Annotated in this window: 38 protein-coding genes; 16 read left to right on the plus strand and 22 right to left on the minus strand. The window is 77.3% G+C overall.

The annotated features are described in order from the left end of the window. Positions 1-78: 78 nt before the first annotated feature. Both ACI79Z_RS20575 and ACI79Z_RS20580 read right to left on the minus strand, forming a co-directional pair. Positions 79-1,236, minus strand: a complete 1,158-nt coding sequence (locus tag ACI79Z_RS20575; RefSeq protein ID WP_456903680.1) for an acyl-CoA dehydrogenase family protein — start codon at positions 1,234-1,236, stop codon at positions 79-81. Continuing rightward, positions 1,233-2,780, minus strand: a complete 1,548-nt coding sequence (locus tag ACI79Z_RS20580; RefSeq protein ID WP_387988980.1) for an acyl-CoA synthetase — start codon at positions 2,778-2,780, stop codon at positions 1,233-1,235. Before ACI79Z_RS20580 ends, ACI79Z_RS20575 begins: the two co-directional genes overlap by 4 nt. A gap of 121 nt (positions 2,781-2,901) precedes the next feature. On the opposite strand from ACI79Z_RS20580, the gene ACI79Z_RS20585 reads away from it, so the two are divergent. Next, positions 2,902-3,570, plus strand: coding sequence for a TetR/AcrR family transcriptional regulator (locus ACI79Z_RS20585; protein WP_456903682.1), 669 nt, complete (start codon positions 2,902-2,904; stop codon positions 3,568-3,570). 2 nt (positions 3,571-3,572) lie between these two features. On the opposite strand, the gene ACI79Z_RS20590 is transcribed toward ACI79Z_RS20585, so the two are convergent. The 7 genes from ACI79Z_RS20590 to ACI79Z_RS20620 are packed head-to-tail and all read right to left on the minus strand — an operon-like array spanning position 3,573 to position 13,236. Continuing rightward, positions 3,573-4,337, minus strand: a complete 765-nt coding sequence (locus ACI79Z_RS20590) for an enoyl-CoA hydratase-related protein (RefSeq protein WP_456903684.1) — start codon at positions 4,335-4,337, stop codon at positions 3,573-3,575. Further along, a complete protein-coding gene (locus ACI79Z_RS20595; protein WP_456903686.1) occupies positions 4,330-5,931 on the minus strand; it encodes an AMP-binding protein in 1,602 nt (533 codons plus the stop codon). Before ACI79Z_RS20595 ends, ACI79Z_RS20590 begins: the two co-directional genes overlap by 8 nt. Further along, on the minus strand, positions 5,921-7,960 hold the full coding sequence (locus ACI79Z_RS20600) for an ATP-binding protein (protein ID WP_456903688.1): 2,040 nt from the start codon (positions 7,958-7,960) through the stop codon (positions 5,921-5,923). The genes ACI79Z_RS20595 and ACI79Z_RS20600 overlap by 11 nt, the downstream gene beginning before the upstream one ends. Then, positions 7,957-9,537, minus strand: coding sequence for an acyl-CoA carboxylase subunit beta (locus ACI79Z_RS20605; protein ID WP_456903690.1), 1,581 nt, complete (start codon positions 9,535-9,537; stop codon positions 7,957-7,959). The genes ACI79Z_RS20600 and ACI79Z_RS20605 overlap by 4 nt, the downstream gene beginning before the upstream one ends. After that, entirely contained in the window at positions 9,534-11,303 is a 1,770-nt protein-coding gene (locus ACI79Z_RS20610) for an acyclic terpene utilization AtuA family protein (protein ID WP_456903692.1), read from the minus strand. Before ACI79Z_RS20610 ends, ACI79Z_RS20605 begins: the two co-directional genes overlap by 4 nt. Further along, positions 11,300-12,094, minus strand: coding sequence for a TIGR03084 family metal-binding protein (locus tag ACI79Z_RS20615; RefSeq protein ID WP_387988994.1), 795 nt, complete (start codon positions 12,092-12,094; stop codon positions 11,300-11,302). The genes ACI79Z_RS20610 and ACI79Z_RS20615 overlap by 4 nt, the downstream gene beginning before the upstream one ends. Beyond that, the gene (locus tag ACI79Z_RS20620) at positions 12,091-13,236 is read right to left on the minus strand and encodes an acyl-CoA dehydrogenase family protein (RefSeq protein WP_387988996.1); all 1,146 of its coding nucleotides are present in this window, start codon (positions 13,234-13,236) and stop codon (positions 12,091-12,093) included. Before ACI79Z_RS20620 ends, ACI79Z_RS20615 begins: the two co-directional genes overlap by 4 nt. A gap of 118 nt (positions 13,237-13,354) precedes the next feature. Here ACI79Z_RS20620 and ACI79Z_RS20625 point away from each other — a divergent pair, with 118 nt between their 5' ends. The 4 genes from ACI79Z_RS20625 to ACI79Z_RS20640 all read left to right on the plus strand — a co-directional run bounded on the left by ACI79Z_RS20625 (position 13,355) and on the right by ACI79Z_RS20640 (position 17,132). Continuing rightward, on the plus strand, positions 13,355-14,377 hold the full coding sequence (locus ACI79Z_RS20625) for an LLM class F420-dependent oxidoreductase (protein WP_456903695.1): 1,023 nt from the start codon (positions 13,355-13,357) through the stop codon (positions 14,375-14,377). 51 nt (positions 14,378-14,428) lie between these two features. After that, on the plus strand, positions 14,429-15,280 hold the full coding sequence (locus ACI79Z_RS20630; RefSeq protein ID WP_387989000.1) for a patatin-like phospholipase family protein: 852 nt from the start codon (positions 14,429-14,431) through the stop codon (positions 15,278-15,280). Position 15,281: 1 nt separating this feature from the next. After that, the gene (locus tag ACI79Z_RS20635; RefSeq protein ID WP_387989002.1) at positions 15,282-16,310 is read left to right on the plus strand and encodes a lysophospholipid acyltransferase family protein; all 1,029 of its coding nucleotides are present in this window, start codon (positions 15,282-15,284) and stop codon (positions 16,308-16,310) included. Positions 16,311-16,376: 66 nt separating this feature from the next. Next, positions 16,377-17,132 carry an alpha/beta fold hydrolase gene (locus ACI79Z_RS20640; protein WP_387989004.1) on the plus strand — a complete coding sequence of 252 codons (756 nt, stop codon included), beginning with the start codon at positions 16,377-16,379 and terminating at the stop codon, positions 17,130-17,132. 23 nt (positions 17,133-17,155) lie between these two features. Here ACI79Z_RS20640 and ACI79Z_RS20645 read toward each other — a convergent pair whose 3' ends face one another. The 3 genes from ACI79Z_RS20645 to ACI79Z_RS20655 form a co-directional block, all read right to left on the minus strand. Then, a complete protein-coding gene (locus ACI79Z_RS20645) occupies positions 17,156-17,893 on the minus strand; it encodes a ferredoxin reductase (protein ID WP_387989006.1) in 738 nt (245 codons plus the stop codon). Next, a complete protein-coding gene (locus ACI79Z_RS20650) occupies positions 17,863-18,471 on the minus strand; it encodes a molybdopterin-dependent oxidoreductase (RefSeq protein ID WP_456903699.1) in 609 nt (202 codons plus the stop codon). Before ACI79Z_RS20650 ends, ACI79Z_RS20645 begins: the two co-directional genes overlap by 31 nt. Positions 18,472-18,542: 71 nt before the next feature. Next, on the minus strand, positions 18,543-21,317 hold the full coding sequence (locus tag ACI79Z_RS20655; RefSeq protein ID WP_456903701.1) for an AAA family ATPase: 2,775 nt from the start codon (positions 21,315-21,317) through the stop codon (positions 18,543-18,545). A gap of 206 nt (positions 21,318-21,523) precedes the next feature. Here ACI79Z_RS20655 and ACI79Z_RS20660 point away from each other — a divergent pair, with 206 nt between their 5' ends. The 5 genes from ACI79Z_RS20660 to ACI79Z_RS20680 all read left to right on the plus strand — a co-directional run bounded on the left by ACI79Z_RS20660 (position 21,524) and on the right by ACI79Z_RS20680 (position 26,180). After that, positions 21,524-21,859 (plus strand): DUF6510 family protein, encoded by a 336-nt coding sequence (locus ACI79Z_RS20660; RefSeq protein ID WP_387994180.1) that lies wholly within the window; start codon positions 21,524-21,526, stop codon positions 21,857-21,859. A gap of 26 nt (positions 21,860-21,885) precedes the next feature. Continuing rightward, positions 21,886-22,872 carry a thioredoxin family protein gene (locus ACI79Z_RS20665; protein WP_387994183.1) on the plus strand — a complete coding sequence of 329 codons (987 nt, stop codon included), beginning with the start codon at positions 21,886-21,888 and terminating at the stop codon, positions 22,870-22,872. Positions 22,873-22,901: 29 nt separating this feature from the next. Beyond that, entirely contained in the window at positions 22,902-24,161 is a 1,260-nt protein-coding gene (locus ACI79Z_RS20670; RefSeq protein ID WP_456903703.1) for an epoxide hydrolase family protein, read from the plus strand. After that, a complete protein-coding gene (locus ACI79Z_RS20675) occupies positions 24,158-24,625 on the plus strand; it encodes a hypothetical protein (protein WP_387994188.1) in 468 nt (155 codons plus the stop codon). The genes ACI79Z_RS20670 and ACI79Z_RS20675 overlap by 4 nt, the downstream gene beginning before the upstream one ends. Positions 24,626-24,710: 85 nt before the next feature. Then, the gene (locus ACI79Z_RS20680) at positions 24,711-26,180 is read left to right on the plus strand and encodes a peptide ligase PGM1-related protein (RefSeq protein WP_456903706.1); all 1,470 of its coding nucleotides are present in this window, start codon (positions 24,711-24,713) and stop codon (positions 26,178-26,180) included. 91 nt (positions 26,181-26,271) lie between these two features. On the opposite strand, the gene ACI79Z_RS20685 is transcribed toward ACI79Z_RS20680, so the two are convergent. The 6 genes from ACI79Z_RS20685 to ACI79Z_RS20710 all read right to left on the minus strand — a co-directional run bounded on the left by ACI79Z_RS20685 (position 26,272) and on the right by ACI79Z_RS20710 (position 31,886). After that, on the minus strand, positions 26,272-26,892 hold the full coding sequence (locus tag ACI79Z_RS20685) for a hypothetical protein (RefSeq protein WP_387994193.1): 621 nt from the start codon (positions 26,890-26,892) through the stop codon (positions 26,272-26,274). Between the two features lie 108 nt (positions 26,893-27,000). Beyond that, positions 27,001-27,831 carry a succinate dehydrogenase/fumarate reductase iron-sulfur subunit gene (locus ACI79Z_RS20690; RefSeq protein WP_456903709.1) on the minus strand — a complete coding sequence of 277 codons (831 nt, stop codon included), beginning with the start codon at positions 27,829-27,831 and terminating at the stop codon, positions 27,001-27,003. Between the two features lie 150 nt (positions 27,832-27,981). Further along, a complete protein-coding gene (locus ACI79Z_RS20695; RefSeq protein ID WP_387994198.1) occupies positions 27,982-29,778 on the minus strand; it encodes a fumarate reductase/succinate dehydrogenase flavoprotein subunit in 1,797 nt (598 codons plus the stop codon). Beyond that, positions 29,778-30,608 carry a hypothetical protein gene (locus tag ACI79Z_RS20700; RefSeq protein WP_387994201.1) on the minus strand — a complete coding sequence of 277 codons (831 nt, stop codon included), beginning with the start codon at positions 30,606-30,608 and terminating at the stop codon, positions 29,778-29,780. The genes ACI79Z_RS20695 and ACI79Z_RS20700 overlap by 1 nt, the downstream gene beginning before the upstream one ends. Next, entirely contained in the window at positions 30,605-30,856 is a 252-nt protein-coding gene (locus ACI79Z_RS20705) for a hypothetical protein (protein WP_387994204.1), read from the minus strand. The genes ACI79Z_RS20700 and ACI79Z_RS20705 overlap by 4 nt, the downstream gene beginning before the upstream one ends. A 97-nt stretch (positions 30,857-30,953) precedes the next feature. Then, entirely contained in the window at positions 30,954-31,886 is a 933-nt protein-coding gene (locus ACI79Z_RS20710; protein WP_456903712.1) for a hypothetical protein, read from the minus strand. A 222-nt stretch (positions 31,887-32,108) separates the two neighbouring features. On the opposite strand from ACI79Z_RS20710, the gene ACI79Z_RS20715 reads away from it, so the two are divergent. Next, complete coding sequence (locus ACI79Z_RS20715) at positions 32,109-32,348, plus strand: hypothetical protein (protein ID WP_456903714.1); 240 nt, start codon at positions 32,109-32,111, stop codon at positions 32,346-32,348. A 2,681-nt stretch (positions 32,349-35,029) separates the two neighbouring features. Here ACI79Z_RS20715 and ACI79Z_RS20720 read toward each other — a convergent pair. The 4 genes from ACI79Z_RS20720 to ACI79Z_RS20735 form a co-directional block, all read right to left on the minus strand. Next, positions 35,030-36,004, minus strand: coding sequence for a zinc-binding dehydrogenase (locus tag ACI79Z_RS20720; RefSeq protein WP_456903716.1), 975 nt, complete (start codon positions 36,002-36,004; stop codon positions 35,030-35,032). Positions 36,005-36,051: 47 nt separating this feature from the next. Beyond that, a complete protein-coding gene (locus ACI79Z_RS20725) occupies positions 36,052-36,975 on the minus strand; it encodes an alpha/beta hydrolase (RefSeq protein WP_456903717.1) in 924 nt (307 codons plus the stop codon). A 120-nt stretch (positions 36,976-37,095) separates the two neighbouring features. Then, on the minus strand, positions 37,096-37,290 hold the full coding sequence (locus ACI79Z_RS20730; RefSeq protein ID WP_387994219.1) for a hypothetical protein: 195 nt from the start codon (positions 37,288-37,290) through the stop codon (positions 37,096-37,098). Between the two features lie 128 nt (positions 37,291-37,418). Then, a complete protein-coding gene (locus ACI79Z_RS20735) occupies positions 37,419-37,688 on the minus strand; it encodes a DUF1876 domain-containing protein (protein WP_387994222.1) in 270 nt (89 codons plus the stop codon). Positions 37,689-37,879: 191 nt separating this feature from the next. Here ACI79Z_RS20735 and ACI79Z_RS20740 point away from each other — a divergent pair, with 191 nt between their 5' ends. From ACI79Z_RS20740 to ACI79Z_RS20760, 5 genes are all read left to right on the plus strand, one after another. Next, on the plus strand, positions 37,880-38,308 hold the full coding sequence (locus tag ACI79Z_RS20740) for a hypothetical protein (protein WP_387994224.1): 429 nt from the start codon (positions 37,880-37,882) through the stop codon (positions 38,306-38,308). 245 nt (positions 38,309-38,553) lie between these two features. Continuing rightward, entirely contained in the window at positions 38,554-39,030 is a 477-nt protein-coding gene (locus ACI79Z_RS20745) for a hypothetical protein (RefSeq protein ID WP_387994226.1), read from the plus strand. 222 nt (positions 39,031-39,252) lie between these two features. Next, entirely contained in the window at positions 39,253-40,071 is an 819-nt protein-coding gene (locus ACI79Z_RS20750; protein ID WP_456903721.1) for a DUF6544 family protein, read from the plus strand. 352 nt (positions 40,072-40,423) lie between these two features. Next, positions 40,424-41,404: a universal stress protein gene (locus ACI79Z_RS20755; RefSeq protein ID WP_387994231.1), complete on the plus strand. Its 981-nt coding sequence runs from the start codon at positions 40,424-40,426 to the stop codon at positions 41,402-41,404. An 80-nt stretch (positions 41,405-41,484) separates the two neighbouring features. Further along, positions 41,485-41,844 (plus strand): hypothetical protein, encoded by a 360-nt coding sequence (locus ACI79Z_RS20760; RefSeq protein WP_456903724.1) that lies wholly within the window; start codon positions 41,485-41,487, stop codon positions 41,842-41,844. Positions 41,845-41,993: the final 149 nt, after the last annotated feature.

Consider the following 41,993-nt stretch of genomic DNA (forward strand, 5'->3'; position numbering starts at 1 on the left):
GCGGGGGGGGGGGCCGCCCTGCGGCGGGGCTGTGGGGCGGGCCCCGCCGCCCCGGCGGGGGCGGGGGGCCCTCCCGGCCTACAGGCCCAGCCGTTTGGCGATGACCTCGTTCATGATCTCGGTCGTCCCGCCGCCGATGCCGAGGATGCGCGCGTCGCGGTAGTGGCGCTCCACCTCGGACTCCCGCATGCAGCCCAGCCCGCCGAAGACCTGCACCGCCTGGTCGACGACGGAGTCGCAGGCGGCCACGGCGGTGTTCTTGGCCATCGACACCTCGGTCACGACGTCCTCGCCGGCCAGCCAGCGCTGCATCACCGCGCGGGTGTAGGTGCGGGCGACGTCGACCTCCCGGGCCATCTCGGCGAGCTTGTGCCGGATGACCTGGCGGGAGGACAGCGGCCGGCCGAACGTCGACCGCTGCCGCACCCAGTCCAGCGCCAGGTCCAGGCAGCGCGCCGCGGTGGCGTAGGCCTGCACCGCCAGGCTCAGCCGCTCGGACTGGAACTGCCGCATGATCTGGACGAACCCGCTGCCCTCCGGTCCGACCAGGTTCGCCGCCGGCACCCGGACGCCGGTGAAGGACAGCTCCGCGGTGTCCGAGCAGCGCCAGCCCATCTTGTCCAGCCGCCGGCCGACGGTGAACCCCGGCGTGCCCTTGTCGACGACCAGCAGCGAGATGCCGGCGTGGCCCGGACCGCCGGTGCGGACGGCGGTGGTGACGAAGTCCGCCCGCACGCCGCTGGTGATGTAGGTCTTCGCGCCGTCGACGACGTACGCGTCGCCGTCGCGCACCGCCCGCGTCCGCAGCGACGCGACGTCGGAGCCGGCGTCGGGCTCGGTGACGCCGAGTGACCCGATGAGCTCCCCGGCGAGCGTCGGGCGGACGTAGCGGTCGACCAGGGCGGGGGAGCCGTCCGCGACGACGTGCGGCAGCGCGATGCCGTGGGTGAACAGGCTCGCCGCGACCCCGGTCGACCCGCCGCCGAGCAGCAGCTCCTCGGTGACGATCGCCGAGTCGATCGCGTCCCCGCCCCCGCCGCCGACCTCCTCCGGGAAGGCGACGCCGAGCAGCCCGGCGGCGGCCGCCCGGCGGTGCAGCTCCCGCGGCAGCTCGCCGGCGGTCTCCCACTCCTCGACGTGCGGCGCCACCTCGCGGGCGACGAAGTCGCGGGCCAGCCGCCGCAGCGCGACCCGCTCGGGGGTGGTCCAGGGGTCGGCGAGCGCGGCCGTCGTCACCGCTGCACGGCCTCCTCGGCGCCGCCGTACTCCTTGCGCAGCGTCGTCTTGAGCACCTTGCCGGTGGCGTTGCGCGGCAGCTCGGGCACGAACTCCACCCGGGTCGGGCACTTGAAGTGGGCCAGCCGCTCCCGGGCGTAGCCCAGCAGCCCCTCCGCGTCGGCCTCGGCGCCGTCGGCGAGGGCGACGACGGCGACCGGTGTCTCGCCCCAGCGCGGGTCGGGCACCCCGACGACGGCGACCTCGCGCACCGCCGGGTGCCGGTAGAGCACCTGCTCGACCTCGATCGGGTACACGTTCTCGCCGCCCGAGATGATCATGTCCTTCTTGCGGTCGACCAGGGTGACGAAGCCCTCGGCGTCCATCCGGCCCAGGTCGCCGGTGTGGAACCAGCCGTTGCGGAACGCCTCCGCCGTCGCCTCGGGCAGCCCCCAGTAGCCGGCGAACACGTTGGGTCCGCGCACCACCAGCTCGCCGACGACGTCGGTGGCGACGTCCCGGTCGTCCTCGTCGACGATCCGCGCCTCGACGTGCATGAGCGCCCGGCCGATCGAGCCGGCCTTCTCCTTGACGTGGTCGGCGTCGAGGATCGACACCGCCGGCGCGGTCTCGGTCATGCCGAAGCCCTCCTGGAAGGGCAGGCCCTTGCCCTGGAAGAACTCGATGACCGGCAGCGGGCACGGCGCGCCGCCGGTGACGGCCAGCTCCAGCGCCGACAGGTCGTGCCGGTCGAAGTCGGGGACCGCGGTCAGCGCGGCCCACATGGCCGGGACGAGGAACTGCACGGTCGCCCGCGACCGCGCCATCGCCTCGAGGGTCTGCGACGGGTCGAACGACGGCAGGACGACGTTGGTGCCGCCCAGGTAGAGCAGCGGCAGCGTGTGCACGCCCAGCCCGCCGATGTGGAACATCGGCGCGACCGTCACGGTCACGTCGCTCTCCCTGAGCCCGCGGCCGAACGACAGGACGTTGACGACGTTCCAGAAGTGGTTGTCGTGGGTGAGCATCGCCCCCTTGGGGCGGCCGGTCGTGCCGGAGGTGTACATCAGGCAGGACAGGTCGCCGCCGGAGACGTCGGTGCCCAGCGCCCGGGGCTCGCCGGAGGCCAGCAGCGGCTCGAAGGCGAGCTCGCCGTCGCCGGCCTCGCCGTCGGCCACCACCCGGTGGCGCACGCGGATCCCCTCGGCGCCCAGCGCGGCGCGGGCGACCGGCGCCAGGGGCCCGGACCACACGAAGACGTCGGCGCCGGAGTCGGCGAGCAGGTAGCTGACCTCCGGCGGCGCCAGGCGCAGGTTCATCGGCACGAAGACCGCGCCGAGCTTGGCGGTGGCGAACATCGTCTCGAGGAAGGCGGGGCTGTTGAGCAGCAGCCCGGCCACCCGGTCGCCCTGCCGGACGCCGAGGTCGCGCAGCGCGCGGGCGAGGGAGTCGGTGCGCCGGTCGAAGTCCGTGTAGGTGAGCCGCCGCTCCCCGAACACCAGGGCGGTGCGGTCCCCGGAGAGGAACGCCCGCCGCGTCGGCCAGCTGCCGATGCCCCTGTCCATGTCCGTCCTCTCCCGCGCTGCTGTGGCCTGGGTCACGGAGTCTGTCGAGGACCTGACGCGGTCGTCAACTGCCCGTGGCGTGTGTCAGGCTGCCCGGGCCCGAGGACGCGGAGGTGGGGCGATGACCGGCACGCAGGCCAGTCCGCAGCAGGACCAGCTCCCCGTGACCGACCGGGGACGGCGCACCCGGGCCGCGCTGCTGCAGGCCGGCCGGGAGCTGTTCGAGGAGCGCGGGTTCGCCGACGTCCGGATCGACGCGGTGTCCGAGCGGGCCGGCGTCTCGCACGGGACCTTCTACACCTGGTTCGACTCCAAGGAGTCGCTGCTGCGCGCGATCGTCGCGGTCGTGGTGGAGGACCTGTTCACCGCCACCGCGGTGGGCCCGCGGCTGCCGGCCGACGCCCCCTACGAGCGGATCGAGGCGGCCAACCGGCTGTACCTGACCGCCGTCACCCGGCACGCCCGGATCCTGCGCGTCCTGGACTCGCTGGCCGACACCCGGGAGGAGTTCCGGCGGCTGCGGGTCGACGTCCGGGAGGCCTTCGTGCGGCGCGGCATGGAGGGCCTGGAGCGGCTGCAGGAGCTGGGGCTGGCCGACGCCTCCCTGCCGCCGCGGGCCACGGCCAGCGCGCTCGGCGCGATGGTCGAGTCGTTCGCGCACCTGTGGCAGGACCCGGTGGAGGACCTCGACGAGGACGCTGCCGTCGAGGTGCTCACCCGGCTGTGGGCCGGCGCCATCGGCCTGCCCCGCTCGGCCTGGCCCGACCGCGGCACCGGCCGACCGGGCTGAGCTCAGGACACCCAGGACGGGCGGCGCTTCTCCAGCAGCGCGGCGATGCCCTCCCGCGCCTCGGCCGAGCCGAACCGCTCCGCCGACAGCGCCGCCGTCCGGGCGAGGTCCTCCCGCAGGTCGGCGCCGGGAAGCTCGCGCAGCAGCCGCTTGGTGACGGCGAGCGCCTCCGGCGCGCCGAGCGCCAGCTGCGCGACGAACCCGTCGACCGTGGCGTCGAGCTCGCCGTCGGCCACCGCGCGGTCGAGCAGGCCGGCCTCCCGCGCCCGGGCGCCGTCGAAGGGCTCGCCGGTGAGGAACAGCTCGCGCGCCGCCCGCGGGTCCATCCGCCGCAGGCAGGGGACGGCGATGACCGCCGGCGCGACCCCGATGCGGACCTCGCTGAAGCCGAACGTCGCCCCGGCCGGGCCGACGGCGAGGTCGCAGGCCGCGATCAGCCCGAGCCCCCCGGCGCGGGCGGCGCCGTTGACCCGCGCCACCACGGGCTTCGGCCCCTCCATGAGCAGGGTGAGGACCTCCGGCAGGCCGACCGGCCCGGGACCGCCGCCGGCCCGCTGCTCCTTGAGGTCGGCGCCGGAGCAGAACACCGGCCCGGCGCCGGTGAGCACCAGCACCCGCACCGCGTCGTCGGCGAGCGCGTCCTGCAGGGCGGCGTGCAGCTGCTCGAGCAGTGTCCGGGACAGCGCGTTGCGGTTGCGCGGGGAGTCCAGGGTCACCACCGCCGCCGGTCCGCGGCGGGCGGTGGTGACCAGGGGCGCGTCAGCCACGGAACTCGTCGCGCAGCTCGTGCTTCTGGATCTTGCCGGTGGCGGTCTTCGGCAGCCCGGTGCGGACCTCGATCCGCTTGGGCACCTGGAAGCCGGCCAGGTGCGCCCGGCAGTGGGCGAGCAGTCGTTCGGCCAGCGCGGCGGGGTCGGCGTCCGGGTCGGCCGGGACGACGACGCCGGTGACCGCCTCGCCCCAGCGGTCGTCGGGGACGCCGATCACCGCGGCCTCGACGATCTCCGGGGACGCGAGCAGCACCCGCTCCACCTCGACGGAGGAGACGTTCTCGCCGCCGGTCTTGACCATGTCCTTGACCCGGTCGGTGAACCACACGACGCCCTCGTCGTCGAGGTGGCCGACGTCGCCGCTGTGGAACCAGCCGTGCGCGAACGCGGCGGTGTTGGCCGCCGGGTTGTTCCAGTAGCCGCTCATCACGTGCGGGCCGCGGTAGACGATCTCGCCGGTCTCCCCGGGCGGCAGCAGCCGGCCCGCCGGGTCCATGACCCGGGTGTCCACGGTGACCGTGGACGGCCCCCACGACGCCGCCTTGGTCTCCTGGTGCGACGGCCACTGGAACACCGTGGCCGGCACGCACTCGGTCTGCCCGGAGCCCAGCAGCACCCTCGCGTTGGGGAACGCGGCGGCGATCGCGGTGATCCGCTCCTGCGGCATGGGGGCCATCGCGTAGATGCACAGCTGCACCGAGGACAGGTCCCGCGTCCGGATGCCCGGCGACGCCAGCAGCGCGGCGTACATCATCGGCAGCAGCATCAGGTGGGTGGCCCGGCGGCGCTCGACCAGCTCGAGGAAGGCCTCGGGGTCGAAGCCGCCGGGCAGCACCGCGGTGCCGCCGGTGAGCAGGACCGGCAGCAGCAGGGTGTCCAGCGCGGTGGTGTGGAACAGCGGCAGCACGATCGGCAGCACGGAGAACTCGTCGCCGCGCCGGTGGCCGACCTGCAGCGCGTTGCTCAGCACGCCGACGTGCACCGCCAGGTGGCTGGTCAGCACGCCCTTGGGCCGCGCGGTGGTGCCCGAGGTGTACAGGCAGTGCACGGTGTCGCGGTCGTCGACGAGCACCCGCACCGGCGTCGGGTCGGCGGCGACGTCGTCCCAGCGCAGCACGTCCCGCCCGGCGACCTGCGCGGGCGGCGTGTCGCCGGTGACGACCACCCGGGTGACCGCGGGCAGCCCGGGCAGCACGGCCTCCAGCAGCGGCAGGAACACCGGGTCGGCGACGACGGTCGCGGTGCCGGAGTCGGCGAGGATCCACCCGACGTCCTCCGGCGCCAGCATCAGGTTGACCGGCAGCGCGACCAGCCCGGCCTTCGCGCAGCCGAAGAAGCTCGCGGCGAACCGCCACGAGTTGCCGAGCAGGAAGGCGACCGGCTCCTGGTGGCCCACGCCGGCGTCGAGCAGGCCGCGGCCGAAGGCCTCGGCGGCGGCGTCGAGGCGGGCGTAGGTGACCTCCTCCTCGCCGTCGACGATGGCGGTGCGGCCGGCGAACAGCTGCGCGGAACGGGTGAGCATGTCGCCCACCGAGAACCGGGTGGCGAGGTTGAGCTCCAGGGGGTCGATCCCGGACAGGTCAGGACGCACCGCGGTCTCCTCCGCTCTCGGGGGCTGTGGGGGTGACGACCGCGAGGACCGCGCCCGTCTCCACCTGCGCGCCCACGTCGGCGTGCAGGGAGGTGACCACCCCGTCGGCCGGTGCGACCACGGGGTGCTCCATCTTCATGGCCTCGAGGACCAGCACCAGCTGCCCGGCACGGACCTCGTCGCCCTCGGCCACGGCCACCCGCGTGACGGCGCCGGGCATGCCGGCGGTCAGCGAGCCGGGCGCGACCGCGGCGGACGGCTCGGGGAACCGCGGCAGCTCGGTGAACGCCGTCGCGCCGTCGGGGCCGTCGACCCAGCTGCGGTCGCCGTCCACGTGCACCTCGTGGGTGCCGCGCAGCCCGCCGGCCTCGACGACGAGCCGGACCCGGCCGGGGCCGGTCACCGCCGTGCCGAGGACGACGAGGTCCACCGGCTCGCCGTCCACGTCGGCGGTGACGCCGCCGCGGTGCAGCCGGTAGCGCACGGTGCCGGCGTCGAAGGCGGTGGTCTGCGGCACCGTCGGGTTGTTGCGCCAGCCCGAGGGCAGGCCGGCCAGCACCGGCGCGGCCGCCCGCCGCAGCGCCGCTCCCGCGAGCGCGGCGACGACGGCGTGCACGCGGCGCCCGGCGTCGTCGACCAGCGGCGCGGCGAGGACGTCGAGGCCGTGCCGGTCCAGGAAGCCGGTGTCGGTCTCCCCGGCAAGGAACGCCTCGGACCGCAGCACCCGCACGAGCAGGTCGCGGTTGGTGGTGACGCCGTGCAGCCGGGCCCGGGCGAGCGCGCCGGCCAGCGCGAGCGCCGCCGACGTGCGGTCCGGCGCCCAGGCGACGACCTTGGCCAGCATCGGGTCGTAGTGCACGCCGACGTCGTCGCCCGCGCGGAAGCCGCTGTCCAGCCGGATCCCCGGCCCGGGCGGCGTGCGGAACTCGGCGTCGGCGGCGAGCGCGAACCCGGCCAGCCGGCCCGACTGCGGCAGCCAGTCGCGCGCCGGGTCCTCGGCGTACAGGCGCACCTCGATCGCGGCGCCGGACAGCGTCGGCGAGACCGCCCCCGGGGGCAGCGGGCGCCCGGCGGCGACGTCGAACTGCAGCCGGACCAGGTCCAGGCCGGTGACCGCCTCGGTGACCGGGTGCTCGACCTGCAGCCGGGTGTTCATCTCGAGGAACCAGAACTCGCCGCCCTCGTCGAGCAGGAACTCCACGGTGCCCGCACCGACGTAGCCGATCGCCCGCGCGGCGGCCACGGCGGCGTCCTGCAGCCGCTGCCGCAGCTCCGGCCCGACGGCGGGGGAGGGCGCCTCCTCGACCACCTTCTGGTGCCGGCGCTGGATGGAGCACTCCCGCTCGAACAGCGCCACGGTGTGCCCGTGCCGGTCGCCGAACACCTGCACCTCGACGTGCCGCGGGCGCTCGACCAGCCGCTCGAGGAACACCGTGCCGTCGCCGAACGCCGACGCCGCCTCGCGGCCGGCGCCCTCGACGGCCTCGGCGAGCTCCTCCGGCCCGCGGACGGTGCGCATGCCGCGCCCGCCGCCGCCGAAGGAGGCCTTGACCAGCAGCGGCCAGCCCACCTCCCCGGCGGCCTTCTCCAGCGTGTCCCCGGACAGGCCGGTGGCGTCCACGCTCGGCAGCACCGGCACCCCGGCCCGGGCCATGAGCTCCTTGGCGGCGAGCTTGCTGCCCATCGCCTCCACGGCGTCGGGGTCCGGCCCGACGAACACCAGCCCGGCGCCCTGCACGGCGCGGGCGAAGTCCGCGTTCTCGGAGAGGAAGCCGTAGCCGGGGTGCACGCAGTCGGCGCCGGCGCGCAGGGCGGCGGCCACCACGAGGTCGGCGCGCAGGTAGGTCTCGGCGGGCGTGTTCCCGGGCAGCCGGACCGCGACGTCGGCCTCGGCCACGAACGGCGCCCCGGCGTCGGCGTCGGAGTGCACGGCGACCGTGCGCAGGCCCATCGCGCGGGCGGTGGCGAACACGCGCCGGGCGATCTCGCCGCGGTTGGCGACCAGCACGCACGTGAGGGCGCGGCTCACAGCCGGAACACCCCCCATCCGTCGTGCAGTCCTCTCACCGGCGCGTTGTGGACCGCCGACAGGGCGAGCCCGAGGACGGTGCGGGTGTCGCGGGGGTCGATGATCCCGTCGTCGTAGAGCCGGCCGGAGAGGAACAGCGCCAGCGACTCGGCCTCGATCTGCTGCTCCACCGCCGCGCGCATCGCGGCCGCGGCCTCCTCGTCGTAGTCGCGGCCGCGGGCCCGGGCGCTGGCCCGGCCGACGATGTCGAGCACGCCGGCCAGCTGTGCCGGGCCCATGACCGCGCTCCTGGCGTTGGGCCAGGTGAACAGGAAGCGGGGCTCGTAGGCGCGGCCGCACATGCCGTAGTTGCCGGCGCCGTAGGAGGCGCCGATGTTGACGGTGAGGTGCGGGACGGTGCTGTTGGAGACGGCGTTGATCATCTGCGAGCCGGCCTTGATGATCCCGTCCTGCTCGTACTCGGTGCCGACCATGTAGCCGGTGGTGTTCTGCAGGAACAGCAGCGGGGTGTCGGTCTGGTTGGCCAGCTGGATGAACTGCGCGGCCTTCTCCGCGTCCTGCCGGAACAGCACGCCGCGGGCGTTGGCCAGCACGCCGACCGGGTAGCCGTGGATGCTCGCCCACCCGGTGACCAGCGAGGTGCCGTAGAGCGGCTTGTGCTCGTCGAACCGGCTGCCGTCGACGACCCGGGCGAGGACGTCGCGCGGGTCCAGCGGCTGCCGCAGGTCGGCCGGGGCGAGGTCGAGCAGCTCCTCGGGGTCGTGCAGCGGCGGGTCGGCCGGCCGGGAGGGGCCGGGGCCCTGCTTGCGCCAGTTGAGGTTCCGCACGATCCGCCGGCCGATCCGGATGGCGTCGACCTCGTCGACGGCGAGGTGGTCGGCGCTGCCGGAGACCCGCGCGTGCATCGCCGCGCCGCCGAGGGACTCCTCGTCGGCGTCCTCGCCGGTGGCCATCTTCACCAGCGGCGGCCCGGCGAGGAACACCTTGCTGCGGTCCTCGATCATCACGACGTGGTCGCTCATCCCGGGCACGTAGGCGCCGCCGGCGGTGCTGTTGCCGAAGACCAGCGCGACGGTCGGGATGCCCGCGGCCGAGAGCCGGGTGAGGTCGCGGAAGCCGCGGCCGCCGGGGATGAAGATCTCCGACTGGGTGGGCAGGTCGGCGCCGCCGGACTCCACGAGGCTGACGAACGGCAGCCGGTTGACCCGCGCGATGTCGTGCGCCCGGGCGGACTTGCGCAGCGTGTACGGGTTGGACGTGCCGCCGCGCACGGTCGGGTCGTTGGCCGACACCACCACCTCGACGCCCTCGACGACGCCGATGCCCGTGACCGTGCTCGCCCCGACCGGGAAGTCGGTGCCCCACGCGGCGTAGGGGGACAGCTCCAGGAACGGGCTGTCGCGGTCCAGCAGCAGCTCGATCCGCTCGCGCGCGGTGAGCTTGCCGCGCTGCCGGTGCCGGGCCAGCGCCTTCTCGCCGCCGCCGGCGGTGGCCAGCCGGAGCTGCTCCTCCAGCTCGGCCAGCCGCTCGAGCATCGCGGCGCGGTTGCCCGCGGCGCGGTCGTCCAGGACCGTCATCCGTCTCCCTCCGGGGGCAGCAGGCGCTCGGGGACGTCGACCACGCGGGAGCGCAGCCACTCGCCCACGGCCTTGGCCTGCGGGTCGAACCGGGTCCCGGCGGCGACGCCGTCGCCGAGCAGCTCCGGCAGCTGGAACAGCAGCGCCCGCAACCCGGGCAGCAGCTCGCGGGTGACCGGCAGCGCGGCGGCCTCGGGGAGCAGCGCGCGCAGCCGGTCGGGGGTCAGGAAGGCGGCCAGCCAGACGTAGCCGTCGTCGTCGCGGGCCCAGACCCCGAGGGTGGCCGCGCCGCCCTTGTCGCCGCTGCGGGCGCCGGCGACCCGGCCCAGCGGCACGCGGCGGGTCGGGCCGTCGTCGGCCCAGGCGGGCGGCCCGGGCGGCTCCGGGACGTCGGCGGCCCCTGCGGCGGGGACGGCCGACGGCAGGGTCTCGGTGGTCCCGTCGGGCAGCCCGACCACCTGCGGCACCTCACCGGCCGGCACCCACGCGGCGGAGTAGACGCCGTACGGGGTCGGGCTCGGCGGCGCGGAGGTGGCGTGGAAGCCGGGGATGCTGGCCAGGCCCAGCTCGATCACCGGCACGGTGAACGCCTTGCCCACCCGGCGTCGGTCGCGGTCCTTGACCGTGACGTGCAGCAGCGCCGCGGCCTCCTCCTGCACGCCGGCGTCGGGGGAGTCGGTGCGGGCCAGGGTGACGGTGACGTCCTCGACGCCGGCCAGCGCCGGGGCCAGCTGGCGGCGCAGCAGCTCCGCCTTGCGCTCGACCTCCAGCCCGGTCAGCGGCAGCGTCATCGCGTTGCGGAAGCCGCCGAGCCGGTTGACCGCCACCTTGAGCAGCCCCGCAGGTGGCAGTCCGCGCGCGCCGGAGACCTCCACCCGGTCGGGGCCGGCCTGCCGCAGCCGCAGCGTGTCGAAGCGGGTGACGACGTCCGGCCCGCCGTAGCGGCTGCCGGTGAGCTCGTAGAGCAGCTGCTCGGTGACCGTCCCGACCGTCACCGCGCCGCCGGTGCCGGGGTGCTTGGTGATCACCGACGTGCCGTCGGCGGCGATCTCGGCCAGCGGGAAGCCGGCGTGGTCCAGTGCCGCGGGGTCGGCGTCGAGCAGCTCGGCGAAGAAGCTGTAGTTGCCGCCGGTGGCCTGCGCGCCGCACTCGAGCACGTGCCCGGCCACGGTCGCGCCGGCCAGCGCGTCCCAGTCGTCCGCACCCCAGCCGTGGTGCCAGGCCGCGGGCCCGACGACGAGGCTCGCGTCGGTGACCCGCCCGGTGACGACGACGTCGGCGCCGGCCTGCAGCGCCCGCACGATGCCGCGGCAGCCGAGGTAGGCGTTGGCGGTGAGCGCGTCGTCGACGTCGTGGTCGCCGGGCGGGCGGTCGCCGGCGCGCAGCCGGCCGCGGAGGTCGCCGAGGCGGGGGAGCAGGTCGTCCCCGCTCACGGTGGCGACCCGCACCGGGAGCCCGAGCCGCTCCCCGAGCGCGGTGACCGCGGCGGCCAGGCCCCGCGGGTTCAGCCCGCCGGCGTTGGCCACGACCCGGACGCCGCGCTCCAGCGCGGTGCCCAGGCACTCCTCCAGCTGGGACAGGAAGCTGCGCGCCCACCCGGCGGACGGGTCCTCGGCCTTCTGCCGGCCGAGGATGAGCATGGTCAGCTCGGCCAGGTAGTCGCCGGTGAGGACGTCGACCTCACCGCCGTCGAGCATCTCGCGCATGGCCGCGTGCCGGTCGCCGTAGAACCCGGACACGTTGGCCACCCGCAGCGGCGCCGTCACCGCAGCGGCTCCCGCCCGGCGCCGGGCGGGCCGGCGAAGGCCTGCGCGATGCCCGCCCACTCCCGCGCGGCCGGCCCGGTCACCTCGAGGTCCAGGTCGTCGCGGTGCCGGCGCTGGGTGACCAGCAGGCAGAAGTCGAGCGCGGTCCCGCGGACGACGTCGGCGGCGTCGTACGGTCCCCAGGTCCAGGACTCCCCGCCGGGGCCGGTCAGCTCCACCCGCACCGGGCGGTCGGGCACCGGCAGGCCGCGGACGGCGTAGGCGAACGGCCGGGCGCGCACGCCGATCTCGGCGACCGACCGCAGCCGCGCGGTCGGCTCCCGGGTCTGGCCGAGCGCGTCCACGACGTCCTGCCCGTGCGCCCAGGTCTCCATCAGCCGGGCCGTGACGAACGACGCCGGACTCATCGGCGGCCCGAACCACGGCACCCGGACGCCGGGGTCGGCGGCCCGCAGCGCCGCGGCGAGCGCCGCCCGTCCCGACCGCCAGGCGGCGAGCACGTCGGCCGGGGGATCGGCGCGGCCCTCGCGGGTCAGCCGCTCCACGTACTCGCCGGCGCCCTCCCCGAGGCCGGCCACCAGCGCGGCGAACCCGGCGGGGTCGGTGACGGCGAGCAGCGCGTCCCGGTCGAAGAACCGCAGGTGGTTGACGGTGTCGCGGACGTCCCAGCCGGCCGCGGGGGTCGGGGTCAGCCAGGCGGCGTCGTCGAGCGGGGCGACGCGCGCGTCGAGGTCGGCGGACTCGGCGTCGAGGTCGTCGACCAGCGCCTGCAGCAGCGGGGCGCCGCTCACGCGTCGAACCCGTCCATCCGGGCCAGCACCTGCAGCATCACCTCGTCGGCGCCGCCGCCGATCGAGGCCAGCCGGCTGTCCCGGAAGAACCGGGAGGTCCAGGTCTCCTCCATGTAGCCCATGCCGCCGTGGAACTGCAGGCAGGCGTCGGCCACCTCGCGCAGCAGCCGGCCGGCCGTCAGCTTGGCCACCGTGGCCGCCCGGGTGGTGTCCTCGCCGTCCACGTAGGCCTGCGCGCACGCGTAGTTGTGCGACTGCAGCAGGTCGACCTGCGCCGACAGCTCGGTCAGCCGGAAGACGACGTACTGGTTGGCCGCGAGCGGCCGGCCGAACGCCTGCCGCTGCCGGAGGTGCTCGCGGGTGCGCTCGAGCGCGTGCCGGCAGCTGCCCACCGCGCCGTAGGCGGCGAACATCCGCTCGACGACGAACTGCGCCATCTGCTGCTGGAAGCCGCGGCCGACCGTGCCGATCGTGTTCGACACCGGCACCCGCACGTCGTCGAAGAACAGCTCGGCGGTGTCGGAGGAGCGGTTGCCGAGCTTGTCCAGCTTCCGGGAGACGGAGAACCCGGGGGTGTCGGTGGGGACGACGATCTGGCTCATCCCGCGGTGGCCGCCCTCGTCGGAGGTGCGCGCCAGCAGGCACAGCCAGTCGGCCTGGGTGCCGTTGGTGATGTAGAGCTTGCTGCCGTTGACCACCCACTCGTCGCCGTCCCGCACCGCGCGGGTGCGCAGCCCGGCGACGTCGGAGCCGGCGCCGGGCTCGGTGACGGCGATCGAGCAGACCGCGGTGCCGCGGATCGCGGGTTCCAGGTAGCGGCGCTTGAGCTCGTCGCTGCCGAACTCGTGCAGCGACGGCGTGGCCATCATCGTCTGCACGCCGATCGCCATCGGGACGCCGGCGCAGCCGGACCGGTGCAGCTCCTCGCAGAGGATGACGCTGAACAGGTGGTCGGCGCCCTGCCCGCCGTACTCGGGGTCGTACTCCAGGCCCAGCAGGCCGAGCTCGCCGAGCTTCGGGAACAGCTCGTGCGCCGGGAAGGTGCCGGCCCGCTCCCACTCGTCGACGTGCGGGGCGATCTCCCGCTCGACGACGTCGCGCACCGTCTTCCGGAACGCGGCGTGCTCGCTGGTGAAGCGCATGGGGACCCCCGGCGGAGGCGGCGCGGCGCGGGCCGCGGCCGGACTTGACGACGGCGTCAGGTCTATCAGGATGGTGTGACCTGCACAACGATCGGTCGGGCCGACGGGAGGACGCGCGATGAGGCTGGGGCTGTCGCTGGGCTACTGGGGCGCCGGCCCGCCGCCGGGTCAGGCGGAGCAGGTCGCGCTCGCCGAGGACCTCGGCTTCGACTCGGTGTGGACGGCGGAGGCCTACGGGTCCGACGCGCTCACCCCGCTGGCGTGGCTGGGCAGCCGGACGACGCGGCTGCGGCTGGGCACCGGCGTCGTCCAGGTGTCGGCGCGCACCCCGACCGCCACCGCCATGGCCGCGCTCACGCTGGACCACCTCTCCGGCGGCCGCTTCGTCCTCGGCCTGGGCGTCTCCGGACCCCAGGTGGTCGAGGGCTGGTACGGCCAGCCCTATCCCCGGCCGCTGGCACGGACCCGCGAGTACGTGGCGGTGCTCCGGCAGGCCTTCGCCCGCGAGGTGGTCCGCCTCGACGGCGAGCAGTACCGCATCCCGTTCCCCGGCGGCACGGGGCTGGGCAAGGCGCTGCGGCCGACCGTCCACCCGCTGCGCGCGGACCTCCCGGTGCTGCTCGCCGCGGAGGGCCCGAAGAACGTCGCGCTGGCCGCGGAGGTCGCCGACGGCTGGATCCCACTGTTCTACTCACCGCACGACGACGCCCACTACCGCGCGGCGCTGGCCGAGGGCTTCGCCCGCCCCGGCGCCCGCCGGACCGCGGACGACTTCGAGGTGGCGTGCACGGTGCCGGTGGAGGTCGACGACGACGTCGACGCCGCGGCCGACCGGGTGCGCCCGATGCTCGCGCTCTACGTCGGCGGCATGGGCGCCCGCGGGGTGAACTTCCACTACGAGGTCTTCGCCCGGATGGGGTTCGAGGCCGAGTGCGCCCGCATCCAGGAGCTCTACCTGTCCGGCGCCAAGGCCGAGGCGGTCGCGGCCGTGCCGCTGGCGATGGTGGAGAAGGTGGCCCTCGTCGGGCCGCGGGCCAAGATCGCCGACGACCTCGCGGCGTGGGAGGCGTCGCCGGTCACCACGATGCTCGTCTCCGGGCCGCCGGAGACGCTGCGGACGATGGCCGAGCTGGTGGGCTGAGTGCCGGGAGGCCGGGTGGCGGTCCGCCGCCCGGGTGCCACGATGCGGGGCGTGGCAGCGACCGGCGGCACCGCGTTCGTCCTCGGCGGCGGGGGAGTGCTCGGCGCGGCCGAGGTCGGCATGCTGGGGGCGCTGCTCGAGCGCGGCGTCCGGCCCGACCTGGTCGTGGGCACCTCGGTGGGCGCGATCAACGGCGCGCTCGTCGCCGCCGACCCGACGCCGGCCGCGGTGGACCGGCTGCGCGCGGTGTGGGAGGAGCTGGCCTCCCGGCGGGTGTTCGCCGGGTCGGTGCTCGGCCGGGTCGGCACGCTGGTCCGGACCCGCACGCACCTGCACCCGCGCGAGCCGCTGCGGGAGATGCTCGAGGACGCCCTGCCGGTGTCGACGTTCGAGGAGCTCCCCGTCCCGTTCCAGTGCGTCGCGGCGAGCATCGAGCGGGCGGCCGAGCACTGGTTCACCGACGGCGACCTGGTCGACGCGGTGCTCGCCTCCTGCGCCGTCCCCGGGCTGCTGCCGCCGGTGGAGGTCGACGGCGAGCACTACCTCGACGGCGGCCTGGTGCACAGCATCCCGGTCGGCCGCGCGGTGACGCTGGGCGCCGGCACCGTCTACGTGCTGCACGTCGGGCGGATCGACCGGCCGCTGTCCCCGCCGGCCCGGCCGTGGGAGGTCGCCACGGTCGCCTTCGAGATCGCCCGCCGGCACCGGTTCACCACCGACCTCGCCACGCTGCCGGAGGGGGTCACGGTGCACGTGCTGCCCGCCGGGGACCCGGACCCGCCGGGGGCGGCCAACCTGCGCTACCGCGACTTCTCCGGCGTGCCGGCCCGCATCGAGCGGGCCCGCGCCGCGGCGGGGGAGTACCTGGACCGGGTCGCCGCCGGCCCGGGCGGGGGAGTCTGAGGTGCTGCCCCCGCGCCGCGTCCGCCGGGTCGCCGGCCCGCTCCTGGTCGGCGTGCTCGCGCTCGCCGTCCTCCTGCTGCCGGTGCTCGCCGTCGTGGCGGTGCTCGTCTCGTTCTTCCTGCCCGGGCGGCTGCGCGCGCTGCGGCTGCTGTGCTTCGGGCTGGTCTACCTCGGCCTCGAGGTGGCCGGGCTGGCCGCCGCGGCGGTGCTGTGGGTGGCCGCCGGCTTCGGCCGCCGGCTGGACTCCCCGCGCTCCCGGGCGGCGCACTACACGGTGCTGCGGGTGCTGCTCGACGTGCTCATGCGGACCGCGCAGCGGCTGTTCGCGCTGCGGCTGGTCACCGACGGGGAGTCCTGGTCGCCGCTGGACGACGGCGTGCCCGGCTCGACCAACGCCATGGTGGTCCTCTCCCGGCACGCCGGCCCCGGCGACTCGTTCCTGCTGGTGCACACGCTGATGAACCGCGACCACCTGCGCCAGCCGCGGATCGTGCTCAAGGACGTGCTGCAGCTGGACCCGCTGGTCGACGTCTACCTCAACCGGCTGCCCAACTCCTTCGTCTCCGCCGACCCGGCGGCCGGGCGGAGCCCGGAGGAGGCCATCGGCGACCTCGCCCGCGACCTGGGCGAGGAGGACGCGCTGCTGATCTTCCCCGAGGGCGCGAACTACACGCCGCGGCGCAAGGTGCGGGCCGTCCAGCGGCTGCGCGAGCGCGGGCTGCTGGCGGCCGTGCGGCGGGCGGAGGCGATGCGGAACCTGCTGCCCCCGCGCCCCGGCGGCGTCGTCGCGGCGCTGCAGGCGGCCCCGCACGCCGACGTCGTCCTCGTCGCGCACACCGGGCTGGAGCACCTGAGCACGGTCCGGGACGTGTGGCGGGGGCTGCCCATCGACAAGACGCTGCACCTGCGGTGGTGGTTCATCCCGGCCGCGGAGGTGCCGCGCGGCGAGGCGGAGCTGACCGACTGGCTCTACCGCTGGTGGGAGACCATCGACGACTGGATCAGCACGACCTCGGCGACGGTCAGATGACCGATGCCCGCCGTCCGCGGGGCAACGAGCGTGGGAGGCGGACCCCGCACCCCCGAGGAGGTCGTCGTGACCGGTGCCCCTCCCGTCCCCACCGTCGTGCTGGTGCACGGCGCGTTCGCCGACAGCTCCGGGTGGAACGGCGTGATCGCGCGCCTGTTCGCGGCCGGCGTCCGCGCGCAGGCGGTGGCCAACCCCCTGCGCGGGATCCCCGCCGACACCGAGTACGTCGCCGCCGCCCTGCAGCAGGTCCCGGGCCCGGTGCTCGCCGTCGGCCACTCCTACGGGGGCGCGGTGGTCACCAACGCCGCCGCCCGCGCGGACGACGTGGTCGGCCTCGTCTACGTCGCGGCGTTCGCGCCCGACGAGGGCGAGCTCCTCGCCGACGTCGAGGGCGGGTCGGTCGACAGCGTCCTGATGGGCGCGCTCGAGGAGCGCTCCTACCCGACCCCCGAGGGGCCGCGGACGGAGTGGGTGATCCGCGCCGACCGCTTCCACGACGCCTTCGCCGCGGACCTCCCGTCCGCGGTGACCGCCGTGATGGCCGCGACCCAGCGGCCGGTGTCGGTGCTCGGCTTCACCGTGCCGAGCGGCACCCCCGCCTGGCGCACCCTGCCGTCGTGGGCCGTGGTGCCGACCGGCGACCGGGCCGCCGGCACCGACGTGCTGCGCGCCATGGCCCGGCGGGCCGGCGCGGACGTCGTCGAGACCGAGGGCTCGCACGCGGTCATGATCTCGCAGCCGCAGGTGGTGGCCGACGTCATCCTGCGGGCGCTGGACTCGCTCGCCCGCGGCGTGACCCCGCCGGTGCCGGCCGGCGTCTGACCGCGGCCGCCGGCCCCCGCCGGTCAGCCGCCGAAGCGCTCGAGCCGGACCGCGGACGGGTCGTGGCCGAGGTCGACCAGCGCCGTGGCGACGTCCTCCACGAAGTAGGTCGGGCCGCAGACGAAGGTGCGCGGCCGCGCCTCCGGGCCGAAGGCGTGCTCCTCCAGCAGCGCGCGGTCCACCCGGCGGGTCGGGCCCGTCCACCCGGGCGGCGCGGCGCGGGTGAGGGTGACCGTGGTCTCCGGCCCGAGCGAGCCGCGGCCGAGGAGGTCCTCGGCGCTGCGCGCGGAGTACAACAGGCGGACCGGCGTCGTCCCGCCGGTGCGGCGGCGGTGCTCCAGCATCGACAGGAACGGGGCCACGCCCGCGCCCCCGGCCACCAGCTGCACCGGCCGGCGCTCGCCGCGCTCGGAGTCCGCGCGCGCCGACCACACGAAGTACCCGCCGATGGGGCCGCGCAGCTCCAGCACGTCGCCCGCGCGCAGCTCGTCGGTCAGGTAGGGCGACACCTCGCCGTCGGGCAGCCGCTCCACGAGCAGGGAGACGGCCGGCTCCTCGGGCGCGGAGGCGATCGAGTAGCTGCGCTGCACCGTGTAGCCGTCCTCCGCGGTGAGGCGGAGGTCGACGTGCTGGCCCGGGAGGTGCCCGGTCCAGCCGGGCACCTCGAAGGACAGCCGCCGCACCCGGGCCGTCTCGGCGACGCCGCCGGTCAGCGTCGCCGGCAGCCAGGTCAGTCGCCGCTGTACCGCTGTTCCAGCCACGGGTCACCGCGGTCGTGGTAGCCGAAGGTCTCCCAGAAGCCGGGCTCGTCGACCCGGCTCAGCGCGAAGCCGCGCAGCCACTTGGCGCTCTTCCAGAAGTACAGGTGGGGCACCAGCAGCCGGGCCGGCCCGCCGTGCTCCGGGGGCAGCGGCTCGCCCTCGTAGGTGTCCACCACCCAGGCGCGGCCGCCGGTGACGTCGGCGACCGGCAGGTTCGTGGTGTACCCGCCGTCGCAGAACGCCAGCACGAAGGCGGCCGCCGGCGGGAGGTCGGCCAGCAGCGTGTCGACGGCGACGCCCTCCCACCGGGTGCCGAACTTCGACCACTTGGTGACGCAGTGGATGTCGACCGAGACGGACTCGCGGGGCAGCGCCCGGAACTCGTCCCAGGTCCAGCGGCGCACGCCGTCGACCTCGCCCTGGACGGTGAGGTCCCACTCGGCCAGGGGCGTGCGCGGGGTCGGCCCGGCGGAGAGCACGGGGAAGGCGTCGCCGACGTCGTACTGCCCGGGTGGCAGCCGGTCGGCCGGGGTCGCGGCCGAGGCGCGGTGGCCGAACCCGCGGGAGATCAGGGACATGGCGGCTCCTCCCGACGACGTCCCGACTGTGCCGGGGCGGCCGCCCGGCGGCATCGGTCGATCGACCGCCGTCACCGCTCGGACGGCGGTCGCGGGGTCGGCACCCCGGCCAGCGCGTCGCGCAGCGCGGCGCGGGCGGTGACGCCGAGCTTGGGGAACGCGCGGTAGAGGTGCGCCCCGACGGTGCGGGGGGAGAGGAACAGGCGGGTGCCGATCTGCTTGTTCGACAGCCCGGAGGCGGCGAGCATCGCGATCTCGTACTCCTGCGCGGTCAGCGAGGCCGGGCCCCGCCCGCCGTCCGTGCGGCGCGCGGACGGCCCGGTGGCCCGCAGCTCCGCCGACGCGCGCGCGGCCCACGGGGTCGCGCCGAGCCGCTCGAGGACCTCCAGCGCCGCCGCCAGCTGCCCGCGGGCGGCGCCGGGCGCCCGCGCCCGCCGCAGGTGCTCCCCGTGCGCCAGCCGCACCCGGGCGAGCTCGAAGGGGTGCTCCTGCGCCCCGGGGACGGCGAGCGCGGCCTCGAAGCACCCCCGCGCCTCCTCCTCCGGCGCGACCAGCGCGGCCGCCCCCGCCAGCAGCAGCGCGGGCCCCGGCGCGGCGGCGGAGACGGGCGCGCGCCGCAGGGCGGCGACGTGGGCGGCGGCCTGGGCCCGCCTGCCGGTCCGCACCGCCGCCTCGACCACGTCCAGCGCGGCGGACAGCGCCACCGGCGCGTGCGGGGCGAGCCGGCCCGTCGGGCCGAGCGCCGCGAGGTGCCGGGCGGCGTCGTCGTACTCGCCGCAGCCGAGGGCGGCCAGGCCCCGCGCGTGGGCGGCCAGGTGCACGGCCAGCCCGGCCCCGTGCGCGGCCGCGGCCGCGGCCAGGTCACCGGCGCGGGACCGGACGGCCTCCTCGTCGCCGCGCGCGGCGGCGAGCAGCGCCAGGACGTGGACGGCGGGCAGGGCGAGCAGCCGGTACCCGAGCCGCCCGGCCTCGCGGACCGCCTCCGCGGCGGTGTGCCCGGCCTCGTCCCAGCGGCCGGCGGCGAACCCGTCCTGCGCCAGCAGCACCCGGGCGGCGAGGGCGGCGGCGCGGCTCCCGCCTCCTCCGGCGGCGAGCCGCCGGAGGGCCGGGCGGCAGGCGGCGAGCCGGCCGGCGGGGGCGGCGGCGGCCGCGACCCGGACGACCGACACCGGGTCGGCGTCGGTCTGCACCGCGGTGACCAGGTCGTCGAGCCGGCCGAGGTCGGCGCGGGTGGCCCGGGCGGGGTCCGCGAGCGTGCGGGCGGCCACGGCCAGCACGGGCGGGACGTCGGTCCCCAGCCGGGCGAGGGCGTCGTCGAACGGGCGCCAGAGGTCCTCCCGGCCGGCGAGGTGGCAGGCGAGCAGCAGAGTCGGGAGGGCGTCCGCGACCGCGGCCGGGCCGGGTCCCTCGTCGAGCGCGGTCGCGGCGCTGCGGGCGAGCACGAGGTGCGCGGTGCCGACGTCGCCCCCGGCGTGCAGCAGGTGCGCGGCGGCGGCCGCGGCGACCGCCGGGGAGCGGCCGGCGCGCGGGTCGGCGGCCCGCGCCCGCGCGAGCATCCCGGGCACGGCCGGCAGGTCGCCGGTCGTGTCCACCGTCGCGGCGGCGGCCGCGGCCAGCCGGCGGGCGCGGGCGGGCCCGGGCGGGGTGAGGTCCGCGGCCCGGAGCAGGAGGGCGACCGCGCCGGCCCCGTCCCCGCGCTGCCGGGCCCGGCCGGCCGCCCGCTCGAGCAGGCCGGCCGCCTCGCCGTCCGGCCCGAGGGTGGCCTGCGCCAGGTGCCCGGCGCAGCGCTCCGGGTCCCCGGCCAGCGCCCGCGCCAGCGCGGCGTGCGCCCGCCGGCGGTCACCGCTGCTCGCCAGCTCCACGGCGGCCGCGCCGGTGAGCGGGTGCCGCAGCGCCACGCGCCCGGCGGCCAGGTCGACGCGGACCAGCCGCGCGCGCTCGGCCGGGGCGAGGTCGTCCAGCCAGCCGTCGTCGCTCCACCGGCCGTCGGCCAGGGCGGCCGCGCGCAGCGCGCGCAGGTCGCCGGTGCCCTCGAGCGCGGCCAGCAGGAGCAGCGCGCGCGTGGGGGCCGGCAGGGCGCCGACCGGCCGGGCGAAGACGGCGTGCAGCCGCGTCCCGGGCGGGAGGGGCACCGGCCCGCCGTCGTCACCGGTCAGGACGGCGGGCAGCTCGAGCAGCGCCAGCGGGTTGCCCCGCGCCGCGTCGAGGACCCGCCGGCGCACGCCCGCGGGCAGGGCGGGGGCGCGGGTGCGCAGCAGCTCCGCCGACGCGGCCTCGTCCAGCGGGCCGAGCTCGAGGCGGGGCAGCCCGGTGTCCGGCAGCGGGTCGCCGCCGGTCCGCGCGGCGGCCAGGAACCCGCAGCGGCGGCCGGGGAGCCGGCGGGCGACGAGGCCGAGCACCCGCGCGCTGGACCGGTCCAGCTCCGGCAGGTCGTCGACGACCAGGAGGACCGGCCGCCCCCGCGCCGCGCGGTCGACCAGGGCCAGGACCGCGGACGCCACGGCCAGCGGGCCGGGCGGCGCCCCGGGCCGGACGCCGAGGACGGCCGCGAGGGCGCCGCCGGGCGGGCCCTCGGGCCCGTCGAGCAGCGGCAGGAGGAGCTGGGACAGGCCGGCGTGGCCGACCTCGGTCTCGGACCCCACCCCCGCGGCCCGCAGCACCAGCGCCCCGGTCGCGGCCGCCGTCCCCGCCGCCGCGTCGAGCACCGCGGTCCTCCCGACGCCGGGGTCGCCGGTCACGACGAGCGCGCCGCCCCGGTCGGCGGCCCGCGCGAGGAACGCCCGGACGACGCCGTCCTCGGTCTCCCGGCCGACCAGCCCGCTGCCTCCGGTCGTGGTGTCGCCCACGGGGGCCTCCCTCGACTCGCCGCCCGGACGGTCGCTCCGTGCCGGCGTCGTGGCTCGCCCCGTGGAGGTGCGAGTCTCCCGCAGCGGGCGCGGCGGCGGCAGGGGTGCGCGACCGGCGGGGACGGTCGGATGACCGATGCGCGGCCCGGCGCCCGGCGCGACAGTGGCCGCCACGGCGGCGCCCGCGGCCGGGGGAGGGGACGGCGATGGACCTGTCCGAGCACCTGCCCGACGGGACCGGCGGAGCGCCCTCCGGGGTCGACGAGCGCCGGCTGGACGGCAACGCGGCGGCCGGCGTCCTGGCCGAGGTGCTCACCGCCGAGGCGACCGCGGCGGTCTCCACCTGCACCTACTGCGGCGGCCGCGCCCCGCTGGGCGCGCACCTGGTCTACGCCGACGCGCCCGCCCTCGTGCTCCGCTGCCCCACCTGCATGCAGGTCGTCCTGCGCTGTGGCTCGGACGCCTCCGGCACCCGCCTGGAGATGAGCGGCATCCGGCTCCTGTGGTGGTCCCCGCAGCCGGCCGGCGGCACCGGCAGCTGAGCCCCGTCGAGGAGAGGTCCGGGGAGATGGCGACTCCCGCGCTGCTGCCCACCGAGGGCCGGATGCCGGCGCTCGACGGGGCGACCGGGTGGCTGAACACCGAGCCGCTGACGACCGAGGCGCTGCGCGGCCGCGTCGTCCTCGTCGACTTCTGCACCTTCACGTGCATCAACTGGCTGCGGACCCTGCCGTACGTGCGGGCGTGGGCCGACCGGTACCGGGACGACGGGCTGGTCGTCCTCGGCGTGCACACACCGGAGTTCTCCTTCGAGCGGGACGCCGGCGCCGTGCGCCGGGCGCTCGAGGCCCTGCGCGTCACCCACCCGGTCGCGCTGGACGGCGGGTACGCGATCTGGCACGCCTTCGCCAACCACTACTGGCCGGCGCTGTATTTCGTCGACGTCACCGGGCGCATCCGCCACCACTGGTTCGGGGAGGGGGACGAGACGCGGTCGGAGACGGTGCTGCAGCAGCTGCTGGCCGAGGCCGGCGCCGACGTCCTCGGCCGCGACCCGGTCACGGTCGTCGGCGAGGGCGTCGAGGCCCCCGCCGACTGGGCCGCCCTGGGCTCGCCGGAGGAGTACCTCGGCCACGGCCGGTCGACGGCCTTCGCGTCCCCGCAGGGCACGGCCCCCGACCGGTCGCACGCGTACGAGGTCCCTGCGCGGCTGCGGCCCGGCTCCTGGGCGGCGGCCGGGCGGTGGACCGTGGGCGCCGAGGCCGCGGTGCTCGACGAGCCCGGCGGGCGGCTGGCCTGCCGCTTCCGCGCCCGCGACCTGCACCTGGTGATGGGGCCGGTCGCCCCGGGGGTCTCCGTGCCCTTCCGGGTGCGCCTGGACGGGCGCCCGCCGGGGGAGGCGGCCGGCGGGGACGTGGACGCGCGGGGGCACGGCGTGGCCACCGGCCGGCGGCTCCACCAGCTGGTCCGGCAGCCGGGCCCGGTCGACGACCGGCTGTTCGAGATCGAGTTCACCGCCCCGGGCGTCGCCGCGTACGTCCTCACCTTCGGCTAGACCGACGCGCCTCCGGGAGGGAGCCGGCCATGACGACCGCGACAGCAGGGACCGTCCGCCCGTTCCGCGTGGAGGTGCCCGACGAGGCGCTCGCCGAGCTGCGGCGGCGCGTCGCGGCAACGGTCTGGCCGGAGCGGGAGACGGTCCCGGACGCCTCCCAGGGCGTCCCGCTCGCGACCATGCGGGCCCTCGCGGAGCACTGGGCCACCGCCTACGACTGGCGCGCCTGCGAGGCGCGGCTCAACGCCCTGCCCCAGTTCGTCACCGAGATCGACGGGCTGGAGATCCACTTCCTGCACGTCCGCTCCCGGCACGAGGACGCCCTGCCGCTGGTCGTCAACCACGGGTGGCCCGGCTCGGTGGTCGAGCAGCTGAAGATCGTCGGCCCGCTCGTGGACCCGACCGCGCACGGCGGCGACGCCTCCGACGCCTTCGACGTCGTCGTCCCCTCGATGCCCGGCTACGGCTTCTCCGGCAAGCCGACGAGCACCGGCTGGGGCCCCGAGCGCATGGCCCGCGCCTGGGCCACGCTCATGCAGCGCCTGGGCTACGAGCGCTGGGTCGCGCAGGGCGGCGACTGGGGCGCGTTCGTCGTCGACCAGATGGGCCTGCAGGCACCGCCCGGGCTGCTCGCGATCCACACCAACATGCCGGCCACCGTGCCGGCCGACGTCAACGCGGCGGCCCTGGCCGGCGAGCCGCCGCCGCCCGGCCTGTCCGACGAGGAGCGCCGCGCCTACGGCCAGCTGCTCCGGACGTTCGGGCAGGTCGAGTACGCCCGCTACATGGCCGCCCGCCCGCAGACCCTCTACGGCATCGTGGACTCGCCCGTCGGCCTGGCCGCCTGGCTGCTCGACCACAACGACGCCGACGGCCAGCCCGCCGCGGCCGTCGTGGCCGCCCTCGACCGGACGGCGAGCAGCACCGGCGAGCTCACCCGCGACGAGGTCCTCGACAACGTGACGCTCTACTGGTTGACCGGCACCGGCGTCTCCGCCTCCCGGCTGTACTGGGAGTACCGCGGCGGCTTCTTCGACGCCAAGGGCGTGCAGGTCCCGGTCGCCGTCAGCGTCTTCCCGGGCGAGCAGTACGAGGCGCCGCGCAGCTGGGCCGAGCGCGCCTACCCGCGGCTGATCCACTACAACCGGCTGCCCCGCGGCGGGCACTTCGCCGCGTGGGAGGAGCCGCACCTGCTCGTCGACGAGCTGCGGACCGCGTTCCGGCCGCTGCGCCGGCCCCCGGTGCCCGGCCCGCGCCCGTCGAGCACGGACACCGCGGTGACGCGGTGACGGGTACCGGCCCCTCCCTGTGGACCGGGGCGCTGGCCGGGTACGCGGCCAGCCGCACCATGGACGCCGCCACCGGCTGGTTCCACGGCCGGCAGAGCGCGGAGTCCCGGCGGCGGGAGGAGGAGATCGCGCCGGGCGGCACGCTCGTGCAGCTGGGCAGGCAGCTCGGCGGCGTGGCGGGGCGCGACCTCGACGACGCGGCGGCCGGCCGGGTCGGGCTCGCCGTGCACCGCACCCTCGGCGTGACCTACGGCGTGCTCGCCGCGGCGCTGGTCCGCCGCGGCTGGCCCCCGCTGGCCGCCGGGCCGGCCGTCGGCGCCGCCGCGTTCGTGCTGGTCGACGAGGGGACGGCGCTGCCGACGATGACCGCCTACCCGCTGGTCAGCCACGCCCGGGGCGTGGTCGGCCACTCGACGGTCGGGCTGGTCATCGGCCTCCTGCTCTGGCTGACCGGCCGCTCCTGACGCCGCACGCCCGAGGGGCTCCTCCGGCCGCCGGTCCCGCGGGAGGATGGTCGACGCGCGGGGGCCGGGTGCGCCGGGAGGCGCCGTGCGGGAGTTCGCGGAGCTGCAACGGGACCTGGCGCCGGCCTGCGCGGCGAACGCGCCGGGCTCCCGGATCCCGCACGTGCTGGTGACCCTGCCCTCGTTCAGCATCGGCGAGTCGCTGCTGTCGCACTACGCCGACCGCCTGCCGGCCCTGGAGCACCGGTACCTGGTCACCGTCCTGCTGCTGCCCCGCGTCCCCGGCTGCGAGCTGGTCTTCGTCAGCAGCGCCCCGCCGCCGCCGGCGCTGGTCGACCACTACCTCTCCCTGGTGCCGCGCGCCGCCCGGGCCTCGGTGCGCCGGCGGCTGTGGGTGCTCGTCGTCCCGGACACCTCCTACCGCCCGGTCGCCGCGAAGCTGCGCGACCGGCCGGACCTGGTCGAGGAGCTGCGCCGGCACATCGGCGGCCGGCCGGCGTTCCTCGAGCCGTGGAACGTCACCGCCGACGAGGTGGAGATCGCCCGGCGGCTGGACGTGCCCGTCGACGGCACCGCGCCCGAGCTGTGGCCGCTGGGGTTCAAGAGCGCCGGGCGGCGGCTGCTCGCCGGCGCCGGGGTGCCGGTGCCGGCCGGGTGCGAGGACGTGCACACCGTCGAGGACGTCGACCGCGCCGTCGACGACGTGCTGCGGCGCCGACCCGGCGCGGCCGGCGTGGTGCTCAAGCTCGACGACAGCGGCGCCGGCGACGGCAACGTGGTGCTGCGCCGGGACGGCCTGCCCGGCTCCGCGGGCCACCTGCGCGACGCGGTCCGCCGGCTGCCCGACTGGTACCTCACCGCGCTGACCCTCGGCGGCGTCGTCGAGGAGCTGGTGACCGGGGACCGGTTCGCCAGCCCCAGCGTGCAGGGTGAGATCACCCCGGACGGACGCGTGACCGTGCTGTCCACCCACGAGCAGGTGCTCGGCGGCGACAGCGGCCAGGTGTACCTCGGCTGCCGGTTCCCGGCCGAGCCGCACTACGCCGCGGAGCTGGGGAGCCACGGGCGGGCGGCGGGGGAGGCGCTGGCCCGCTGCGGCGCCCGCGGCCGGTACGGCGTGGACTTCGTCGCCACGTCCGGCCCGGGCGGGTGGACGCTGCAGGGGCTGGAGATCAACCTCCGCAAGGGCGGGACGACGCACCCGTACACGGTGCTGCGCAACCTCGTGCCCGGCCGCTACGACCCCGACCTCGGCCGGTGGACCGCCGACGACGGCACCGTCCACTGCTACTGCGCGACCGACAACCTCGTCGACCCCGCCTGGACCGGGCTGCCGCTGCGCGAGGTCGTCGACGCGGTGGACCGGGAGGGGCTGCGCTTCGACCGGCGCACCCGCACCGGCGTCGTCCTGCACATGCTGTCCGGGCTGGCGGTCGACGGCCGGTTCGGGCTGACCGCGATCGCGCCGACCCCCGCCGCGGCGCACGAGCTGCTCGAGCGCACCCACGCGAGCGTCGACCGGCTGGCCCGGCGGCCGGTGGCCGCCGGGCCGTGACGAGCGCGCCGTGACGAGCGCGCCGTGACGAGCGCGCCGTGACGAGCGCGCCGTGACGAGCGCGCCGTGACGAGCGCGCCCTGACGAGCGCTCAGACGGTCTCGGGCACCCGGAGGTGGGCCAGGACCAGCTCGAACTCGGCGACGTCGGTGATCTCGGCGCCGCTCTCCCGGCTCGCCCGCTCCCGGATGGCCGCACCGGCCTCCCGGTTGCGCTCCAGGGCCGCGCGGTCCGCGTAGGTCACGGTGGTGGCGGCCGCGCCCTCCCGGCGGTCGAGCAGGACGCTGGCGCTGCAGAAACCGTCCAGCTCCTCGAGGCGCGGCAGCACGCCCATCCGGAAGGTGTCCAGGAGCTCGTCGGCCCGCTCGGGGTCCGAACGCAGCCAGGTGACCCGCGCGCAGGCGCCGGCCGGGGCCTCGTGCAGCCGGTGGAGCGCGGCGATCTCCCAGGTCCGCACCTCCGCCGCGCCGCCGAGGACCGCAGCGAGCCGGTCGCGCATCGGCCGCACCCGGTCGGCCGTGGCGCTCATCGCCTCCTCCGTCTGCCACGCGGTCGCGACGATGCAGCGGCCGGTGTCGCGGTCGACGAGGAAGGACAGGCCGACGCAGCCGTCCATGTCCTGGACCGCCGGCATCACCTCGTCGCGCATGTAGGCGACCGCGTCGTCGATCGCCTGGGTCGTGCCGTGGATGGTGGTCGTCCGTGCGTACACGTCACCGCTCCTCTCGTGCGCGCGGCGACGCCCGGTGCGGCACCGCCGCACGGGCGAGCGTCCCCGCGGTCGCCGCGCGTGGCAACGGGCACGTGCGCGTCCCGGGGGTCAGCGCCGCGGGCGCCGCCCGATCCTCGACCCCAGCCAGGTCAGCGGGTCGTACCGGCGGTCCACCACCCGCTCCTTGAGCGGGATGATGCCGTTGTCGGTGAGGTGGATGCCCTCGGGGCACACCTCGGAGCAGCACTTGGTGATGTTGCAGTAGCCGAGGCCGAACTCCTCCCGGGCGGCGTCCCGGCGGTCGACGACGTCGAGCGGGTGCATGTCCAGCTCGGCCAGCCGGATGAGGAAGCGCGGCCCGGCGAAGGCGGCCTTGTTCTCCTCGTGGTCGCGGATGACGTGGCAGGTGTCCTGGCACAGCCAGCACTCGATGCACTTGCGGAACTCCTGCGGCCGCTCGACGTCGACCTGCTGCATCCGGTGGTTGCCGTCGGGGTCGCGCGGGCGCGGGGTGAACGCCGGGACCTGCGCGGCCCTCTCGTAGTTGAAGGAGACGTCGGTGACCAGGTCGCGGATCACCGGGAACGTGCGCAGCGGGGTGACGGTCACCGGCTCGTCCTCGGCGAAGGTGCTCATCCGGGTCAGGCACATCAGCCGCGGGCGGCCGTTGACCTCCGCGCTGCACGAGCCGCACTTGCCCGCCTTGCAGTTCCACCGGACGGCGAGGTCGCCGGCCTGCGTGGCCTGCAGCCGGTGGATGACGTCGAGGACCACCTCGCCCTCGTTCACCCGGACGGTGAAGGTCTGCAGCTCCCCACCGGAGGCGTCGCCCCGCCAGATCCGGAAGGTGGCGTCGTAGCCGCCTCCGCCGCCGCTCCCGGCGCCGCCCCCGCGACCCTCGTCCACCGCGCCGAGGCTCGGCTCCGCAGGCTCGGTCACGTCCCCTCCTCGCTGGCGCTCGTCGGGTACGTGCCCGGCGGTGCGGTGTCCCCGCGTGACCTCGCGAGCTCGGTCACGTCCCCTCCTCGCTGGCGCTCGTCGGGTACGTGCCCGGCGGTGCCGTGTCCCCGCGTGACCTCGCGAGCTCGGTCACGTCCCCTCCTCGAAGACCTCGGCGAGCTCCGGCGGCATCTGCGGCAGCGGCTGCCGGGCCACGGTCACCCCGCCGTCCGCCGTCCGGGTGCAGACCAGGTTGGTGCGCCCCCACTCCGGGTCGGTCGCGGGGAAGTCGTCGCGGGTGTGCCCGCCGCGGCTCTCCTCGCGGGCGAGCGCGGCGCGGGCGATGCACTCGCTGACCAGCAGCAGGTGCGGCAGGTCCAGCGCCAGGTGCCAGCCGGGGTTGTACTGCCGGTGCCCCTCGACCGACAGCGCCGCGACCCGCTCCCGCAGGGCGGCGATGCGGGCCAGCGCCTGCTCCATCTCCGGCGCGGTGCGGATGATCCCGACCAGGTCGTGCATCGTCTGCTGCAGGTCCAGCTGCACGGTGTACGGGTTCTCGCCCCCCTCCCGCTCGAACGGCGCCAGCGCCGCCCGGGCGGCGTCGGCCAGCGCCTCCTCGGCGAGCGCGACCACGCCGGCCCGCTTGGCCGCGTGCTCGGCCGCGGCGGCGCCGGCGCGGCGGCCGAACACCAGCAGGTCCGACAGCGAGTTGCCGCCCAGCCGGTTGGACCCGTGCATGCCGCCGGCGACCTCGCCCGCCGCGAACAGCCCGGGCACGGACGCCGCGGCGGTGTCCGGGTCCACCTCGACGCCGCCCATCACGTAGTGGCAGGTGGGGCCGACCTCCATCGCCTCGGCGGTGATGTCGACGTCCGCCAGCTCCTTGAACTGGTGGTACATCGACGGCAGCCGGCGGCGGACGTACTCGGCCGGGCGGCGGGTGGCGATGTCGAGGAAGACGCCGCCGTGCGGGGAGCCGCGGCCGGCCTTGACCTCGCTGTTGATGGCGCGGGCGACCTCGTCGCGGGGCAGCAGCTCGGGCGGGCGCCGGTTGTTCTTCTTGTCGTCGTACCAGCGGTCGGCCTCGTCCTCGGTCTCCGCCGTCTCCTTGCGGAAGTAGTCCGGGATGTAGTCGAACATGAACCGGTTGCCGGCCGAGTTGCGCAGCACCCCGCCGTCGCCGCGGACGCTCTCGGTGACCAGGATCCCGCGCACCGACGGCGGCCAGACCATTCCGGTCGGGTGGAACTGGACGAACTCCATGTTCACCAGCCCGGCACCGGCCTGCAGCGCCAGCGAGTGCCCGTCGCCGGTGTACTCCCACGAGTTCGAGGTGACCTTGTAGGCCTTGCCGATGCCGCCGGTGGCCAGGACCACCGACGGCGCCTCCCAGGCCACGAACCGGCCCGACTCGCGCCAGTAGCCGAACGCCCCGGTGACGCCCTCGTCGTCGGTGAGCAGCCGGGTGACCGTGCACTCCATGAACACGTCGACGCCGAGGGCGACGGTGCGCTGCTGCAGGGTGCGGATGAGCTCCAGGCCGGTGCGGTCGCCGACGTGCGCGAGCCGGGCGTAGCGGTGGCCGCCGAAGTCGCGCTGGCTGATCAGCCCGTCGGGGGTGCGGTCGAACAGCGCGCCCCAGTCCTCGAGCTCCCGCACCCGGTCGGGCGCCTCCTGCGCGTGGATCTGGGCCATCCGCCAGTGGTTGAGCATCTTCCCGCCGCGCATGGTGTCCCGGAAGTGCACCCGCCAGCCGTCCTCCGGCCAGGCGTTGCCCATCGCCGCGGCGATGCCGCCCTCGGCCATGACCGTGTGCGCCTTGCCGAGCAGGGACTTGCAGACGACGGCGGTGCGCGCCCCGGCCTCGTGCGCCGCGATCGCCGCGCGCAGTCCGGCGCCGCCGGCCCCCACCACCACGACGTCGTAGGCGTGCCGCTCGAGCTCCATCAGAAGAACCTCACGTCCCGGATCGTGTCGGTGGCGAGCAGGAGGACGTAGAGGTCGGCCAGCGCGACGCTGGCCATCGACGCCCACGCCCACTGCATGTGGCGGGCGTTGAGCCGGGAGACCAGCGTCCAGGCGCGGTAGCGCAGCGGGTGCCGGGAGAAGTTGTTCAGCCGCCCGCCGACGACGTGCCGGCACGAGTGGCAGGACAGCGAGTAGAGGGCCAGCAGCGTCGCGTTGACCAGCAGCACGAGCGTGCCCAGGCCCATGTGGCCCCACTCGCCGGTCTCGTCGCGGAAGGCGAGGACGGCGTCGTAGAAGAGGACGACGTTGATGAGCAGCGCCGCGTAGAGGAAGTAGCGGTGCACGTTCTGCCCGACCAGCGGGAACCGCGTCTCACCCGTGTAGCGCCGGTGCGGCTCGGCCACCGCGCAGGCCGGCGGCGACAGCCAGAACGACCGGTAGTAGGCCTTCCGGTAGTAGTAGCAGGTCAGCCGGATGCCCAGCGGGAAGACCAGGATGTAGATCGCCGGGGAGATCCACGTCGGGCCGGTGAACAGCTCCGGGAAGGTGTCGCCCTCGCACCGGGTCGACAGGCACGGCGAGTAGAACGGCGAGATGTAGGGCTCGGAGAAGTAGTGGGCGTTCTGGAACGCCCGGACGGTCGCGTAGACGACGAACGCGAGCAGCGCCGCCACCGTGATCGCCGGCTGCAGCCACCAGCGGTCGGTGCGCAGCGTGCGCGCCGCGATCGTCGCGCGGCGCGGGGCCGGCCCGCCGTCGCCGCGTCCGGCCGAGGTCGCCCCCGTCCCGCGCGGCGAGGTGGTGGTCACCGGCGGGTGCGGCCGGACCCGCCCAGGCCCTCGTCGTCGCCGTCGCCGTAGACGACCGCGAACGGCTCCCGGGGCGTGGCGACCCGGGCGCCGCACAGGAGGGCCAGGTCGTCGCGCAGCCGGGCGACGTCGACCCTGAGCCGGCGGGCGTCCACGGTGTCACCGAAGTGCCCCGTCAGCGGTGCGCACGCCTCCTCCAGCGCGTCCACCGCGCGGCGGGCCGCCGCCACGTCCTGCTCCAGGGACATCGCCGCCTCCAGACCCTGCTGGCGTCGCCGGGAAGCCGAGGGGGGAAGTGCACCACCGACGCCGGGCCGGGGAAAGGGGGCGCTGCGCCGTCCGGGGTCAGGACGCGCGGTCGCGCACCCCGCGCAGGAGGCCCGCCCACTGCCGGAGGACGTCCCACCGGTCGGGCGGCGGCACGGGCGCGGGGCGGGCGAGCAGGTCGAGCTCCGCCCGGAGCGCGGACCGCTGCCGCCCGAGCTCCGCCAGCTCGGCCAGGAGGGCGGCACGGCGCGCGACGGCCTCCCGGTCGAGGCGCTCCCGGGTGGCGGCCGCCTCGGCGTCGGCGCGCCGCCGCTCCTCGCGCCCGGTGGCCAGCATCGCCACGACGCCGGCCCGCGCCCGGACCGCGTCCTCCTCGGCACGCTGCCGCACCCGGTCGGCGTCCGCGGCGGCGCGGCGCTCCGCCGCCCGGACGTCGTCCAGCCGCGCCGCGGCCTCGGCCCGGGTAGCGGCGGCCGACCGCTCGGCCTCGTCGAGGAGCCGGGCGGCCCGCGCGGCGCACTCCGCCTCGTACGCGGCCGCCGCGGCCGCCGTCCGGTCGGCCTCGGCCTCGGCGTCGGCGAGGGTCCGCTGGGCGCGGGCGACGACCCGCTCCGCCTGCTCGGAGGCGGCGGCCCAGGCGGCCTCCGCCTCGGCGCGCATGCCCTCGGCCTCGTCGGCCGCGGCGGCGAGCACCGACCCGATCCGCCGGGACACCTGGAGGAACTCCCCACCGCCGGACGAGTGGCCGAGCAGCGCCCGGGCCTCGTCGAGCGCGGCGCGGGTGCTCAGCAGGCGGGTGACGAGGTGCTCGCGCTCGCGGTCGGCGGTGGCGAGCTGGTCCTCGGCCCACTGCACGTAGGTGTCGACCTGGAAGCGGTCGTAGCCGGCCACGGCGCGGCCGAACATCGGGCCGGCCTCGAGGACGGTGGACAGGTCCCCAGAGACGTTGGGCCGGCGCCGCTCCAGACCCGTCGAGCGGAGCTCCTCGTCGACCTGCAGCTCGGCGGTCATCCCGCTGCCTCCCTCCGTCCGGGTCCGTTCCGGTTCCCGGGACGGTAGAGCGGCCGGCCGCGGCGTCGTCCGTACGTCCGAGGTGGGATCACCCGGGAGGCGACCCCGGCGCGCCTGATCGGGTGCCGCCGGCTCCGGGGGTGTCTCAGCGTGACGTCGCCCTCCCGGGTGGAAGACCGCGGACGGGCGTCGCCGGGGCGCGCGGTCGGGCACGCTCGGCCCATGGCAGACGTCCCGACCCCGCCGGACCCGGGGAGCATGACCGTCCCGCCGCTGTTCGGCTGGGAGTCCATCGTCGTCGGCCTGCTGCTGCTCGTGGCCGTCGTCGTGGTCCTGGCCGTGGTCGGCGCGGCGCGGTCGGGCGCCGGCGGCCGGGCGGATTTCCAGTCGTGGCTGGACGCCCGGTCCGCGCGGTCCGCCGGCCCGCACGACGGCACCCCGGGGGTACCCCGGCGCGGCTGACCGCGCCGGGGCCGCTCACGGCGCCGGGGGCGCCTCCTCCGCGGGCTCGGGTGCGGGCGCCGGCTCCTCCGCGGGGGCCGGCTCCTCCGCGGGGGCCGGCTCCTCCGCGGGGGCCGGTTCTTCCGCGGGGGCCGGTTCTTCCGCGGGGGCCGGTTCTTCCGCGGGGGCCGGTTCTTCCGCGGGGGCCGGTTCTTCCGCGGGGGCCGGTTCTTCCGTGGGCGCCGGTTCGGGCGCCGGCGGAGGTTCGTCGGCGGGCGCCGGCTCGGGTGCCGGCTCGGGTGCCGGTTCGGGCTCGGGTGCCGGTTCGGGTGCGGGTGCCGGCTCAGGTGCCGGTGCCGGCTCCGGTTGGGGTGCCGCCTCGGGTTCCGGCTCCGGCTCAGGCTCGGGCTGGGGTGCGGGAGCCGGTGGCGGCTCGGGCGCCGGTACCGGTTCCGGTGCGGGCTCGGGCGCTGGCGCCGGCTGGGTCTCAGGTGCCGGTGGCGGCTCGGGCGCCGGCACTGGTTCCGGCTGGGGTGCCGCCTCGGGTCCCGGCGCGGGCGCGGGCTGTGGCACCGGTGCGGGTGCGGGCGCCGGCTCGGGTGCGGGCGCCGGCTCGGGTGCGGGCGCCGGCTCGGGAACCGGAGGCGCTTCCGGGCCAGGTGCCTGTTCCGGCTGGGGCACCGGCGGGGGCGGGACCTCGGGCTGCGGCACCGGTGGCTGGTCGTCTGCCGGTGCCGGCGACTCGTCGGCCTCGGGTAGCGGCTCCGGCGCGGGACCGGGCGCCGGCTGCGGCTCGGGCTGGGGCGCCGGCCCTGACGGGGCTTCCGGCGCGGCTGGCGGTGCCGCCTCCGGCTGCGGTGCCGCCTCCGGGGCAGGTGCCGGCTCCGGGGCAGGTGCCGGCCCCGGGACAGGGGCCGGCGCAGGCGCCGTCTCGGACTCGGGTGCCGGTTCCGGCCCGGGTGGAGGTGCGGGCGCGGGTTGGGGCGCGGGTGCCTGCTCCGGTGAGGGTGCGGGCGCCGGTCCAGGCGCGGGCTCCGGCTGGGGCGCCGGCTCGGGCGCGGGCTCCGGCTGGGGCGCCGGCTCGGGTGCGGGTTCCGGCGCAGGCACAGGCGCGGCATCCGGCTGGGGTGCGGCCTCGGGACCAGGAGCCGGCTGCGGCTCGGGCGTCGGCTCAGGCTCCGGCTCCGGGGCGGCTGGGGTCTCGGGTGTGGCCTCCGGCTCGGGCTGCGTCCCCGGTGCGGACTGCGGCTCCGGCTCGGGAGCCGGCGCAGGGGCCTCGGCGGGCGGCAACTCCGGCTCACCCGCCTGGTCCGCTCCCGGATCCGTTTCGGTCGCCAGGTCGGGCGCCGCCTCGTCCTGGGTCGGCGTCTCCGGCTCCGGGGCGGGCTCGACCTGGGTCGGCGTCTCCGGCTCGGACGGGGTCCCGGGCTCGGGTCCGGTCGCGGGGTCGGGCTCGGACGGCGTCTCCGGCTCGGGCGCCGGCTCGCCGTCGGTCGACGACCCGCTGTCGGTCGACGACCCGCTGTCGGTCGAGGGCCCGGACTCCGCCTCGGGCTCCGGCGGCGACGGGACGGACCCGGGAGCCGGCTCGGTCTCCGGCTCGGGGAGCTCGTCGGACCCGGTCGGGAGCTCGGCGTCGTCCTCGCCCCCGGACCCGGACCCGGACCCGGACCCGGACCCGGACCCGGACCCGGACCCGGACCCGGACCCATCCTCGACGTCCGGCTCCGGTGCGGCCGGGGGTGCGGTCTCGTCGACGGGAGCCGGCGCCGGCGCGACTCCGGTGTCGGGCGCGTCCGCCTCGGGCAGCGGAGCGGGCGGCGGCGGGGGCGCGACCTCGGTGGTGGGAGCCGCCGAGACCGGCGGCGGGGCCTCGGCGCCACCCGCCGCGGGCGGCGGCGCCTCACCGGTGGCGGCCGGGACGTCCGGAGCCCGCGGGGGTCCGGCATCCGCCTCCTCCGGCGCGGGCGCCGCCTCGCTCGACGGGGCCGCGGCGGGCGGGGGTGGGCTCGACGGGGCGGGCGGGCTCTCCCAGATCTGGCTGAAGGCGCGCACGATCCCGCCCGTGGCGGGGGTGCCCTGCAGGGCCTGCGCCAGCGAGGCGACACCCGTCGTGACGAGCAGGACCGCGGCTCCCGTCGCGGTGCGCGCGGCACGGCCGGGGAGCCGGGCCCACCACACCGTCCGCTCCGGGGACCGCACCCCGGCCGGCCGGGGCGCGGCTGGGCGCCGGCCGCTGACCCACCGCGCGACCAGCGCCGAGAGCACCCCGCCCAGGAGCAGCAGGGCGATGCCGAGGACCAGCCACACCGTCGCGGAGGAGGCGGGGTCCGCGGCGGTGTCCGAGGTGGTGACCGAGTTCGTCACGACGTCGGCGGTGCCGGCCACGATCGCCGAGAACAGCAGCGCCCCCGCGACGGTGACGGCGTCCTCGGTGCGGCGGGGGAGGCGGCGGGACGCCACCCGGGACGCGTCGCGGTCGTGGCTGACGACGGGGCGGCGCCGGGGCCGGCGAGGGCGGACGAGGACAGGCCGCGCGCCGCCGCCTCGGGCGCCGGCGGGACGCCGTCGTCGTGCACGCATGGAGCCTCCAGGTGATGCGGTGCCTGGTCGTCCGGAACCCGTGCCGCGCCAGCATGGTGGGGCGCTCACGACGGGCGCAACACGTCTCCGACCTCCGACGGGGGTCGGGACGGCGCCCGTCAGGCCATGTCGACCGCGATCTTGAGCTGCCCCGGCCGGGGGGCGATCGCGGCCCCGAAGGCCGCCTCCACGTCGGCGACCGGGTGGACGTGCGTGACGTAGCTGTCGCGCAGCTCCGGGTGCGCGGCCAGGTACGCGCCGGCGTCGGTCAGCACCCGGCGGCGCTCCAGGGTGACGCCCGAGCGGAGGGTCAGGTTCTTCCGCAGGAAGGTCATCATGTCGAACGGGTAGACCGGGTCGTCCGGGACGCCGAAGTAGAAGACCTGGCCGCCGGGCGCGACGGCGTCCAGCGCCGGCTTGAGCGTCGTCACCTGGTGGCCCACGGCCTCGACGACGACGGCGGGACGGTCGGCGTCGGACAGCGTGCCCGCCCACCGCTCGGCGCGTGCCGTCACCGTCTCGTCGACGCCGAAGGCGGACGCGGCGTCGCTGCGGTCCACCGGGTCGACGCCGGTCACGCGCGCCGCGCCGCGCGCCTTGAGCACGTGGCTGAACAGCAGGCCGATCGGGCCCTGGCCGATCACCGCCACCGACTGCCCGGACACGTCGCCGAGCTGTTCGGCGGCGTACAGCACGCAGGCCAGCGGCTGCAGCATGACCGCGGTCGTGGGCGGCAGGGCGGTGTCGTAGCCGGCCAGGCCCTCGCCGTCGGTGACGACGAGCTCCGCGATGCCGTCGAACATCGAGGCCCAGCCGACGACGAGGTCGCCGGGGGAGTGGTCGGGGTGCCGGCTGGCGACGACCTCCCCGACGATCTCGTGCATCGGGAAGCCCGGCGCCCGGGTGGCGCCCCAGCCGTCCTCGGCGGCCGGGTGCGGCCACACGCCGCCGCGGAAGTTGGGCAGGTCGCTGCCGCAGATGGCGCCGGCGCGGGTGGCCAGCAGCACGTGCCCGGGTGCCAGCGCGCCGGCGTCCGGGGCCGGGACCTCCACCTCCTCGAACCGGAAGGGACCGCGCAGCGTCTGTGCCCACATGGGTGTCCTCCGTCCTGCCGGGTGCCCCGGCGCCGGGGCGGCGCCCCTCAGCCTGCACGATCGCCGCGGCCCAGCGCCTCGGCCAGCGCGGCGGTCCGCGCCCGGAGGAACTCGCGTGAGACGGGCGCCCACGGCTCGACGCCGTCGAACAGGTGGTAGGCCCCGGGGACCACGTGCAGGGTGCACCCGGTCCCGGACTGCCGGAGCCGCTGCGCGTAGGCGACGTCCTCGTCGTGGAACAGGTCGCACGTGCCGACGCCGATCCACGCCGGCGGCAGGCCGGAGAGGTCCGGGTGGCGCGCCGGCGCCGCGAGCGGGGGGACGTCGTCCGTCCGCCAGGCCGGGCCGAGGTACGACCGCCAGCCGAACCGGTTGCTGTTCGCGTTCCAGAGGCGCACGCAGCGCTGGTCGACGTCCGTGCGCGCCGCGGTCCGGTCGTCGAGCATCGGGTAGGAGAGCAGCTGCAGGACCGGGCGGACCTCGTCCCGTTCCCGCGCGAGCAGCGCGAGCGCGGCCGCCAGTCCGCCGCCGGCGCTCTCCCCGCCGACGGCGATCCGCTCGGGGTCGACGAACGGGCGGCCGGCGAGCCAGCGGAGGGCCGCGAGGCAGTCGTGCAGCGCCGTGGGGAACGGGTGCTCGGGAGCGAGCCGGTACTCGACCGACGCGACGGCGATGCCCAGCCGGTCGGCGAAGCGGCGGCAGGCGCGGTCGTCCTGGCGCGCGGTGCCGATGACCAGCCCGCCGCTGTGCATCCACAGCAGCGCGGGGGTGCGCGGCGGACCCGACGACGGCCGGAACAGGCGCACCGACACCCCCGGCGCGACCGGCGCCTCGACCGCGCCCCACCGTCGCCGGGTGGTGGCGAGCGCCCTCGTCAGCAGCCGGACGGCGCGCAGGCTGCGCGGGCCGACCACGGTGCGCGGGACCAGCGGTGCGGCCCGCAGGTCGCGGTGGAAGGACGGCGTGGGCACGGGTGCTCCTCCCGGACGCGGTCGCACGCGGCCGGGCCGGGCCGGGTGCGGTCCCGCCCACGATGCCGGTGCCGGACCGGGACGACCAGGCCGCGACGCCGACGCGCCGGGACCCACCGGTCAGGCGGGGGTCCGGGCGAGGTCGTTCCACCGGTCGAGCAGCCGGTCGAGGTGGCCGACCGCGTCCGCGACGCGCTGCCGGGCCGCGGGCGTGTCCTTGACCTGCCGCGCGCGCCGTGCGGCGCCGAACTCCAGCCGCGCCAGGTGGAGCTGGAGCCGCAGGTCCTCCTCGGGGCCGGTGTGCAGGACGTCCACGACCACCTCCCCTGCGTGTCCGGACCGGACCGGTGGTCCGCGTCGAGCCCTCGTCGTCGACCGACCGCGCGTCTCCGGCAGCGGCCGGTCACCAGTGGGACTCCCGGCGACGCCGGGACTCACCGCCCTCACATCACCAGGTGCGCGGCCTCGCCGGTGGACTGCTCGACGTCGTCCGTCGCTGTCCGCAGCAGCCGGTGCGCCAGGTCGGACAGCGCGCGGGCGACCGCGATCTCGTCGCCGATCACGGGGACGTCCCGGTCGGCCGGGTCCAGCCGGGCGAACCCGATGCCGGTCAGTGCCGCGGTCTCGCCGGGCTGCAGGTGGGCGACGGCGCGGGTGCGGCCGTCGTGCTCGCCGATGTCGATGCGCACCGTCCAGGTCTTCACCGCGTCCACGTCGGCCTCCTCTCGGTGGCGGGGCTCCGAGGGTCCTCCTCCGGGCGGGCGGCCGACGCGGCCGGAAGGCCGGAGTGCCCGGGACCTGTGGCCCCGGGTCCCGCCGCCCGGCGCGGCGTCGTCCGTACGTCCCGCCCCGTGCCGACCTCCGGCCCTGGGGAGGCGGCCCCGACGTCCCCAGCCTCGGGGGTGTGACCGTGGTCCGGACCCGCCCGCCGTCGACGGCCGGGCGGCGGGCGAACGCCGTCGCCGCCGTGGTGGCCGACGGCGTCCTCCTGCTGGTGGTCCACGTCTGGCCGGGGTGGGAGGTCGTCCCCTTCCTCACCGGCGAGACGACGCGGGTGCTGCCCTTCGTCGACGCCGCGCTCGTCGCCGGGATCGCGGTCGCCCTGCTGCAGCTGGTGCGTCCCGGGGGCGCATCGGTGCCGGCGGGGACGCTGGTGACGACGGCGTTCGGCCTGGCCGCCACGGTGCGCGGGCTGCAGGTCTTCCCGTTCGACGTCGGCCCGGGCTGGGAGGTCGTCGTGCGCGTCGTGCTGTGGCTCGGCATCGCCGGTGGCGTCGTCGGGGCGCTGGTCGCCCTGCTCGCGCTGCTCCGCCTGCGCGGGGCGCGGCGGTAGTCCGCCGCCCGGGCCCGTCCGGCGGCCGATGCGGGTCTCGGTGTCCCGTGCGGCGACGGCGGCCGACGCCGGCCGCGCGGTCGCCGCCGTGGCCGCCGCCCGGGACGGGGTGCGGCCGGCGCGGTCGCACGCGGGCCGGGGAGCCCGGCAGGGACCGAAGGACGCCGCAGCCGGGACCTCCGGCCCGGGGGTGACCGTGCCGCAGGTGTGACGGTCGACCCCGACGTGGCGACCAGGGAGGACCGATGACCGACAGCACCACCCGGGACGGCGACGGGACGGCGTTCGGCCCGCCCGTGGAACGCGACGGCGCCACGGTGATCACTGCGACGCGGTCGACCAGCCACACCGCGAGCGCCGGCGACGGCCGCACCGGGCGACGACCCGCCGCCGAGATGGCCGGGGCGCGGCCGCTGGGCGCGTTCGAGGTGCGCGACGGCCGGGTGCGCTGGCACCCCGTGGTCGACGTCACCCGCGTGGTCACCACCGCCGAGGTCGTGCTCGGCGCGGTGGCCGTGGCGTCCCGCCTCGCGGGGCGGCCGAGCCCGGCCGTCGCGAAGGTGACGATGGGCCCCGGCGGCTGGGTGAGCATGAAGGGCGGCGCGATGGCCGTCCGCCCGGCCCGCCGCCTGTGGCGGCGCACCCACCCCACGGTGGGTGTCCGGCGGCCGTGGTGGGCCCGGCTGCTGGCCGCCACCGCGCTCGAGCGGCTGGTCGGCTGATCGCCGTGGAGGTCCGCAACCGGGTCGTGGACCCGGCCGTGCACGCGCGTGCGCCGCGGACCGGGTGGTGCTGCTGGAGCCGGCCGTGACCTCCCGGGCTCCGGCCGGGCCGTCAGGCCCTCCGGTCCGTGACCGGACCCCGGGAGCCTCGGGCGTGGCTGCTCACCCGTCCGGTGCGCGCCGTGCCCGCCGCCCGTCCCGTCCGCCCGGGCGAGGTCCCGCATGAGCACGTCCACGTCTGACCGGCCGCACACGGCGGCCCGGCCGCCGCGCGCCTTCAGCCGCCGCGTCGCCGCGGCGGGCCTGCCGGCCGGACCGGCGATCCCCGCGCCGGTCACCGAGGACGACCTCGCCGGCCTGCCGTCCGCCGCCGTCCGGTACCTGGAGGCGATGGGCGTGGTCGGCCGGCCGCGCACCTGGTCGCTGCGGGCGCACTGGACCGGCCGCTTCCGCCTCGGCCCCGACCGCCCGTGGATGCCGTGCGACGCCTGGCAGTACAACGCCGCCGAGGAGGTCGCGCGGCTCTACCGGATGCGGCTGCTGGTCGGCGGCGTCGTGCGGATGTGGGGCTGGGACACCTACCGCCACGGCACCGGGCGGATGCTCGGCAAGGCCCTCGGCCTGGTCACCGTGGCCGACGGCTCGGGACCGGAGTTCGACCGCGGGGAGCTGGTCACCTGGCTCAACGACGCCGTCCTGCTGGCCCCGGCGGTGCTGCTGCACCCCCGGACCCGGTGGGAGGACCGCGGCGAGGACCGGTTCGCCGTCTCGGTGACCGACGCCGGCCGCACCGTGAGCGCCGTGGTGGCCCTCGACGGGTCCGGCCGGCCGCTGGACTTCCGGACCGGTGACCGCTGGGCCGACCTGCCCGGCGGTCCGGTGCGGACGCCGTGGAGCACGCCGGTGCGCGGCTGGACGGTCGTCGGCGGCCGTCCCTGCATGACCGGTGGCTCCGCAGTGTGGCACCTGCCCGAGGGGGAGTACGTCTACGGCGAGATGACACCGGTCGGCCTCGACCTCGACGTCCCGCCGGGGCGGTGAGGCCCGTGCTGCGCACCCTCCTGCTGGCCGGCGCCGGGGCCGCCGGCCTCGAGCACCTGCACCGGCACCGCGACTGGGGTGCGACGCCCGGCGAGGTGGCCCGCGCCCCTCCCGGGCGACGAGCTCGTCCCCGAGCCGGCCGAGCAGACCACCCTGGGGGTGTCCGTCGCCGCGCCCGCCGAGGAGGTCTGGGCGTGGCTGGTCCAGGTGGGGCGGGGCCGCGGCGGCACGTACAGCGGCCGGGGACGAAGGTCCCCGGACGCGGGGACGTCGGCCCGCGGACCCACGCGGGCGGACGGCGCAGGGTCGGAACGGGCCCGGCGGGTGACCGGGCAGGGAACGGAGGCGGACGGTGACGACGGAGCAGGGGACCAGCGACGCGACGGGGCCCGGCCGCGTGGTCGTCGGTGTGGACGGGTCGCCGGGGGCGCGCACCGCGCTCGGCTGGGGCCTCGCCGCGGCCGCCCGCACGGGAGCGCGCCTCGAGGTGGCCAGCGCCTACCCGGTGGGCTTCCACTGGACCGACCCGTTCCTGCTCGACACCCAGCGGCTCGACGCCATCCGCACGGACACCGAGGAGCGGGTCCGCGCGCTGGTCGAGGAGGTCCGCCGCGACCCGGCCGTGGCCGCCGTCCCCGGCACCGCCGAGGTGCAGACCGACGTCGTGGTGGCGGCGGGTGCGCCGGCCGAGCACCTGGTCGCCCTGGCGGAGGGCGCGGACCTCCTGGTGCTCGGCAGCCGCGGCCGGGGCCGCGTCCGCAGCGCGCTGCTGGGCTCGGTGGCCCTGCACTGCGTGGCCCACGCGCCGTGCCCGGTCGTCGTCGTGCACCCGGGAGCGGTCGAGCCCCCGCCGCGGGTCGTCGTCGGCGTGGACGACTCGGCGACGTCCCGTGCCGCCCTCGCCCGCGCCGCCCGCGAGGCCGAGCGCCTCGGCGCGCGGCTCGAGGTGGTCGCCGCCTACCAGCCGGCGTCCTACTGGAGCGACCTGTACGCGATCACCGCACCGCCGGCCTCCGAGACCGAGGAGCACGCCCGCGCCCGCGTGACGGCGTTCGTCGCCGACGTGCTCGGGTCGGTGGCGGGGACCGACCTCCGGGTGGTGCAGGGGTCCCCGGGGGAGGCGCTGGTGCAGCACGCGGACGGCGCCGCGCTGCTCGTCGTCGGGAGCCGCAGCCGCAGCCGCCTGGGCGGGATGGTCCTCGGCTCCGTGGCCCTGCACTGCGCGGTGCACGCGCCCTGCCCGGTCATGGTGGTGCACCCCGGGCGGGTCGCGCAGCAGGCGGCCCCCGCGGAGCCCGCCGTCACGAGCGCGGTGCCGGAGCCCTCGGTCTGACGGTCGCCGCGTCCGGAACCGGTCCGAGGGAGGGAGCAGCGATGCGGGGACGAGAGGTGGCACGGGCCCGCCGTGAGCACATGGCCGGCCGACGCAAGGCCGGCCGACGCACGGCCGGCAGGCGCACGGCCGGCGGCCGCGCGGTCGGCCCCGTGGCGGTCCGGGCGCTGGCGGTCGGCGCGGTGGCGCTCGGCTCGGCGGCAGTGGGCGGTCTGGCGGTCGGCTCGCTCGCCGTGGGACGGCTCGCGGTGGGACGGCTGGCCGTGGGCCGCGTGGCCGTGGGACGCGCGGACCTGCGCACCGTGCGGGTGGCGCGGCTGGAGGTCGACGAGCTCGTCGTCGGCCGCGTGTCGGGCCTCCCGACGACGCCGGGCGCGGTCGAGGCAGACGCGGTCGACCCGGCCGCGGCCGGGAACGGCGGCGGCCGGCTCGGGACCTGACTCCTCAGCCGTGCAGGGCACGACCGTTCCGGGGGGGGGGGGGGGGGGGGGGGGGGGGGGGGGGGGGGGGGGGGGGGGGGGGGGGGGGGGGGGGGGGGGGGGGGGGGGGGGGGGGGGGGGGGGGGGGGGGGGGGGGGGGGGGGGGGGGG

It is taken from the genome of Geodermatophilus sp. SYSU D00663, from assembly GCF_054050655.1.

Coding starts and splice junctions, on each gene's coding strand:
- ACI79Z_RS20580 (WP_387988980.1), bottom strand. CDS start 2,780: ATGGACAGGGGCATCGGCAGCTGGCCGACGCGGCGGGCGTTCCTCTCC.
- ACI79Z_RS20585 (WP_456903682.1), top strand. CDS start 2,902: ATGACCGGCACGCAGGCCAGTCCGCAGCAGGACCAGCTCCCCGTGACC.
- ACI79Z_RS20605 (WP_456903690.1), bottom strand. CDS start 9,537: ATGACGGTCCTGGACGACCGCGCCGCGGGCAACCGCGCCGCGATGCTC.
- ACI79Z_RS20620 (WP_387988996.1), bottom strand. CDS start 13,236: ATGCGCTTCACCAGCGAGCACGCCGCGTTCCGGAAGACGGTGCGCGAC.
- ACI79Z_RS20625 (WP_456903695.1), top strand. CDS start 13,355: ATGAGGCTGGGGCTGTCGCTGGGCTACTGGGGCGCCGGCCCGCCGCCG.
- ACI79Z_RS20650 (WP_456903699.1), bottom strand. CDS start 18,471: ATGTCCCTGATCTCCCGCGGGTTCGGCCACCGCGCCTCGGCCGCGACC.
- ACI79Z_RS20660 (WP_387994180.1), top strand. CDS start 21,524: ATGGACCTGTCCGAGCACCTGCCCGACGGGACCGGCGGAGCGCCCTCC.
- ACI79Z_RS20665 (WP_387994183.1), top strand. CDS start 21,886: ATGGCGACTCCCGCGCTGCTGCCCACCGAGGGCCGGATGCCGGCGCTC.
- ACI79Z_RS20670 (WP_456903703.1), top strand. CDS start 22,902: ATGACGACCGCGACAGCAGGGACCGTCCGCCCGTTCCGCGTGGAGGTG.
- ACI79Z_RS20695 (WP_387994198.1), bottom strand. CDS start 29,778: ATGGAGCTCGAGCGGCACGCCTACGACGTCGTGGTGGTGGGGGCCGGC.
- ACI79Z_RS20705 (WP_387994204.1), bottom strand. CDS start 30,856: ATGTCCCTGGAGCAGGACGTGGCGGCGGCCCGCCGCGCGGTGGACGCG.
- ACI79Z_RS20710 (WP_456903712.1), bottom strand. CDS start 31,886: ATGACCGCCGAGCTGCAGGTCGACGAGGAGCTCCGCTCGACGGGTCTG.
- ACI79Z_RS20715 (WP_456903714.1), top strand. CDS start 32,109: ATGGCAGACGTCCCGACCCCGCCGGACCCGGGGAGCATGACCGTCCCG.
- ACI79Z_RS20720 (WP_456903716.1), bottom strand. CDS start 36,004: ATGTGGGCACAGACGCTGCGCGGTCCCTTCCGGTTCGAGGAGGTGGAG.
- ACI79Z_RS20745 (WP_387994226.1), top strand. CDS start 38,554: ATGACCGACAGCACCACCCGGGACGGCGACGGGACGGCGTTCGGCCCG.
- ACI79Z_RS20750 (WP_456903721.1), top strand. CDS start 39,253: ATGAGCACGTCCACGTCTGACCGGCCGCACACGGCGGCCCGGCCGCCG.
- ACI79Z_RS20760 (WP_456903724.1), top strand. CDS start 41,485: ATGGCCGGCCGACGCAAGGCCGGCCGACGCACGGCCGGCAGGCGCACG.